Below are 57671 nucleotides of genomic sequence, written 5' to 3' on the forward strand. Positions count from 1 at the left end.
AACCCACCCGCTGACGCAGGTGGTACTGACCTTGCCGCTACAACTTCCGGAATTCATCCTGCAGCGCCGGACGTCGTTTGTTTTCTTCTCGCAGCTTTGCAATCCAGGTTTTCCAGGTGGTCTGGTCCTTTAACACCGTCAGGTAAACACCTTTCATCTTTTCAGCATAGGTGGCGGCGGTGTGGTAGCCTTCACGTTTCTGGCGGCCAATGTACTCCGTGACCAGTTTTTCATAGAGGGCAATGGCTTCTTTGGGGAGGTGGTGCTTGATGCCATCCGCGACCAGAACTTTGAGTGATTCGTGATGCTGGGCTGATTGGGCCACGCCAAGTGCTTCTGACCAGTTTTGCTCTTCCAGATGAATCCGAGCCTGAGTCTCTAAGTCTGATTTGGCAAATTCAAAAAATTTCGCCCGCGCATCCGACCAGGTACCGAGTTTGGAGGCTTCGCGTTTGAGAAGTTGATACAACTCCAGCGAGGTACGGCTCCAGCGGGCCATCGCCAGGAAAATCCGAACCAGATTTACCGTATCTCCTTTCTCTTCATAGTGATCAGCCAGCCGCTTGAGCACCCCATCTGGTTTGGAGAGCGCGTAACTAAACAACCAGGGGGTTGGCGAAACTGCTTGAGGGCGATTTTCCAAATGCCTGAGCCAGCTTTCCAACGTCTCGATATATTGTTTCTGATCGTCTTTCGCTTTCCAGAAATCAGCCAGCTCAAGGAATTGATATTCCTCCCTCAGATTCTCAGTGCGGGTTTTGAGATACGCTTTTTCATCGCCAAGTGTCAGGTAATAACCGGCAATCCAATCGGAAGCTTCATTGGAATTAAGTTTCTCGAACTTCTTGATCAGGTATTTGTAATCATTCGGTTCGGAACAGATGATATCGAGCGCGGTTTTGATCCCGTTGACGGTCTCGCCATAACTGCCCAGAGTCTGGTCAAACGCTTCGCATAATTGATCGAAGAACGGTTTTTTCTCTGTGTGGGAAAGCTGGAGTTTGGCAATTGCCTCGCCGTAATATTTGAGTGCCGTTTCAATCTGGCTGGTACTCAAGCCTACTTCCTCGATCAGATCCTCCATTTCTGAAATGGTGTGCCAGAATATTTCAATTTGATCAACCGGATGCAATGCCTGAGCCTCTTGAAAGACGGTGTTAAGTTCCCCAATTTCAATGTCCCCTTCATATCCAGATTCGATGTAGCTATAGACACCAGCCAGCAGGCGGTCAATCTGTTTGTTCAACCGTTTGACCAGCGCCGGGTTTTTGGGCTGGCTGACCAGGGCTGACGCCGGGAGCGAAATATTCTCAAGCAGTACTTTTTGAAATCCTGGATTTTCTTCCGCCAGTTTCAGGATGAGTTTGAGGAGCGCATCTCGTGAATAATCTTCCAGGGTCTGCTGGAGTGCCGAGGGGATACCTGGAATGGTAAGTTCGGCGACATCATCCTTATGATCCAGGTAATACAGCAACGCGCCTACAATGTGCTTACAAACAACACCGTCATAGGGGCAGGTACATTCAGATTTGAGTTCGGTGCCTGCTTCACGAACATTCACGGTGTAATTTCCATAGTTGCCATGAAGTTTGGCGGAAATTGAATTTGGAGTTGTTGAGAACTGATAGATTAGTCCTTCTTCAGCATATTCTGTGCCGCGATGAAAGATTTCTGAACTGTCGGCCAGTTGCAAAATGTCTTCCCGAGTCAGTGTTTTGAGTTTCATACAGCCTCATTTTTTGAGAAGTTTTGAGACTGTAAATATAGCATAAAGAAGAAGATAAAGCTAGTTTTGGAGTGCGGCGGCTTGACGCCGCTTTCAAAACATCAAAGCGGCGTCAAGCCGCCGCACTCCAAAGCGTACCCTCTTGACACTCCAGGAACTGTTTGCTAAGGTTGCGCGCTACTTTGGCGATTTTGGCCAAAGTAACAATGACCAACACACACGGATAGACGCGTAGCTCAGGGGTAGAGCACTACCTTGACACGGTAGGGGTCAGCGGTTCAAATCCGCTCGCGTCTACCATCCTTTTTTGCGGTGCTGGTCACTGCTGGTTCATTCTCACGTCAGCTCCAGAAGAGCTCAAGGTTTTGCACAGATTGCATTCCGAATCTGTGTCGCTTGCCGCACTCACCCACGCGGAGGGCACACCAAACGCCACTCTCCCGGCGTTGCCACTCCACATACGCTTTCCGGCCAGGCCCGCACACTGCTTCAACCCCAGTGTTGCCCCCTTGAGACGCTGATCGAGGATCTTACCGCGTAAACGATAACTCAATTTTTGAAGCTTCAGTTTTGGAGTGTGATTGGTCGCCTTTGATGAGGTCAGGCCCGCGTTTGGGTCTAATTCATCAGGGGAGAGCCAGTCAGCAAGGAATGTAAGAGGTTATGAGTTCACAGAGCGAAGTGTCTTCAGTGGTCGAATCCGGCCCTTTGACGGCGCTGGTCGTGTTGTCTCAGCGTGATCGTGAAACGGCCAAACGTGCAATTGCAGCCCGTGTCAACGGCGAAGCCGTGGACCTGACCCGGTTGGTGACAGCCACCGACACCGTTGAAGCGATTACAACAGATTCCCCAGAAGCACTCGAAATCTATCACCACTCGACAGCCCATTTGCTGGCGGCAGCCGTCCTCGAATTGTTCCCCGGCACCAAGCTTGGGGCCGGACCGGCGCTGCACGATGATCCGAAGGGCGGGTTTTATTACGACTTTTTGCAGGCTCAAACCTTCACACCCGAAGATCTGACCCGCATTGAAAAGAAAATGCGCGAGTTGGTGAAGCGAAACCTCAAGTACGAACGCGTTGAAATTGCCCGTGAAGACGCCTTGCAGCAATTCAGCGCCGACGAACTGAAATGTTATTTCATCAGCGAAAAAGGCGGCGAGAACCCCAGCTTCTATAAACTGGGCGACCATTTTATTGATTTCTGCCGTGGACCGCATATTCCCAGCACCGCCAAAATCAAAGCCTTTAAGTTACTGTCGGTGGCGGGTGCCTACTGGCTCGGCGATGAAAAAGGTCCGCAGATGCAGCGCATCTATGGCACGTCCTTCTTTTCACAGGAAGAACTCGATGCCTGGATTCATCAACGCGAAGAAGCCGCCAAGCGCGACCACCGCCGATTGGGCCGCGAACTCGATTTGTTTAGCTTTACTGAACAGATTGGTTCTGGATTACCACTCTATCATCCCAAGGGCGGCCTGATGCTCCATTTGCTGCAGGAATATATCTTTAGCGAACTCCTGGCCCACGGGTACAGCCTGGTCAAAACACCGCACGTCGCCTCGCGGGCACTGTGGCATGTCTCCGGTCACGAAGAAAACTATCAGGAGAGCATGTTCCCGGTGATGAAATTTGAAGATGAATCGGTCGAATATCGGCTCAAACCGATGAATTGCCCGTTCCATATTCAAATCTACAAATCACAACAGCGCAGCTATCGCGATCTGCCCCAGCGCTATGCCGAAATGGGGACGGTGTACCGGTACGAACGCTCAGGGGTTCAACATGGCTTGTTGCGGGTTCGCGGGTTTACCCAGGATGATGCGCATTTGTTCTGCACCCCAGAGAATTTACTGGATGAAATCGTGTCCTGTCTTGAGTTTGCCCGCACCATCTATACGACCTTTGGGTTTGACTACAAAATCGAGCTTTCGGTTCGGGATGCTGAAAAAACAGCCAAAAATTACCTTGGCAGCGACGAAGTTTGGGAAGTTGCGGAATCGGCCCTGACTGATGCGCTGAATAAAGTTGGGTTGCCCTATGTTCGTGTTGAAGGGGAAGCCGCTTTCTATGGTCCGAAAATTGACGTGAAAGTGGTGGATGCGATTCGCCGGACCTGGCAACTTGCGACCATCCAGGTTGATTTTAACCTGCCACGACGCTTTCACCTCGAATACATCGGCGCTGATAACCAGCCGCACACGCCGATTATGGTCCATCGGGCGATTTTGGGTTCACTGGACCGGTTCTTTGGGGTGTTGATCGAGCATTTTGGGGGACGGTTCCCGCTCTGGTTATCACCTGTTCAGGCCATTGTTCTTCCGATTACAGATCGAGTCAACGATTGTGCCAGCCACATTGGTGACAGGTTGAAACGAGCCGGCATCCGCGTCGAAGTTGATCTGCGTGGGGAAAAGATCGGCGCCAAAATTCGTCAGGCCCAGTTACAAAAAATTCCTTACATGCTGGTGATTGGTGACCGTGAAGCCGAAGACGGAACGGTCGCTGTCCGGACACGGGCACAGGGAGATCTTGGAACGATGCCGCTTGAGCAATTCATTGCCCAGGCCACTGACGAAGTTCGGCAACGAGTGCTGACAGCGTAAACAGAATAAAGAATGAAGAATGAAGAATGAAGAATGAAGAATAAATCAGTTTTATCTGATGTCTTGCTCAATCAACAGAGTATTTCTTCATTCTCAATTCTCAATTCTCAATTCTCAATTCTCAATTCTTAATGTGGCGGCGCACCCGGAGGGGACGCTTGCCGTAGCCAAGGAGAGACGAACATCGGAACCCCATTCAATCGCGGAGGCAGACCGGGTGACCGTGGCGGTCGTGACCGTGGTCCCCAAGTTCCAATCAATGAGCGAATTCGCGCCCGGGAAGTGCGGGTCATTGACTATGACGGCGCACAGGTTGGCGTTTTGCCGATCAATCAGGCGCTCGAACTCGCCCGGTCTCGTGGTCTTGACCTGGTTGAGGTGGCATCACAGGCGACTCCGCCCGTGTGCCGCATCATCAACTATGGAAAGTGGCAATACGAGCAAAAGAAAAAACTTCACGAATCCAAGAAAAAACAAACCGTGATCGTGGTGAAGGAAATTAAATTCCGACCCAGCGTCGGCGAGCACGATTACGAATTTAAAAAGAATAACGCCGTGCGCGCTATTCAGGGGGGTGACAAGGTGAAAGCCTCAGTCCGGTTTATTGGCCGTGAAATCACCCACCGCGAATTAGGCGAGCAGTTGTTGACCCGGTTAGAAAAGGACATGGCTGAATATGCAACCGTCGAAACCCGACCCCGAATGGAAGGGATGACGATGTTTGCGATTTTCACGCCCAAGAAATAAACCGGCGACGGCGGCTTTTTCTCTGGATTTAGGACCGGTCTGGTACCCTGCTCCACGATTGCCAACGCCTCCTGCAGGTTTGTGGCTGAACGATTTTTTATGGCGAACAACGCCTTTTGATGCTGTTCGCAAACCACCTGGGCACTTTTTGCTCTTGTACCTGGAGTCTACTTTTATGCCAAAGCTCAAAACCCATAAAGGAGCAGCCAAGCGATTCCGCACGACTGCTTCTGGACGAATCAAGCGTGGACATTCCCACGCCCGGCACATCCTGACCAAGAAAACTTCCAAGCGGAAGCGCATGCTTGACCATGACGTGTTGGTTGCCACAGCCGACGAAGCGCGTATCAACGTGATGTTGCCATATGGTCGCAAGTAATTCTTTATCAAGAATTTGAGCGATCTATACGAGTGTGTCGTAACTTTTCAATTTGCTCTTTTCGGAACAGGAGGACGTTATGCCTCGTGCAAAACGTGGAAATAAGCGCTTGCAGCGGCGCAAAAAGATTTTGGGCCTTGCCAAAGGCTATAAGATGACAAAAAGCAAACTTTACAGGTCGGCGAAAGAGTCCGTCGAGCGCGCGTTAAAGTTTGCTTATAAAGGTCGGAAGATCAAAAAACGCGATTTTCGCAGCCTCTGGATCGTTCGGATCGGTGCGGCTGCCCGCATTCATGGAATTAATTACAGCCAGCTCATGCATGGCCTGAAAGTCGCCGGCATCACTCTGGATCGCAAAGCCCTGGCGGACCTGGCAGTGCACGATGATGCAGCCTTTGCTGAGTTAACCAATCAGGCCAAGAAAGCTTTGGCAGCCCGCTCTGCTTCTTAATTGTTGACCAATTTTTGCGAAGACCTTTAGAAACTGGCGAACGGCTCATTAATTAGCGGCTGTTCGCCAGTTTTTGTTGGCGGGAAGCGTGTCTAGTGTCTTTCACGTGTTGGTTTTTGGTTTTGCATCGCGAAGCGCTGCCGTTCGGATAGCCGGTTGGTTGGCCGCTTTGGGCCTACCACCGGACCCAATCGTCACATCCTTGTTTCTCCCCGCTTCGCCCGCGCCCCACGGGGTGCGGGCGAAGCGGGGAGGGATCAGGGGAACGAACCGTTTCCCGGTGGTAGCTCCCAAAACCTCGCAACCACCGGCTATCCGAACGGCAGCCTTTCAGGATGCTCAATCCAAATGCCTGCCTCCCAAATGAAAACAGGAAATTGTTTTTTAATGCTCCTTGGTAACCAGTACTTTTCAGGAACAAAGCACGAGGCACCAGGCACGAAAACTAGGAACCAGGTATTCAGAGACCCATTATGACTACTCCTCTTCTCATCCGTCGAGCCCAAAAACAGGACGCCGCCGCCCTGGTGGAATTCAATCGGGCGATGGCCCAGGAAACTGAAGGCAAAGACCTGCCGCTGGAGATTATCACCGCTGGTGTTGACGCTCTGTTTGATCGGCCCGAATACGGCTTCTATCTGGTGACTGAGCTGGAAGGTGAAATCGTTGGCGGGTTAATGGTGACATTTGAGTGGAGCGACTGGCGCAACGGGCTTTTTTGGTGGATCCAAAGCGTTTATATCCGGCCAGCCCATCGCCAGCGCAAGATTTACGCCCAGATGTACACCCACGTCAAGCAACTGGCTGAGCAGCAGGGAAATGTGTGTGGCTTCCGGCTCTACGTTGAAAAAGAAAACGAGCGTGCCCAACGGGTGTATGAACGTCTCGGCATGCAGGAAACTCATTACAAGATGTATGAAGAAACCATATAGTGGTTAGTGGATAGTGGTTAGTTTGGGTTTTTGGTTCTGCCTCGAAAGTATTGATTTCCAACCACTAACCACTAACCACTAACCACATTCTTCATTCAAAAAATTCTCCTTTCAGAAGGAATTGACCATGTCTGAATCATTAGCAACCCTTCGGGCCCAAATTTTGGACCAGCAGCAGCAGCTCTCCCGGCGGTTTTGTGAAACCTTTGGCGAAACCGCTTTGCCACCTTTGCCAGTCGAAGATGGAAAGGGAACGGTACGTGACCTTCTGCAGCGTGTTTCAGAATACTGGCTGGCCCGGAAAAATGGACTGATCCCGTTGCGGATGAAAGAATTAGGCAAACTGTCAGCCGAAGAGCGTCCTCGCCGCGGCGCCATGCTCAATACCTTCAAAGGCGAAGTTGAGCAATTGCTTGGTGACGTTGAAGGGCATGTCAAAGCGGCTGAACTGGCTGAAACCGCTGCCCGTGACCGGGTTGATATTTCCTTACCTGGACTTGCCATGCCCTATGGGCGGTTGCACCCAATCACGCAAATCCGCCAAAAGATTGAAGATATCTTTGTCTCGATGGGCTATAGCGTTGAAGACGGTCCCGAAGTGGACACCACGTTTTACAACTTTGACGCGCTCAATATTCCTCAAGGCCATCCGGCTCGCGAGTCACAGGATACGTTCTATCTGTCACCGGAGTATGCCTTGCGTTCTCAGACATCCAATGTGCAAATTCACGCCATGCAGCGTCGCCGGCCACCGTTGCGTGTCATTGCGCCGGGTCGTGTTTTTCGCCGTGATACACCTGATCCCACCCATAACCCGATGTTTTTCCAGGTCGAAGGCTTAAACGTGGCCGAAGGCATCACCATGGGCGATTTAAAAGGCACATTACAGGTGTTTCTGGAACGGCTGTTTGAGAGTCCAGTGACGCTTCGGTTTCGCCCAAGCTACTTTCCATTCGTTGAGCCCGGTGCTGAAACCGATTGCCTGTGTGTCTTTTGCAACGGTTCTGGGTGTCGGGTCTGTAAACAATCCGGATGGATTGAAATGGGTGGCTCCGGGATGGTTCATCCCAATGTCCTGCGTGCCTGCAACATTGACCCGGATGTGTATTCCGGCTTTGCCTTTGGCTTTGGTCTGGACCGTCTGGCGGCGATGCTCTACAGCATTGATGACATTCGCAACTATTTCATTAACGACCTGCGGTTTTTAGAACAGTTTTAAGATCCCCACCCACTGACGCAGGTGGTACCGACAAACCCACCCGCTGACGCAGGTGGTACTGACATTTGTACTCTGAAGAAATATGAAAATTAGTTACAACTGGCTGCGCAATTACGTCAAAACGGAACTTTCTCCACGGGAACTGGCAAACAAGCTGACCAATGTTGGTCTGGCCGTGGATTCAATTGATCCGCACGAAGCAGACTTCATTTTGGACTTTGACCTGACTTCAAATCGTCCAGATGCCCTGTCACATATCGGCATGGCGCGCGAAGCGGCGGCAGTGTCGGGGGTTCCGGTCGAATATCCAGCGGTTTCAATCCACGAATCAGAGACCAGGATTGAAGACCTGACATCAGTCACGATTGAAAATCCGGAATTGTGCCCGCGCTATACGGCGCGAATGATTCGCGGCATCAAGGTTGGTCCCTCTCCGGCCTGGCTGGTTGAGCGGCTGGCAGCCGTTGGTCAACGCAGCATCAATAATGTGGTGGATGTAACCAATTTTGTGTTACTCGAACTTGGTCACCCGCTCCATGCTTTTGATTATGACCTGCTTGGCGAGCATCGGATTGTGGTTCGCACGGCTCGCGAAGGCGAAACGCTGACCACGCTTGATGGGACTGAACGTCAGCTCACCCCCCAGATGCTGGTGATTGCCGACGGAAAAAAAGCGGTGGCGATGGCTGGCGTGATGGGCGGTGCCAATAGCGAAATCGGAGATGAAACGGTCAATGTGTTGATTGAAAGCGCCTACTTTGAACCGGCTCAGGTTCGGCGGACGTCCCGCGCCCTCGATTTGCACACCGAAGCGTCCCATCGGTTTGAACGCGGCGCGGATTGTGAAATGCCGGTTCTGGCCCTCAATCGGTGTACCCAGTTGATCCAGGAAGTTGCGGGTGGGGAAGTTGTCGCTGGTGTGATTGACGCGTACCCGAATCCTCCAGCCCGAAAATCAATTCAGTTGCGACGAAGCCGTGTCCGTACCCTGTCTGGCGTTGATGTCAGCGCGGAACGCGTCGAATCGGCACTCAACGCGCTTGGATTTGTCTTTGAAACCGTCACGCCGGGCGAAGCGTGGCAGGTGGTTGGCCCGACCTACCGGGTTGATATCAATATCGAAGAGGATCTGGTTGAAGAAGTGATCCGCATGGTTGGCTACGCCGAGATTCCGACCACGCTGCCAGGTTGGGGTGGGGCTGGAAGTTACCTGACCGGTGAAACACAACGCCGTTGGATTCGCCAATGTCTGGTTGGGCAGGGATTTTCTGAGGCCATTTCCTTCAGTTGGGCCAGTGATGCCGATGTGCGGGCACTGGGGGCTGATGGGCCGCTGGTGATTACCAACCCGATTGACAAAACTGAAGATCGAATGCGCCCGATTTTGCTTTCTGGCCTGGTCAAAGCTGTGGCGCACAATTTCAACTATGGCACTGACAACGTGCGACTGTTTGAAATTGGGAAGGTTTTTGAAGGCTCGCTGGATGGATTTCAGGAAGCTGAACACCTGGCTCTGGTCGTGACCGGTGCTCCCAATACCCGAGACTGGAGCAACCAGGCCCGAACCGAAACCTTCCACACGCTCAAAGGCATTCTCGAAAGTATTTTGGCGGCACTCCAAATTCAAGGCGCACGGTTTGTTCTTCCAGAAGGTGATCTTCCGCAAGCCTATTTCCCAGGTCAGACCGCGCAGGTCGTTGTGGATGGAAAAGCGATTGGCTGGCTTGGCCGGATGAGTGTGCCGGCTACGGAACATTTCAAGCTCAAACAGCCGGTGTACCTGTGTGAAGTCACACTGGGTGCGCTCCTGCAGCGTCCGCAAACATTTGCACCATATCGGCCACTTCCGAAATTCCCAAGCGTCGAGCGTGATATTTCGGCTCTGGTCGGAATGGATGTTGCCTATGGGACTATTGAGCAGACCGTTTTTGGCCTGGGGTTGCCGGCCTTCAAATCCATGACCTTGAAAGAGGTGTTTACCGGGAAACAGGTTCCGTCGGGGAAGCGTTCGCTGACGTTGAATTTATGTTACCGATTGGAAAATCGCACCTTGACAGATCAGGAAGTAAGCGCGCAGCATGCGCAGGTACTGGCCGCCTTACAAAGCCAACTTGGTGCTGAAATCCGCTAAAAATCCCAAAAAACTGCATTAACGCATCTCGAATCCCATTCGAAGCGCGGTTGTATCAAGACTTTACAGTGTAACCTGACTGTAACGCCGTGTTACAGTGTGCCGAAATTCCACTTTTTTGATCGGGCAAGGGGAGTCTCAGGGGAGGCAAATGTGACTGTACTCACTGGAATGGAAAAATTTAACCACCTTGAAGATAAGCTGTATCGCATTGTGGAGCAGTTCAAAGCCACCCGACAGGAAAAGGAAAGCCTGGACCGGGAGGTAACCACGCTCCGCCGTGAGATGAACTATCTGGCTGAGGAAAACGAGCGCTTGAAAGAGCGCATCGAGCAGATGATGAGCGAGCGGGATACCATTAAACTCAAAGTCGAGGCTATGCTGGATGCCATCGCATTGGTTGACCCTGAGATTGCAGAAACCGCAAAGCGCATGTAGGTAGCCGGCCCTCAACATTGAGCAATTTTCACTCAGAGCCAATTATGAGGACTCACGCCTATGCCTATATCGAGTGACGGTCAAAATCGAAATGAAGTGGTTTCACAAACCGTAGACGTCCGCATTTACAATCAAACCTATTCCATTCGCGGTGGAAACAGCGTCTATATCAAAAAACTGGCCAGTTATGTTGACCAGCGAATGCGCGAAGTCGCTCAGGCTACGCATACCGTAGACACCCTCCGGGTGGCAATCCTGGCGGCGCTCAATATTTCCGACGAACTCTTTAAAACTCAAGAGAAGGTTGACGAACTCGACAGCAAAATTGCCGAACGCAGTTCGGAATATGCCAATCTGCTTGATAGTGTGCTCAAGAAAACCGGACCGCCGACTCCGTGAGTCATTCAAGCCCTGAGCCCGACTTCTTCAGCCCTGATTCCTTATGTTTGTTTCTTATTCACCAGGCTACTTTGTGGATATCGGGGAAGTTCATGTTTTTCCGATGCGTAAGTTTCCTCTGATTTATGAACAGCTTACGGCTGAAGGGACTGTGGATCTGGCCCGAGTTGTCGAACCCACCCTGGCATCGCCGGATGATATTTTGCTTGTCCACACCCGAGATTACTGGACACGGCTCGCCGCAGGTGAGCTGACAGCGCGGGAACTTCGCAAATTAGGGTTTCCCTGGTCGCCAGCTCTGGTGCGGCGTTCGCAACTGGCTGTGCAAGGAACCCTGACTGCAGCCCGATATGCGCTGGCTGAAGGCATTGCCGGAAATATTGCCGGCGGCACACATCACGCTTTTCCTGGTCATGGCGAAGGGTTTTGCGTGCTCAATGATGTTGCGATTGCCATTCGGGTGCTGCAACGCGATGGTGATCTTCATCGGGTGGCAATTGTGGATTGTGATGTGCATCAGGGAAATGCCAACGCCGTCATCTTCGAAGGGGAATCAGATGTCTTCACGTTTTCAATGCACGGGGAAGGGAATTATCCGTTACAAAAAATGCGCAGCACCCTCGACCTGCACCTTCCCAACGGAATGACGGATGAACCATATCTGGAATTACTGGAGCGTCATGTAACCCAAATTTTGGTCGAATTTCAGCCCGATCTGGTCTTTTATCTGGCGGGTGTTGATCCTTACCACAAGGACCGTTTCGGAAAACTGGCGTTGACACTTGACGGGCTCAAGCGTCGTGACCGGCTGGTATTTGAATTGTGTCAGGCCCGATCAATTCCTGTAACCATCACACTGTCGGGCGGTTACGCAATCCCAACTGAAGATACCGTCAACGCTCATTGCAATACCTTTCGAGCCGCCAGGGAAGTGTTTGAGGATTGACGGGTTCCGGGTTCCGGGTTTTCGAACTGATTACCTTTCCGTTTTTTCTATCGTTTCTGTCCTTTTCCTACTCTCCTCCCTCATCCCCATAAGCGCCAGCCTTGAGCCCTCCTCCTCAACTATCTTCACTTTCAGCGTGAAGAACCACTTTGTTTGCACTCAACAAGCGTGATATTTTAAGCTCTCATCGCACAGGGAACACAAACGAATCTTTTTTTCCACCACGCTACTAATTTCGAAGGATGAGTTTTGAATGATGAAACAGCGAACCATTTGATACTCAATCAGATGGCTTCTTCATAATTCATAATTCGGAATTCATAATTTTATCGAGCGCAGCCGCATCGCCAACTGGTTGTCAACTCCCCGGCCCTCAAGGGCCAGGTTTGAGTCGTGCCAAGGCCCGACGCCACGCTTGGAGTGGCCGAAATGTTTTGGTCTGGTTCAAGCCTCGGTTGACCAGACCCCCTGGCGAAATCCAGGGAACCGATAGGGAAGAAATTAGGTACCGGCGAATGCCACCTCAGTCCGCCGCTCTACGGTGACGTGTTAAAAGGGACGGGAGGGAGTTCCAGTGCGCGTCACGTCAAACCTTCCCATATCCGGTCGAGAGGAGGACGGATTCAACCAATGGTCACAGTTGGTTGATACGCATACCTCTCCACAAGGAGAAGAGAGAACATTTTTCTTATGTTCGTTTTTGTCTATGTGTTGAATTGTGATGGGAAACCGTTGATGCCGACGTCGCCGGCCAAGGCGAGGTTGTTACTCAAAGAGGGGAAGGCGAAAGTGGTTCGGAAAACACCGTTCACGATCAAACTGCGGTTTGGTTCATCGGGATACAAGCAAGAGGTTGTGGCTGGGATGGACACGGGAAGCACCAGGGTGGGAACGGCGGCGGTGGCAAACGGGAACGTGGTCTACCAGGCGGAAGTCACCGTGCGTACTGATGTTTCGCGCAAGATGGAACAACGAAAGATGTACCGCCGCAGCCGAAAAACACGCTATCGCCAGGCGAGATTTGAGAATCGGGGAGCATCGCGCCGCAAAGGCCGGTTGCCGCCGTCAATCCAAAGCAAAGTCGAGTCGCACCTGCGGGAACGCCGACAAATTGAATCGATCTTGCCGGTCACGCGTTGGAAAGTTGAATTGGCTGCCTTTGATATTCACAAACTGGTCAACCCGGAGGTGGCCGGAGTTGCCTATCAAACCGGACCGCTCAAAGACTGGTACAACACCAAAGCGTATGTGCTGCACCGTGATGGACATCGCTGCCAAAGCGGACAAAAGATCCAGCACAGCGTCAAACTCAATGTCCATCACGTCCAGTTCAAAAGCCGCCAGGGTGGCAACCGGCCTGAGAATCTCCTGACCTTGTGTCTGACCTGCCACACGGATTTGCACGACGGAAAGTTTGAAATCAAACCCAGGCGAAATGTCACCAAACCAGCCACCGAAGTCAGTGTGATTGCCGCCCAACTCAAGCAGTCGGATTGGGAATTTGAACCGACTTTCGGCTCCGAAACCAAATACAAGCGGGAGCAGTTCCTCAAGTTACCGAAGTCTCACACCACCGATGCGATGGCCATTTGTTGTGAGGACGGCGAAGTGGTCGAAGTCGGGAAGGAAAATGTGTACCTCAAACGTCATGTCAACCAGGGTGACTATCAGCAAACCACCGGCCAACACAGCCAGAAACGGATTCCAACCGGCAAGCTGTTTGGACTCCGCAAGTTTGATTTGATTCAAACCATCAAAGGAACCGGGTTTGTCACCGGCAAGCGCCGGACCGGATATTTTGCATTGGGCGCGATTGACGGCTCTCCATTGACTGGCAGCGTCAACATTAAAACCAACTGTGTCCGGTTGAGGGCCAGAACCACAACCTTAGTTCAAAGCAGGAGCGGCGTTTCCTCCCGGCCCAGCAAAGGCCGGGTCTCCACGCCGAAGATAGGATGAACGAGAATCTCAATGAGGATGTGAAACCCCCGGTTTCGGCTGAACCCGAGCCGGGGGCTGAGCCAGAACCGGAAGCCGAATCAGGAATTGATCCTGAATTGGATGCTGTGTCTGCATTGGCAGCGAAAATTGAAGCTGATACCGAGCCTCTTCCTCCAAGCACTAACCCAAAGGGAGACCAGGATCTGGTACTGCGCTGCCGGGCTGGGGATGCGGCTGCCTGGGAAGGGCTGGTCCGGCTATATTCCCGACGCATCTACAATCTGGCCTACCGGTTTGTCAGCCGCCACGAACAGGCTGAAGATCTGACCCAGGATGTGTTTATGCGGATTTACAAATCGCTCGAACAGTACAACCCGGAAATGGGCGATTTGAGCAACTGGTTGATGCGTCTGGCCCGCAATCTGATTATTGATGATTATCGCCGCCGCCAACGTCAGCCACTTGATGGTGGTGATGATTTAGAAGACCACACCCATTACCTGCGCAGCCGAACCGACAATCCCCACCATACTATTGAACGCAAAGAACGCCGACTTCAGGTCTTTGACGCCATCAATAAGCTCTCGCCTGACTTGCGCCAGTGCGTCATCATGCGTGACATTGATGAACTGACCTATCAGGAAATTGTAGACCGGTTGCAAATCCCAGAAGGAACCGTCAAATCGCGAATCAATCGGGGACGGATTGAGCTGGCAAAAGTACTCCGGCGAATGAAAGTCGTGAGCATTGATTGAAAAACCTGGGACTGAAGAAAACGGGCTGAAGAAAATGGGTTGAGACCCACCTTCTTCAGCCCGATGTCTTTCAGCCCCCAACCCTCAGCCCCATAAGCGCCAGGATAAGGAAATGAGAGCCTGGTTGAGACAAGGAGATCCTCCTCCCGACGGTGGGAGCGGGAGAATATTTTTTCTCCTTGTCCGCTTGTCCCCTTGTCCAGATCGGGTTCTGTTGGCGCTTATGGCCCCCAGCCCCAAGCCCGAAGTCTTCAGCCCCTAATTGGTTGGCACCCACAGCACGCCTTTGCGCAAAATATGGATTTGATTGCGCTGCAAGCCAATTTCAAACAAGTCACATTCCGAAACTTTTTGAATGCACTGGGTGCAGAGTTCATTGAGTTCGCGTTTGGTTTCGTCTTCGATCAGTTGCAGCGTTTCCATCATTTCAATGTATTCCGGATCATTAATCGGAAAACTGGCAATGCCGTCACTACTGGTGACCAGCAATTTTTCACCGCTGGAAAACAGGGCTTCAAGTCGGTATTGACTGGCAAACAACTCGTGCCGACGTTCTATCAGAATGTCATTGATGAAGGTTTCAGGGATTTCGAGTTTGCGACCACGGCGTTCCTGGGCTTCCCGAACCTGAGAAATTTTCATATTGACCCGTCTGATCAGACTATTCAGGTCATTTTCAATGCTGTCGGGCGCCTTTTCGGCAAGTCGGGTGATGAAGTGGTCACGGGTTTCGTCCGGTTCGGAAAAAATATCAAAGTGTGCATTGTGAAAAACTTTCAGCCGAGCGGTGCGCACCAGCTTGTTAAGTTTTTCTTCAATAAACTCGCGGAAGTTTTGGTCAGAGAAATCAAAGCCTTCAGTTTTATGGGGTAGGGGATGGGTCGGCCCCATGGCGATGTTCAGAATGGCGGTATCAGCAAAAGCCGGAATATCCCAATCTACTGAAGCTTGCCCGCGGGGATACCACGCCGTATAGCGTTTTTCCGCTGTATGTTTGATGTGGGCACGCAGGTGATGAAATCGGAGCTGACACTCTAAAAAGACCGCCGGGCGATAGTGGGTAAAGGTTGCCGTGGCTGTTGGCTCAGGGCAAAGCCAGTGCTGCCCGATGTTGAGTTGCGGCGCATCTGTTGACCCCATAATTCCTTGCTCACTCCTGGTTGAAAGACCAGATGCGGATACACTAATCCCGCTCTCGATCAATTAAAATTTTTGGTTCGTTTGCGCGATCCAGGTTTTAAGATTAAAACCCTTTTGATTTCAAATAGATGGAGGCCACTCATTTGGGTTCGCCTGGGTGAAAGCGCGAGGGGAAGAAGGCTTTAAGTGGCAAGAGAAGAAACAGAAACTACCTTCAGTTTGGCGACTCCGGGCAATTATTGCAAGTTAATAAAGTCAGTAGTCAGTAGTCAGTAGTCAGTAGACAAAACCCGGATCGTTGAATCCAGGGAACTCTTGAAAAGAATTGTTCATAACTGACTCAAATAGAATAAAATACACTTGACAGGCAGTTCAAAATCCCAACACTCGACTACTGACTACTGACTACTGACTACTGACTACTGACTACTGACTACTGACTACTGACTACTGACTACTGACTACTGACTACTGACTACTGACTACTGACTACTGACTACTGACTACACTGACTACTGACTACTGACTACTGACTACTGACTACTGACTACTGACTACTGACTACTGACTCCTGACTCCTGGTCACATTTGCTCTGGCACATCAATGCCCATTACGTGCATGGCGGTCTGTAACTGGCGACGAACCAGGGCGAGGAGTGCCAGATAAAACTGCTGGCGGACGGGGTCGGCTTCGCCCAGAACGTGGTATTTGTTTAAAAAGCTGCTCATGGTTTGAGCAATCTGGAAGGCATATTTGGCAATTTGGGCCGGCTCCAGAAATTCAGCCGCCTGAACCAGAACTTCATTCAACTGGAGCGAAAGACTGGTCAATCCCCAGAAAAACTGGCCGTCTTCACCAGTAAAGAAGGTTTGGAGCTTTTCAGGATTGGCTTTTAACACTGACAGCGGGTCGTCGGTGGAAATTCCACGGCGATTGGCTTTGCGATAAATGCTGTTGATTCGGACAGCGGCAAATTGCAGGTAAATGCCGGTCTCGCCCTGTTCTTTGAGGGCTTCTTTAAAGTCAAAAGCAATCACTGTTCCACGGGTGTATTTGAGCAGAAAGTATCGGAGCGCACCAACGGCCACTGTGTGGGCCATGGCCTGTTGGGCTTCAGGAGATTTTTGCTCCTCGGGCGGCAGCGTCGCCTGATGCTCGGTCACGTGGACCAGCGCGCTGGTTTCCAGGCGGTCCAGCAGGTCATCGGCTTTGACACCAAGTCCTTTGCGACCACTCATGCTCACAATGGTTCGTTTGCGTTCCTCTTCGTCCAGTTCAAACCCGAGCACATCGCAACTATTCGGAGTGAGCGCCACTTTTTCATAGCTCAGGTGGGCGCTTCGCTCAACGCGATGCGTATCCATCTGATTGACCAGGGCCGCCAGAACACCTTTTTTGACATATTCCTGGGTATAGCTCTGGCCGACATCAATCACGTTAAAATAAGCCGAGCCATTGCCAAATGCCGGTCGTGATGGAAGTTCTGCTGCGTTTTCTGGCACCGTCGGAGTTGTAATCCAGACCACTTTGCCGTCCGGGTAGGTATGAAACGGCTTGTAATGGAACTCAAGGTCAAGTTGCCCCAGCTTCCAGAGATGGTAGGCAATATCTTTCCCCGTGTAGTTGACCGTGCCGTTTGATCGAACCAGGATTTTGTCGGCATCGTGTTCTGATTCTTCGTCTGGCGTGGTCTCTGTCTGATCGGCTTTCATTACCCAGCAGCCCTGATTCCGGCCACTGGTTTCATAAATAATTGAACCTGAAGCTTTTAATCGCTCGAAAGCTGCATCCCAGAGGTGCATGTGCAGGACTTCGCTTTCACGCGGCATCACGTCATAGCGAATCCCTAGCCGTTCCATTGTGTCGAGGTGGCATTGCAGAACGCGCATCGCCACATAATCGGCAATCCCGGCAATTTCACCCTGGCCGGATTCAATTTCGTGGAGCACCTTTTCACGCAGCTTTTTTCGTTCGGGGTCCGCTTCGTAAAACTGGCCAACCCGGGCATAGAGGTCCCAGCAGTAGTAATCAAATTTGCCTTGGATTTGCTGAATATCCGCCAGCGATTTTTCTTCCAGAAACACAAAGCCGATGACGACATCCACCACCTGCACGCCGGTATTATCAATGTAATTCTGGGTCTCGACGTCTTCACCACAGGCTTTCAGCAGCCGAACGAGCGTGTCGCCAAGCACTGCATTGCGGATGTGACCAATGTGAGCGGCTTTATTGGGGTTGACGCTGGTGTGTTCGACGATGAGTTTCCCGCCGATTTGTGGTTGGAGCGGCGGCTCGCCTTCTGGGGAGAGGCTGCGCAAAAACACTTCGTCGCGCTTGAGAAAGAAATTGAGATACCCGGCCCCGGCGACTTCAACCCGGTCAAGTTCGGGCAGGTCCAGAACGTCAGTTTTGAGCTGTTCGGCCAGTTGACGTGGGTTGTGCTTGGTGCCGGTGGCCTGTTTGAGTTGTTTGGCGAGTTCAAACGCCAGTGGCGCTGCCAGATCACCCAGTTCCAGCTTGGGCGGGTGTTCCAGCACGATGGTCGGCAGGCTCAGGTGAAAGTGTTTCTGGATGCTGTCTGAAAGCCTGGCGCGCAGTTTTTCCTGGATATGCAAAAACATAGACTTCTTCGTCCGTAGTCAGTAGTCAGTAGTCAGTAATGCCAGTTAAGGTTTGAAGTGGTGGTTGGTCCTCATCCCCGTTGGGATGGAGCGAGGTGAGCCGGTGGTCAGCGTCGCTTTGGACGCGCCACCACCGGATGTGGGTCAGTTCCAGGTTACCCCCGCCCGGCCAACCGCCGCCATAGGCGGCGGCTGGCCGGGCGGGAAAAAGGTAGGGAATGATCCGAATTCCCAGGGCTCGAAGACTCGCCCTGGGCTACGAGCCGTCACCTACTTCGTAGGTTAAAAACCAAAACTGCTTCAACCCTTAATTCACATCAGTCGTCAGAGATGGAAATGAAGCCCGCTTTTATAGCTTACTTGGCAGTGGCGAACAAGCACATGTGGAGTACGGCGGCTTTGCAATCTGGCAACTTGACGCCGCAAGTTCAACTCTCTTAAATGTGTACCGTCACTTTTCAAATGCTACGTCACGCCGTAGCACTCCCAAATATTATGTTGCTCAGAGGTTGAAACTATGCGAACGCTACTGTGTGCCGGAATGTGTGTCTTTGTCGTGTTGGTTGGATGTGGTGGGTCGGGGATGGCGCAAAACCAGAAATTGCAAAAGCGCCAGCCGCCAGCCGAAAAGGCCGCACCGCCAGCGCAACAGCCGCCGTCAAAGAAACCGGTGAAAAAAAATCCAGCTCCACCTCCGGCGCTGACAAAGCCCAAGCCAAGCCTGGTGGAAGAACTGAGCCCAAAGCAGCTTGAAAATCTGCAGGCCGTGATTGAAACCTCAATGGGGAACATCACGCTTGAGTTTTTTGGACAGGTGGCACCCAACCACGTGCGCCAGTTTTTGCGGCTGGCTGACCAGGGGTATTACAACGGGACGACCTTTAGCCGGATTGTCAAAGGGTTTGTGATCCAGGGAGGCAATGCCGGAACGTGGCTTGATACCAACCCAAATCAGAAGGTGGATTTTGCAACACCAACTCTGAAAGGGGAATTCAGTGTGATTCCCCACGAACGAGGCACTCTTTCGATGGCTCGGGCAGGCGATGATGAAAATAGCGCCACCACCCATTTTTTCATCTGTCTGGGGCGACAATCATCGCTCGATGGAAAATACAGCGCGTTTGGACGGGTGATTGAAGGAATGGACGTGGTTGATGCGATTGCCGCCGTCAAAATCAAAGGTGGTACTGAAGAACCCGAAGACCGGGTCGAGGTGAAGGCCATTCGGATCATTTTCCCACCGGAAAAATGACAAGGTGACAAGGTGACAAGATGACAAAGTAACTTGATAGCCGGATGATAAAATGAACGGGAAACGGCTCACAAAACTGATTTGGCTGTGCTAAACCGTTGAAAGCAAGATGAGATTTTGTCACCCTGTCACTTGTCATCTTGTCAATTTGTCACTTGTCACTTGTCAATTTGTCACTTGTCACTTGTCAATTTGTCACCTTGTCACTTATTCAGGTACCGCTGCAGGGCTTCATTTTCCCAGTCAATCTGCCCGAGTACCGTTTCCCCAAAGATCAAATTCCGGCGACCATATTTCAGCGGAAGAGTGAGTTTTTCACCAGCATCGCTTTCAAGCTGAACTTGTTCGTCTTCCTGCACGTGATAGCGTCCCCAAATCGCGGTGACGTTGCCTTCGCGAGTCGTGTAGGTATGAGGGTACTGGACTGATTTAAAGAAAAATCGGCCATTGGTGAAAAAGTAATACTTCATCGTGCTGCGAAGCTCACCCCATTCTGGGTGGTCCTTCACCACAATCGGAAAAGCCGACATCCAGTGGTAAAGCTGTTGATTGGTGAAAACAGTTGGCTGGCTGAAGATCCGACGAGGATTGGGATCAGCGGGGACTTCGCCAACTGGGACCTGGGGCGGCTGGCTGGTCAATTTGGCAACTCGGATGCGTGCCCGCCATTGATCATCTTCTGACATCTGGGAGGTGTTGGCTGGTTTGGCCCCGGTGCCCGCCGTTTCTTCTGCGCCTGACACCTTTTCGAAGACGAGCGTGGCATTGGTGCCAGTCAAGGTCATTTGTGTTCCACGCAGTGAAACAAGATATTCACCTGGTGTGTCGCCTTCCGGTTCAAATCGGAGGGTTGTCCCACGAACCACATACCGGCCTGTTTCACGCACCGGGGTATTTTCGACCACGATTTCAGCGCTGTACCGGCCATCCGGTAACAAAAGAATGGTCATTTTCATCTGTTCGGTTTCAGCAACCCATTGTCCGACCAGACTATTTTGCGCAGCGGCGGGTTCGACACCGCAGGCAACCAGCAAAAATAGGGTGAGCACTATCAGCACGAGGCGGGAAACGAACGTGTCAGCCATAATCTTCTCCGATTGGGACTGAGCCAATCAGAATGAGAGCTGGCTCAGTTAAGTAGATTTGAATTCAAGGTGTTCCAGCGTGGCCAGTGTCAGTTCCAGGGCAGTTCGGTCAGCTTCGTTCAACTGGGCAAACAGTTCAGTTTCAATTTTCTCTGCTGCCGCAAGCCACGATTTCAGCCGTTTTTTGGCTTCTTTGTGCAAATAGACCCGTTGTACTCGACGATCTGCCGGATCCGCGATGCGTTCGACCAGTTTGAGTTCGATCATGCGCTGGATAAACCGGGTCATGGTGGTTGAATCAAACCCAAGCTCGTCGGCCAGTTCACCAATTGTGGATGCATTGCGGTGGTTGAGCGCACTGAGCACCAGAAGCTGGACTGGGGTTACTCCTACATCGCGACATCGGCGCTCATAATGGCTCATGATTTTTCGAGAAATTCGCGCAATGCGAAATGAAGCTTGATCTGAGACTTTGTCAGTCATTTTTGAATGAAGAATTGAGAACTGAGAATGAAAAAAGTGGTTAGTGGTTAGTGGTTAGTGGCTAGTGGTTAGTGGTTGGTGGTTAGTGGTTAGTGGTTAGTGGTTAGTGGTTGGCATCTGAGGCTTGGAGCTTGGAACCTATTGATTTCTAACCACTAACCACCAACCACTTTCTTCATTCTTCATTCTGCTTTGCTGCTGGACGTTCCTTGCCTTCAAGTGCCTGCTTATAGGCGCCATTTGGAACATCCCCGATAGCAATTGCCTGGGAATAGGCTTCGATGGCGCTTTCACGCAGTTCAGCAAAATCATAAATGCGGCCAATCAGGAAATAGGCTTGCGAAACCAGCCATTTTTCTTCAGCCGAGGCAAGTGAGATTGCCTGCCGGTACATTTCGACGGTGTGGGCGAGTCGTTCTTCCTGGGCGGCAATCCGGTCACCTTCTTCAACATTTTCGTCCAATTCATCTTTTGAAGGCGTGTTGCTCAGGATTTGAGCCAGGCCAAAGACAGCACGGGCATTTTTCGGATCTTCTTTCAGGATGGCTTCCAAAATGGGTTTGGCATCCTTGTACTGACGCGTGCGAAGCAGGGCATCAGCATCCGTCAGTCGGCTGGCTATGGTGGGTGCGGCAGGGAGGCTGCTGGTTTCACCCCGCCGTTTTTCAACCCGGGCCCGTAATGTGCTGTTTTCTGCAACCCGCTTCTTTTCGCGTTCGACGTCAAAGGAGGCAAGCATTTTTGGAATCAAATCGTCAATTTCCACGCCGACCCGTTCCAGTACGTCCATTTCTTCATAAAAATGGTAGGCCAGCACGGCTCCGCGCTCATAGGCGGTTCCAACATCATAGCGGGCATCTTCATCGCCATAGGGCTGGGTTTTGGTAGCGGCTCGTCGTCGAAGACGGGCTTCCGAGGCGCGAATGAGTGATTCGCGAACGATTTCATACACACTGCGCTGGAGCTGGCTGTCAACTCGATCTTTGTTTGGCAGGGTGTCTTTCACCATGACGATTTCAGGTCGTCTGAGGGCCACGGCCACACCCGAACGGGCCACAATTGGCTCCAGGACAAACCGCAACAGGGTGAGTCGAATGGCGGAAAGCGGTGGCGCTGTGTGTGGGCCAACCACCATCAGGTAATCATCACCTGCCCGGCGAAGGGTGATGGTATCAACCCCGTTCAGCACATCATTGCGGGTATAGACGCGGTTGGCGGGACCAAGCAAGTCAGGCAATACAAACAGCCGTCGGACTCGATTCTGTGGCTTTTGCGGGGCGGGTTGTTCGGTTGGCTTCTTTTTATCGGCTGATTTGTCTTTCGATGGATCGGTATAGCCTGGCGATGTTTGGGCGTACCGGTCAGCCGGAGTCGAATCGGCTGGTAAGAGCAGAATTGGCCGGGTATGGAGCAGCGACAAAACCTCAACCATTTGGGTATCAACGGCTTCGATGAGCGAAAGCGCTGACTGTTGATACAATGGTAAATATTTAGGAATAAGTGATTTAACTGGGGTTTTAGTGTAAAACTCAGCGACCAGCGGTGCAAATTCAAAGAGTTCGTTGACATCGTTTGCCAGAAACTCGCGATCAGCCGGCGGAGTAAACGTCGGCGGAGCACCAAGCACAAAAGCCAGTGCAATATAACCGGTTGCCTGTGCTTCGGGTTCACGTTCCAGTTGAACGTGAACTTTAAAAAAGCTCTGGAGCTTGATCAGGAGTTGCGGATCAATGGTACCCAGATCTTTGCGGAGTTGTGCCCGAACGCTACTGGGCGGCATGCCTGGGGTTTCAACGTCAAACCCAGCGGCATTGAGGGCGGCCATGACCACAAACATGCGTTCGTCTACGCCGACAAACGTGTTGTATTGCTGAAGCTCGCGAATAGATTCAACCAGTTTGGCAACCTGGGGGTCAGTTTGGGTTGGTTGGGAGGATGGTGGTTGTTGAGCCAGCAGGGACGCTGAACTCGTCAGAACACACAGGAGGAGGGCAAAACAAAGAGAAATACGCATGGAAACCTTGTACATCAGGGGTCAGGGGTCAGGGCACTTTCAAGGGATGAGGGATGAGGGATGAGGGATGAAAAAAATCCGATTGTCCCATTGTCACCTTGTCATCTGGTTCAGGGACTTTGAATTTATGTCCTTTATGTCCCTTATGTCCTTTTTTCCTGTCCCCCGGAACCCTAAAACGAAATAGCTCCGTCGTCGCTGATCTTGACGCTTGTGTCGCCAAAATCGCTTTCAGACAGTTGTTTCACAATTGGAATAATGGCTTTGGTCGAATCAGCGAGTGGTCCGCCCGGTTTGATTTGCTTGAATGGATGGATTTTCCCACCTCGAAAAGCCCCGTCTTTGGGATCAATATGGACTTCCAAAATCATGGTTTTCCCAAGTTCTTCAGCCAGATTGAATTTGCCATAGGTGGCAAAATTGCCCAGGGAATAGGCAATGAGGCGATCTTTGTAAACTTCCATGCCCCGGCAGACGTGGGGCCCGTGTCCAATGACCAAATCGGCACCGGCATCAATCACGGTCCGGGCAAACTTGCGGAGGTGTCCGCGGGTCTCGCCCAGAAAGATTTCCACCTGGTCTGGAACGTGCAGATTCGCTGTGCCTTCGGCACCGCCGTGGAACGAGACAATCACCAAATCGGCTTTTTTGGTGGCGTCCGTGACCACCCGGCGGGCAATTTCAATGTCGTTCACGTTGTAGGAAACTGCGTTGGTGGCAAACCCGATAATGGCAATTTTGCGACCTTTGACCGTCATATAGGCGATGTCACCGATTTCACCAGCATGGGCAATGCCGAGTTCATCGAGTACCTTTTTGGAGCTGGCCATTCCCTGGGAACCAAAATCATTGGCGTGATTATTGGCCAGGCTCATGATGTCAATTCCAGCGTCTTTGAGATGTTTTCCATACCGGGTTGGCACTCGAAAGGCAAAGCAGCGGGTTGATTTGGGACCGCATTTTGTGGTGGTGCCGCCTTCGAGCATCGGGCCTTCGAGGTTCCCAAATGCAAGGTCTGCCGTGGTCAGAATCGGTGTGGCTTCCTTGAGTAAATCAGCCCCATCGTTGGGCGGCAGCCCTGATTCATCCGGGTAGGTTGACCCCAACATAATATCGCCCACACCCATAAACACGATGTTGGAAGCCGATGTCGCTGCCGGAGCCGGTTGGACTGGTGGTTCCTTCGGCGCTGGAGCCGGGGTTGATGCTGGTGACTGAGCCGTGGTGGGTTGACCTTCGACCGTGCAGGCGACGACCAGTCCGAGAAAACAAAATCCAAGCGAAAGTAAAATTCGTGAGTTCATACAGTTCCAGTGGGAAGGCATTGGGCCGAGGGCATTGGGCTGAAAACCAGGGCTTGGGGCTGAGAAAACCAGGGCTCAGGGCCAAGCCCCAGGCCCGATGTCTTTACATTCATAAACACACAAACAGCGAGGCAGGAAAATATCTCCCAAGCCCCGCTGTCTTAGTCGCCGTGAAAATGAAATGTGATGCCTGGCGTGGTTACTGCGGAAAGCTGGCCAGGGCTTTTTCTTCGTCGTCAAAGGTTTCGAAGACGGTCAAAAGCTTGGTAATGGCCAGAAGGTCCTGAATCTTTTTGGTAAGCTTCAACAACTTCAAATTGCCTTGTTGTTTGTTGACGGTGGTATAGCTGCTGACGAGTTCACCGATTCCGGAACTGTCAACATAGCTCACATCGCCAAGGTTCAGCAGGATGTATTTCGAGTTTCCATCGAGCAGGTTCCGAATCGCTTCACGGAGTTGGACACTGCCCTCGCCGATTGTGATTTTCCCACTCAAATCGAGGATTGAAACGTTGCCTGAGGTTCGTTGTGTGATCTTCAGAGACATGGGCGCTGCTCCTTAAAAAGGTTGAGTATGTGTTAACTTCTTTGAAAGCCCTCTGACCAGTACTCAGACTGGGTGAGAACAGACCTGAGTCCATTCTACCTTTCTCAATCGGCTGAAAGGCCGTCGGAGTCGGCGTCTTGAGGCGTTTCGGGCTTGCGTTTAATCATTCTGACCACCGTTCCACCTTGCGGATGAGTCGAAAAATTGACTTCGTCCATAAACGTCCGCATGTAGAAAATACCGCGTCCATTGGGGTTGAGAAGGTTTGATGGATCGAGTGGATCCGGTAAATGGCTTGCATCAAACCCCCGGCCACGGTCCCGGATGGAGACGTCAATGTGCTGTTCAAAAATCGTAAACCGCACATCGACTGGCTTGTGTGAATCAAGTTGATTGCCATGTTTGATAGCGTTAATGACTGACTCACGCACCGCAAGCCCTACCCAGTGTGCTTCTTCTGGGGGAAACCCGACAATCTGCGTGATGTTGTCAGTGACGGCGGCCACCAGTTCGATAAAACGATAACTACTGTCAATTGTGAGTTCTATCACATTTTCCGCCGTATTCATTGTTAAGTAATTGCCCTTTCACGGAGAGTTTTTTCGGTAGGCTGACAGAACCCGTTGCCGCCAGTCGAGACCTTGGATGTCGGACCTTTTTTTCCAGAAGCCAATCGTCAACGAAAACGACGTGGAAGGCAACTGTTTATTGCTGGCCAGCCAGCTCTGGGAAAAAGACACGATTCTGGGGAACTCTGACGGCCAACTCGCCCTGGGCGGTACACGAAACCAATGCTCGGGGTAAATTGACTGCAGCAAAAGTGCGTTGTGCGTGATTGCTGGGTGCTGAATGTCTTTGACTGAACGGATGTTGGGAAAAATTACGCCAACTTGTCTAGCATAGGCGCCCGGTTAAGTCAAGAAATGTCACTTGAGGGCTGAGGACATCGGGCGGAAGACTCGCAAGCTCGGAGCAAAGGAAGGGATGAGGGATGAAGGCTGAGGGCTGAAGAAAGCGGCTGAAGAATTGGTTTTATTTTATCCCTCATCCCTTCGATTGCCCTCAGCCCTGGTTTTCAGTCCCCAACTTAAAGACTCGCCGGGCATTTTCGGCAAAAAATTTGGCTTGAATCTCAACCGAAAGCCCAAGCTCCTGAACTTGCTGGACACATTTCTCAAGCGACAACTGTGGAAAGTTTGTCCCAAAGAGCACTTTATCCTGGCCGTACGTCTTCATATATTGAAGCAGTTGCGGTGGATAGTAACGAGGCAGGTAGGCTGAAGTATCAATGAAGACATTTTCATGTTTCCAGGCCACGCCAATCATTTCATCGGTCCAGGGAAAGCCGATGTGCCCGGCTACAATTTTCAATTCAGGAAATGTCAGGGCGACTTCATCAAGATAGGGCACTGGTCGTCCGGTTTCAGACGGCATCAAGGGGCCGGTATGCCCGACCTGAGTGCAGAATGGAATATCCAGTTCAATACATTTGACATAGAGCGGAAAGTAGAACTTGTCGTTCGGCGGACGATTCCACAACCATGGGACAACGCGCAACGCTTTGAATCCAAGCTCTTTCACGGCGCGTTCCAGTTCACGAACTGCTTGAACGGGCTTTTCCAGATTGACCGCCGCCACACCGCAAAAACGATCTGGAAACTGGTGAATCATCTCCGCAATTTCATCATTGTGGTAAATCCATTGTCCCGGACGATGCCAGGCGGAGAGCATCAATGTCTGGATTCCAGCCCGATCCATCGCCATCACGATTTGCTCAGCCGTGAGCCCTGTTTCCAGGAGTTTGGCCGAACCAGATTGCTGAAACAGGCGGGTAACTTCGGGCATTTTTTCAGCCGATTGCCGGGTTAACGGCTGCGCCCAGGCGTCAATGATGAGTTGGTTTTGGGTCATAGGGGTCAGAGGTCAGGGGTCAGGGGTCAGGGGTCAGGGGTCAGGGTTTTCGAAGTTTTGTCCTTTTTGTCCTTTTTGTCCTTTTTGTCCTTTTCGTCTTTTCAAACCCTGAACCCTGACCCCTAACTGGAGGATTACTTAATGATGACGGTTCCGCTGGTGGCTGTACCCAGGTTCCCAGCGGCATCGCGGGCGGTGATCTGTACCCGACCAGATTTGGTTTTGGCAACACTGGTTGGAACAGTCCAGGTGAAGCTCTGGGCATTCCCTGGCAATCCGGAAACAATAGTGGTTGAAAAAGTGGTGCCGTCTCCGGCAAAGCTGAGGTCGTGGCCTGTGACGCCGATGTCGTCGGCTGAAGTCCACGAAATCCCCAGCGACGCATCTTTTTTGCGTTTCACTTTGGTTTTTGAAAGCGTGACGCTGGCCACGGTCGGATTTTGGGTATCTGGATTTCCGCCTCCGCCTGGAATCGCACCTTCTTTCACAATCCGAATGGCATTGTTGCCGGTATCCAAAATGATCAGATTTCCACGCTGGTCTATGACAACGCCCTGGGGGGAAGCCAGCAAGGCCATGTCGGCTGGTCCCTCATCGCCGCCATAGCCTGGAATTCCATTGCCGGTAATCGTTGAAGTGAGCCTGGTTTCAGCCTCCACCCGGCGGATACGTGATGCGTAAGCTTCAGAAATAAAAAGATTTCCACTTGCGTCAACAGCAAACCGGTGTGGTCCGTAGAGCACGGCATTCGTGGCGGTAATCCCGTCTTCGTCTTCCGTGCCGCCACCAGCCACGGTGGTGATGATGCCGGTTTGGGCATCAACCCGGCGAATCCGGCCTGCATCGCGGTCAGCTACAAACAGGTTTCCATTGCTGTCAATCAACACGCTTCGCGGATATTGCAACCGGGCCTGTGTGGCCAGCCCGCCATCGCCGCTGTCCGCTGGTTGCCCTGCCGGTCCGCTTCCGACCACGGTGGTGATGATGCCGGTTTGGGCATCAACTTTGCGAATTCGGTTATTGTTTGAGTCAACGACATAGATATTTCCAAGCTGATCAACTCCCACATCAGTTGGGAAATTCAAGGTCGCTTCCAATGCCGGGCCGCCGTCGCCGTCAAAGTCAAATCCACCATTACCAGCGACCGTGGTGATGATTCCGGTCCGGGCATCAACCCGGCGAATGACCGAATTGCTTGAATCCGCGATCAGGATGTTTCCCGCCGCGTCAATTGCCATTCCGGATGGATCATTGAGCGAAGCCTGAGTTGCCGGGCCACCATCGCCGGAATACCCGTTTCGGCCATTTCCGGCAACGGTCGTGATACTGCCGGTTTGGATAGTCACTTTGCGAATTCGGTGATTTCCGTCATCGGCAAAGTAAATATTTCCTTGCTGGTCAAGGGCAATTCCAGTGGTGTCCTGCATGCTGAGATTGGCTGTGGCGGCTGGCCCATTATCACCCAGATTCCCACCACCGCCGCCAATGGTTGTGATAATGCCGGTTTCGGCATCAACTTCACGAATGAGGTTTTGGCCGTCGTCTGAAATGTAGAGATTCCCAAACCCATCAACGACCACGCCGCACGGCACCAGGCCCGCATCAAGCGCCGGACTGCCGTCTCCGCCACCGTTTTCGCCATTGCCGGCGATGGTCGTGATAATGCCCGTTTCAGCATCCACCCGACGGACGCGATTATTACCCAGGTCTGCAATCAAGAGGTTTTGGTCTTCATCCAGCGCCAGAGCAATCGGAACATTGAGTGCGGCTTCAGTGGCTGGTCCATCGTCACCGTCAAATGTCCCATTAAAGCTGCCAGTTGGACCAATGCCAGCCACCGTGGTGATGATGTCGGTATCAGAATCAACCCGCCGGATCCGGTTATTAAAAGTATCAGCAATTACCAGATCATCGTCATCAGCAATTCGGATGGCGCCAGCAAACTGGAGTGCCAGTTGAGCTTCGTCAGCCGGGCCATCATCACCATCAAACCCAAAGTCTCCATTTCCGACGGCTGTGGAAATAATACCTGTTTGGGGATCAATGCGTCGGATGCGATTGTTTCCACTATCAACAATAAAGATGCTTCCTTCCGAATCAACGGCCACACTGGTTGGTTGCGCAATGGCGGCCTGGGTGGCTGGACCGTCATCTCCGCTAAAATTGTAATCACCTGTGCCGGCAATCGTACTCATCAGACCAGTTACGGCATCCACCCGGCGAACACAGTTATTGGAAGAGTCAGCAATAATGATGTTTCCCTGGCCGTCAATTGTGGCGCTCATCGGAAAATTGATACCTGCGCCAAGCGCCGGACCGCCATCCCCGCTCAAACTGGGGTTTCCACTGCCGGCGACGGTGGTGATGATTCCGGCCTCGTTGATTTGGCGAATGCGATGGTTCCCCGGATCGGCAATCAGCAGGTTTCCTTCACCATCAATTTCCACGACCCCACCGCCAAAGGCATTGAGGTTGAGACTGGCATTGACGGCCAGTCCGCCATCCCCAATAAACGCCACGCCTCCGGCCACGGTCGTAATGTCGCCTTTCGCAATTGAATCAAGCGAGCGAGCCAGAATCCCAAATGAACTTTGGGCAACACCGCCTCGGGTTTGAATTGAAAGCGTTCGATTTCCAGGGGCGTTTTGAGAGGGAACCCGAAACCGGATTTGAGTGGCACTGAGGACTTCCGCATCCAGGATGACCCGGTCACCCAAAATGACCACGCTTTCCGGCGCAAAGTTTTTACCGTTGATAATGACCTCAGAACCTCCTGCCAGAGTATCCGACGCCCGGCTGAGATTGCTAATGAGCGGTGCCCCGACGGTTACAACTTTTAAAGCATTGCTTTCAGCCTGCGCCTGGGTATCCAGCACAAAGCTGTCTGTCCCCCGTACCTGAACACTGGCTGCCTGTTGAAAGCTGCCATCTTGAGCCAGTTGAACCTTTTGCGGAATATCACCAAAGGCCCGTGTCACCACTGAAGCCCCAGTTTGGTCAACCACATAAATATTCCCGACGGCATCAGCACTGACTGACTGTGGATTGGCAAAGATCAACTCGTTCGCAGCTTGTGCCGGGATCGCTGCCAGTCGCCGGATGAGGATCTGGTGTTCTTCAGGTCTCAAAAACGAAGGCGAGGCGCTGGATTCCAGCACGCCACGAGCACTCGATTTTCGACCCAGGGTCGCCACCGTGCCATTGCGAGCAATGAGTCGCACGCGATTATTTCCGGTATCAGCCACGATCAGAAGTTTGCCATCTGAACTCAGGGCCAGGCCGCTGGGCCGATTAAACCGGGCGGCTCGCCCGCGTCCATCAGCGATACCGCTTGTACCAGGTTGCCCGGCGAGCAAAATGACCTGTTTGGATTCAAAATCAACCTGATAAATTGCGTGATTGTCGGTGTCAGCGACAAACAAATTTCCACCTGAATCAGTCACTACACCCCGCAATCCATTAAAAACTGCCTGGGCAAATGGCGTGACATCATTGGGCATCCGCCCCGGTGAACCTGTTCCAAGAATTGTGGTTACGTTGTCATCAAAATCAATCTGACGCAGGCTGTGGTTCAGTGTGTCAGCCACGAAAATTCCACCGTCTGCACTGTTGTTGACGGTGACTGCGGTGGGACCGGCAAACCGGGCCTGGAGACGGTTCCCGTCAATTCGTGCCCCGGCGCCGCGTTGTCCGGCAAAGATCGAAGCCGGCATGGTCAGGTTTTCTTTGCGGAAAATAATATTTCCCAGCGGATCGCTGATGTACAAATGGCCAGCGGTATCGGTTTTGGTATCACCTGGGACTTTTGCTCCTTGCGCATTGGCCACACGGGCTACCACAACAAAAACAGACGTTGAATCACTGCCACGACGAGCGGTAATCGTGGCAAATCCACGCTGGACTCCACTTATCACACCCGTGGTCGGGTCAATACTGGCAATGTCGGGGCTGCCTGATTCCCAGGTCACACCGGTGATCGGCTGACCACTGGCATCAGTCGCGGTCAATGGTAGCTGACGTTGTTCGTTGACCACGGGATTGGGTTGTTGAATACGGATATTGCCAGCTTGTCTGGGCTGCGTACGTGTCTGGCTGACGGTTGGATATGACGCTGAGTGGGTTGGAAATGGGTGAAATGAGAGTGTGGAAATAGTCAGAGCACCAATAATAAGTAGGGAAAACCAGCGATACTTCATGTGGAGTAATCCTCCGAAAATTCAGTTCAATAGATTTTGAGTTAAGCAATGGAAAAAGCAGGCTTTGAGAAGTCCTCACTTTACATCTATTCCTTTAAACTCGCTTCTGTTTCTACCTGAACTTTCGGAGTGAATCCCCTTGAAAACCGGTTGAAACCCAGGGCTGAAAATACCAGGGCTGAAGACTCGCAAGCTCGGGGCACAGAAAGGGATGAGGGATGAAGGATGAGGGATGAAATAAAACCAATTTCTTTAGCCCATTGTCTTCAGCCCTTAGCCCTCAGCCCGTTTTCTTCAGCCCCAAGCCCTGGTTTTTTCAGCCCTGATATGTTCAATCGGTTTTTTTCGCTGTGACTTCTTTCTCTCCGGCAAAGATCAGCTTTGTTGCGGCACCAGAGGCGTCGGTTTCAAACCGAATTGTCAAGCTGTCTCCTGACATCACGTCATAGATGGCAAAGGTACTGGGCGAGACTGGCAAAAATGCTTTTCCGGTCATCTGGGGAAGTGGTCGGATGCCAATGAGCTGGCCTTCTTCCCAGGCATAGCGCATCAGAATTTCTCCGCGCTCAAAGCTCAGCCGGGCGGTGGTGGCCATCCGTTCCTCCATCGGCAACGTGCCCAGGACGGTGCAGCTTTTGAATTCGCCAAACCGCTCACGCCAGTCTTTCCACATTTCGGTTTCACGGGCTTTGACGCTAGCCAGCGGGATATTTCCGCCAAACGCCTGATGAATCGGCTCGAAGTTTCCTTTGCTGGCCTGTTCAACGATTGCAGCCGTGCGGGTATTGATCTCGTTTAATCGAGGAGAAACGGCTGGATTCCCAGTGGCAAGCAAGGAAAAGGCTTCCTGGCCTTCAGGTGAAATCACCAGCCGGTCTGGTTTGGCGGAAACTGCCAGTTTGGCTCCTGACGGTAAGGTGTAGGTCCCTCCGAGTCTGGCAAGTTTCGCTGATTCAGCTTCAACAACTTTGGGTGGAAACGTTGGGTTCATGCCAAACAGAATCCGGGCGATGTGCTGCGACGCTGGAATGGCTTTCACATCAGCATTTGAAGCGATAAAAACCACCACGTTTTCATCCACATAGCGCCGGAAATCAGCGGCAAAAATACCGTTGCCGCCATTGTGCGTCACCAGTTTGGTACCCCGTGGTGTCTTCATAATCGCCCAACCATAGGCGTAATGTGAAAATCCTTGCGGTCCTTCGGCAATGTACGGCGTCTGAAATTTGCGTCTGGCTTCGGCTGAAAGAATGGTGTTTCCTTCCAGCGCCTGATGCCAGCGGTACATATCGCCGACAGTGGCCTGGATCCCACCGTTGCCACGCAATGCCCAGTACGGGCCTTCACCAACACAGGCTTTTTCGACCACGGTGCCCCACGCTCTTCCGTCAAGATAGCCGTGGGCCTGTTTGTCTGCGGACCACTTGGGGAGGCAATATCCGGTGTGGAGCATCCCGGCGGGTTTAAACAGATTGTTGTACAAAAACTGTTCGTAGGACTGGCCTGAAATCATTTCAACAATCGCAGCCAGCAGACTGTACCCTGAATTGGCGTATTCAAACCGCTCTCCGGGAGGGCTTAACAGTGGTTCCGCCATTGCCCGTTTGACATATTCTTCACGCCCAACCGGTTCGTAATCCGTTTCAGCATAATCACTTCGCAGCCCGGCGCTGTGAGTCAACAGGTGATGGATTGTAATACCGGCTTTGTCTTTTGGCACACCCGGCAGGTATTTGTTGATCGGGTCTTCAACCCGAAGTTTGCCCTGCATTTCAAGCTTCAAAATAGCAGCCGCCGTAAACTGCTTGGTAATTGAGCCAATATTGAAAACTGTGTCCACCGCATTTGGAATATTTTGTTCGCGGTTGGCGAGGCCATATCCTTTTTCCAAAATCACGGCGCCATCTTTGGCGACGAGGATTCCACCAGCAAACCCAAATTTCTCAAGTCGCGTGAGATAGTCATCCAGTTTTTGACCAGTTTCCGTGCGAACCGTCGCGGCGGGTGATTGTTTTTCAGGTTTTTCCTGGACTCCATATCCGGTGATTCCAAACACCATCAGAACCAGTAGCCCAAACACAAATTGGCGCTTTTTCATATGATGAGACCTTCCTGTTGTTCAATGGGAGATACCACCTCACCTCTGGCGTTGTGCTTTGACCTGGTGATGGCCATTTTGGTGAAGTGTGTTTGGAGAAAAGTAGCGCTGAATCTTGAAGAACTTATGAAGGTGTCGAGACAATCGGCAACGTCACGCGAAAGATGGTGCCGACGTTTTTCTGACTGGTTACCGTGATGTGTCCGGTGTGCATCTGCACCAGTTGTTTAACAATGGCCAGCCCAAGACCGGCACCCCCTTGCGCACGGGCGCGCGCCGGGTCAGCCCGGTAAAACCGATCAAAAATAAAGGGAAGGTGTTCAGATTCAATACCTTCCCCGGAATCAGCCACCTGAAGTTCAACCTGGTTTCCGTTTTTTGAGGCCCCAATGCAAATCGTCCCACCCGTCGGTGTATGTTGGAGCGCGTTCACCAGCAAGTTGCGCAGAATCTGGCTGACCCGTTTGGCATCAGCCCAAACCGCAGGCAGGTCAGGCGGCACATTCGAAGAAATTGTAATCCTTCTGGCCGTGGTTTGTGGGGAAAGTGAAACCAGTGCCTGTTCGATCAAAATTTGAAGCTCAACTTCGGCAAAGGTCAATTTGATCTGATTGGCTTCAGCCAGCGCCAGGTCCTGTAAATCATTGACAAGCTGGCTGAGCAGCAGCACTTCTTCGTGAAGCGATGCCACCACTTGAGCATCAGCCGAGAGCAACCCATCCTGAATGGCTTCAAGCTGGCAGCGGATATTGGTGAGCGGAGTGCGGAGTTCGTGGGCAACATCATTGACCAGTGTTCGCCGGAGTTGTTCGGATCGGGCAACAGAATCAGCCATTCGGTTGAAGGCCGTGGCAAGCTGGCCGATTTCACCAGATGAATGGATTGTCACGCGTTGCGCCAGGTCGCCTTGCTCCATGCGGTGCGCAGCGGCGGTCAACGCCTCAACCGGCCCCACGATTCGGCGGGAGACAATCGCGGTTGCCACCAGGGCCAGGAGTCCAATGCCACTCACCGCCCAAAACAGTGAACGATTGACTGCTGCCACGCGGGTTCGAGGCGGGATGGGTTCTGCTTCAGGGCGTGGCAGGAGAAAGAACATCCCGAGCCGTTTCCCCGTGGCATCAACCAAAACGGTACGTGGCGGGCGAATCAGAACCTGTTCATTGGCAATCACTTCGCGCCTGACTGCCCCTGGGAGTTCTTCAATGATCTGCACCACCAGTTTGTCGGGTTCGGGAAACGTGATGCGTGCCTGGGTCAACACTGGCACCGAAGCCGCAATCACCTGATTTTCAGTATTTACCAGCAATCCGTCCCGCTCTGTTACCTGGGCAATGTGCTGCAGAAGCGGGGTGATGTGATCCCACGACTGGTGTTTTTGAAAATGCTCAAGGAGTTGCACCCGATAGGGTTCCAGATTGAGTGGTTCCAGGCTGGTCACCACCTTGTTTAATTCAATAGAGGTAATCTGACTCGACGCAAACCCAACCGCCAGCACTGCCACCACGGAAATCGCCACCGTCATCAAAAATAAGCGCCAACGCAGACTATGGATCATGGTTTTGCTTCGGAGAGGGAATAGCCGATTCCGTAAACCGTCACAATCAACGGCGGCTTCCCGGTGGGTCGGGTCATTTTTTTGCGGAGATTCATCACGTGCGCATCAACCGTGCGTTCCTGGCCTTCAAAATCCCAGCCAAATGCCCGTTCAACCAGTTCCTGGCGTGAAAAAACACGTCCCGGCGCCCGAACAAACGTTTCCAGAATCTTGAACTCAGTTGGTGTGAGCGGGATTTCCTGCCCGTCGAGCCAGACATCGTGCCGTGCGGTATCGAGCAGCAGTCCGTTGAATTGCAACACGGATGGGCGCGGATCAAGTGGTTGAATCGTCCGTCTGAGCACGGCGCGGACGCGGGCCACTAACTCGCGTGGACTAAAAGGCTTGGCAATATAATCATCTGCTCCCAGATCAAGCCCGTGCAGGGTATCGGCTTCGGTTGTCCGGGCGGTCAGCATCACAATCGGCACGGTGGATTCAGCTCGCAAGATCCGACACACCGCCATTCCATCCAGCTCGGGCAACATCAAGTCGAGTACAATCAAATCTGGATGCGCCGTCCGGGCAAGTTCCAGTGCTTCGCGACCCGTGCGGGCAATCAAGACATGAAACCCGTTGTGCTCCAGGTAAAGCTGGATGGATGCGACGGTTTTGGGTTCATCATCAACGATGAGAATGGTGCGGTCAGGCATAAGAGCAGGGGTCAGGGTTTAGGAGTCAGGGTTCAGGGTTCAGGGTTCAGGGTTCAGGGTTCAGGGTTCAGGGTTCAGGGTTCAGGGTTCAGGGTTCAGGGTTCAGGGTTCAGGGTTCAGGGTTTCGAATTTTTGTCCTTTTTGTCCTTGTCGTCCTTTTCTTATCGAGAGCCCAGAACTCAAATTTAAAAGTCAGTCTAGCGGGAATTGTGAAGAACCTGTGAAGACCCGTTTTTGAGCGGAAACAAAAATTCACCACAGAGGACACAGAGGACACAGAGGAATTGACCAATTCTTTGATCTTCCTCTGTGTTCCTCTGTGTCCTCTGTGGTGAAAAAAGTAGTTGCCAAATTAAGCAATTCCGGCGCGCACGAGCAGCGATTCAAATTCACGCTGTACATCACGCAACACGCTTTCTTCACTCAGGGTTTTGAGTTCGCGACCGCGCATGACAATTTGTCCGTCAATAATTGTGTCGCGAACGTCACTGGCATTGGCTGAATACACCAGCGAGGAAACCGGGTCTGGATGCGGCGCCGCGTGGAGTGTATTGAGGTTGACAATCACAACGTCCGCCCGTTTGCCGACTTCGAGGCTGCCCAGGTCATCTTCCTGACCAATTGCCCGGGCGCCTTCCCAGGTCGCCATCCGGAAGGCTTCGGCGGCAGCCAGATGGCGCGAACCCTTGCGCATTTTCTGCAAAATCGCGGCCAGTCGCATTTCAGTGAAGGCATCGAGGCGGTTATTGCAGGGCGCTCCGTCAGCGCCAATCGAGACCCGAATACCGCGTTCGTGCATTTCGACAATCGGGGCCACGCCTGAACCAAGTTTCAGATTTGACGATGGACAATGCAGCACGTGGGTCTGTGTACGGGCGAGGATGTCGAGTTCCGAGTCATCCAGCCAGACACAGTGAGCCAACCCAACGTGAGTGCCAGTCAGCCCGACACTATCAAGATAGGCAATGTTGCGTTGACCGGTTTCAGAATACACGAGGGCGACTTCGTCACGATTTTCCGAAGCGTGGGTATGGATAATCAAATTTCGTTCGCGCGCCAGTTTCCCGACTTCACGCAGCAGCCCATCGGTGCACGAAACCGCAAATCGTGGGGCAAAGCACATCCGGACCCGTCCATCATCGCGTCCGTGCCATTTTTCAATCAGACGGATTGATTCTGCGATTGAAGCATCGGTTTTCTCCTGAAGCCCAACCGGGACCTCCGTTCCCTTATCCATCATGCACTTGCCAACGACGGCCCGAAAGCCACTTTCTTCAACCACTTGCAAGGCAGCTTCGGTGTGGTTCACGGTTTCCATCGTCAAGGCGGCGGTGGTGCCACCCCGGATCATCTCCGCAATCGAGAGTTGGGCTGAAGCCCGGAGGCTTTCCGGTGTATGTGAGGCTTCCATCGGCCAGATTCGCAATTTCAACCAATCCAGCAACTCCAAATCATCTGCCGAACCACGAAATAAGGTCTGACACAGGTGAATGTGAGATTGAATAAACCCTGGCATCACCACACAACCCGTGGCATCAATTGTCTCGTCTGCCGTTTCCGGAACGGTGCCGATATGACTGATGCGGCGATCTATGATGTACAAATCTCCTTTGATCACTTGATGTTGGGGGCCAGACGTGAGCAAGATGCCGTTGGTAATACGAATCGTTGAAGAAGCCATGCGAAATATCCTTTGGAGGCAATCCGGGTTCCGGGTTCCGGGTTCCGGTTTTTTAAGATTTAGGGGGTGATTTCCCTGGTTTGGTATGAACGAACGTCAACTCTTGAAAACAAAAGATTTGATTGATCTCCGTTTTGTTTGACACAGTGAGAATGAGCAAAAGGTTCAATTCGAAGAACCCGGAACCCGGAACCCGGAACCCGGAACCCGGAACCCGGAACCCGGAACCCGGAACCCGGAACCCGGAACCCTATTTTGAATCCTGGAAGCCGTCATAGAGCACTTCCATAATCGCCAGACAGACATCCAGCCCGATAAAGTCGGCCAGGGTGAGTGGGCCCATGGGGTGATTCATCCCAAGCTTCATAATGCCATCAATCGCTTCTGGTGTGGCGACGCCTTCATAGAGCGCAAAAATTGCCTCGTTGATCATCGGCATCAGAATGCGGTTTGAAATAAATCCAGGTGAGTCCTGGCAGGAAATGGCGGTTTTGCCCATTTTGGCGCACAGGGCTGTGACCTGGTCGTTGGTAGCGTCATCGGTGGCCAATCCACGGATAATTTCAACCAGCGTCATCACCGGCACCGGGTTCATAAAGTGCATTCCGATGACTTTCTCCGGGCGTTTGGTGGCGGCGCCAATCCGGGTAATGGCAATTGACGAGGTATTGCTGGCCAAAATCACGCCGGGTTGGGTTAATTCATCAAGCTGGGCAAAGAGTTTGGTTTTGACGTCAACATTTTCAACCACCGCTTCAACCACAAACTCAGCTTCAGCCAGAGCGGCCAGGTCAGTGACGGGTCGAATGCGAGCCAGGATTTCCTGCTTGCCTTCGACGGTGAGACGTTCTTTTTTCACATCACGCTGCAGACTGGAATCAATCGCCGAAAGACCGCGATCCAGGTAAGCTTGCGCGATGTCGTGCAAAATCACATTCATTCCGGCACGAGCCGCAACCTGGGCAATGCCGTTGCCCATGGTGCCCGCACCAATAACTGCAAATGTTTGAACCATAAAAGATGATGACTCCTGTGTGGATTCAGTATGAAAAGGGGCGCAAGTGTAGAAAAGAAGCCTATGCTCATCAAGATGATTTCTTGTTTGGTTCCACGTGAACAAAGACGAGCTTTTGAACAAGCGCAGGAACGCTGGCGGGAACTGCAAACTGTACCGGGGTTTGGCGGCCAAATCGGCGGTTGGACTATGAGTTTGAAAACCCATGCCTGCATTCTGGCTTTTTGGAAAAGCCAGCCATTGTACCAGCAATTTATGGAACATGACCACGACCGAATTTTAGAAATCAGTGGTCAATCCGGCACCTATCAGTCAATCACTATTCAATTTTTTGAGCAAAAATTCGACATTCCAGGTCGCCATGACTATATTCTCGCGGCGCTGACCGCAGGAAAGTGGCTGCAGATAACCAAATTGACAGTGGCTGATCTAGCTGTGACTCAATTTTCTGACTGGCGCCATGACCCGGATTTTCTGGCTGGAGTGGTCGGCTGTCGCTCAACCACTGCTGAAGATTGGCTGGTGGCAACACTGTGGACCAAACCAGAACCTCCTGATGTGAACTGGAATCACTTACTTCCGTCCGAAACAACCACCATTGCCCTGGCGCCAAGCTGGCTGGTCATTCCAAAAGTTGAAGGATGAACATTCCAGGATATTTTTAACCACGAAAGACACGAAAAACACGAAAAAAATCAAACACTTACAACATCCAAAATCAAAGGACGGAAGGGACGGAAAGGACGAGAAGGACGGGGCGGAATCACGGCTCAACGAGATTCCTGGTGCGAGTCGTATCCCGAACTGGTCGGCACTGATCTTTTGGCAAGGCAATGCTATTTGGTGCGAAATTCAGGTCCTTCGCATCACTAACCACTAACCACTTTTTTCATTCTCAGTTCTTGATTCTCAATTCTTCATTCTTGCATTCAGAGGTGGGTTATCTACGAGAAGTTAAAAACAACCGCCAAGCACACTTTGATTTTTGGCGTCGGAGGCATCGTCAACCGGGCATTGGGCTTTTTGTTGTTGCCGCTCTATTTGACTGAAATTCGCACCCGCGAATATGGCGTGTTGAATTTAATGATGATTGTCCTGCAGATGGTGAATCTGGTGCTGGCGCTTGGGTTGGGGAATGCATTGATGCGTTCCTACTACGATTTTGAAGAAAGTGAGCGCCCACTGATCACAGCCACTGCGTTCTTTTTTCTGCTCATTCTGTGTCTGGTGGTGCTGACACCCATGTTTTTCCTGGCACCGCAGTGGGCGGCACTGGTGCTGCAAGATCGGTCAGGACGCTTTGTCCCGCATTTTCAACTGTTGTTTGTGATTGCGTTCTTCCAGATTTTGAAGCTGATTCCAGACGCGGTGCTTCGGATCAAAATGGAATCAATCCGCTATACCTCAACCGTCACGGTCGCATTTTTGCTCCAGCTTTTGACGATTATTTACTTTGTCAAAATTGAACAGATCGGCATTTACGGCATCTTGATTGGAACGCTGGTCGGCTCAGTCGGGGAAACCCTGGGGCTGTTTTACTGGATGCGATATGACTTGAAATGGGGCTTTCACTGGGCAGAACTCAAACGAATGCTTGGCTTTGGCAGTCCGTTGATTTTCGGGCGGTTATCGGCAATGAGTCTGCAGTCAATTGACCGATTTTTGCTCCAGATCTTTGCCACGACGCCCAATGCCGGCCAGCGTGAAATCGGTCTGTACGGAATGGCAAACAATGTTTCTGGTGCCATCACAATGCTGGTCACGACGCCATTTGGGGCAGTGTGGCCTTCAATGCAGGTTTCGGTGATGAAAGATCCGGATGCGCCGGAGTACTACGCCCGGATTTTGACTTATGTGCTCTACATTGCGAGCGTTCTGGCATTGGGCGCCGCCTGTGTGACTGGCGACATCTTCCGCTATTTTGGCTCTTATGTCGAATCAGCCTCAGTCGTTCCCATGCTGGCCATGGCTGCTGTGCTGGATGCTGCCAGTCAGGTGCTCAGCGTCGGCATTAATATCAAGCGTAAAACATTTGTGAATCCAATGATTTACATTTCAGCAGCGCTGGTCAATATTCTGCTGAATTTGTATTTTATTCCCCACCATGGAATGCGCGGCGCCGCGTTTACCACGGTGGTTGGCTTTGTCGTGCTGTGCTTTTTGCGCGGCTATGTCTCACACGCCTACTTGCCGGTGCCGTATGAATGGAAACGCCTGATTCACTTATTTCTGATCAGCATTGGCTTGTACTGGGCCAGTACCTTCATTGTGACTGGTCGAACCGTGGTTGATTTTATGTTACATACTTTGGTGGCGCTCAGTTTGCCGCTTTGCCTGTGGCTGACCGGCTTTCACGATGAAAAAGAAGAGCGAAAACTTCGTGAATATTGGGCTCGTTTCCGACACCAACCCGAAGCTGTGGATTCTGAGCGAAGTAGCGAACCAAAAGCGAGTAGCGAGTAGCGAGTAGCAAGTAGTCAATCCAGGGAAAAAGCGAAGTAGCAAAATCACCCAGTCACCCAGTCACTCAGTCCCCTTGTCCCCTTGTCACCCAGTCACCTTGTCATCTTGTCATCCCATCACCTTGTCACTCTGGCATTCCACGTGCACAAAGCCGCTTCAGACGAGTCGAACATTGAAAAACTCAATTCAATGTTGAATTTAACTTTAATTGCATTGGTCTGAATGCTTTCAATACACGATGGAGGTCGGAATGCCATTATTTAAGACAATCAGTGCGGCTGTGTTTGGAATTGATGCCTACACAGTGCAGGTCGAAATTGATTTATCACCCCGCCTGGAATCCTCTGAAAAACAGCCACCGGTGACGATGGTCGGGTTGCCGGATGCGACGGTTCGTGAAAGTCGCGAACGGATTCGGGCCGCGATTCAAAACTGCGGATATTTCTTTCCATTTCAACGAATTATCGTCAATTTAGCCCCAGCGGACATTCGCAAGGAAGGTTCGGGTTTTGATCTTCCGATTGCGGTTGGGATTTTAGGTGCTGTCGGTGACATTAAAGATCGGCGGATTGAAGAGTCGCTGCTGGTCGGCGAACTGTCGCTTGACGGACGGTTGCGTCCGGTCAAAGGAGCGCTTTCGATGGCGCTCAAAGCACGTGACCGGGGGATCAAATATCTCTTCATGCCGCGCGAAAACAGCCATGAAACAGCGGTTGTGACTGGCATTGATACCTATGCCGTGGAGTCACTTCCCGAAGTGGTGTCGCTGCTCAATGCTGATGAACTCCCACCACCGCTCAAAATTGATGTCACGCACCTGATCGAAGAAACCAACAGCCATCACCCGGATTTTCGGGATATTCGCGGCCAGTTTCACACCAAACGGGCACTTGAAGTGGCGACAGCGGGAGGTCACAACATTCTCATGATTGGGCCTCCGGGATCTGGCAAAACCATGCTGGCCAAGCGGATTGCGGGCATTTTGCCGGCGCTTTCCTTTGAAGAAGCCCTCGATGTGACGCGCATTCACAGCGTTGCCGGGCTAACCGGAGCGCAAGGGCTGGTGACGACACGTCCATTCCGGGCACCCCACCACACAATCAGCGATGCTGGATTGATTGGGGGCGGCAGTGTTCCTCGACCCGGAGAAGTCAGTCTGTCGCACAACGGCGTGCTCTTTCTCGATGAACTCCCTGAATTTGAACGCAATGTGCTGGAAGTGATGCGTCAGCCGATTGAAGACGGCAAAGTCACAATTTCGCGGGCTGCGGTGTCGCTGACCTTTCCGTCGCGCTTTATGCTGGCAGCGGCGATGAATCCCTGTCCTTGCGGGTTTTACAATGACCCGACGCGCGAGTGCAGTTGCTCTCCGGTGCAGATTCAACGCTACATCGCCCGCATTTCAGGGCCATTGCTGGACCGGATTGACATCCACGTCGATGTGCCAGCCGTGAAATTTCAAGACCTGGCCGGTGAAACTCCGGGTGAGCCATCAGCTCCGATTCGGGAGCGAGTCACAGCGGTTCGTGATCGTCAGCTCAAGCGATTTGCCAAAGAGAGAACTGGTACTGAACGAGTTTTCTGCAACGCCCAGATGCCACCGCCGTTGATTCGCAAGTTTTGTCGAGTATCTGAAGAAAGCAAAAAACTGCTCGAAAACGCCATTACCCGCATGGGGCTTTCGGCGCGGGCCTACGACCGGATTCTCAAAGTCAGCCGCACGATTGCCGACATGGAAGATGCCGCCGACATCGCGCCATATCACGTTGCGGAGGCGATTCAATACCGCAGTCTGGACCGAAGTTACTGGATGTGATGCAGCTTGCTGGTTGCCATCACGATTGATGAACTGTAGTGTAGAAAAATTACGGGGCTATCCTGGTAGAGCAAAGTCAATAAAAGTGTGTCAACTTTTAAAATATAAAGGAGTTCAACATGCATTGCTTTGAATTAGATCTATGTGTGGCTACAGAAGACATTAAGTTAGATTTCACAGGTTTTCCTTTCCTTCCATGGTCAGACTATCTGTTAAACCCACGTCGTCTTCGGGGAAGTGATTTTCTAATGCGTTGGTCACAAGGCGTTTGGAGTGAAGAGCGAGTCACACAGGCGGTCAATCAAACAGAACATTATTTTGCTTTACCATATGGCCCTAGTGGAACTGCACCTGACGATGATCCACGAAAGTTTGAACTTTATTTTGAACGATTGGAGGAAGCTGGGCTTGGAAAAGTTAAACGACCAGACCTGTTGATTTTTCCAAAAGCAGAAGCACCGTTGATTAATTCGGTTGTTACTGATCTTGGAGGAGTCAAAGAACTCCCATTTATTCCTGAAACCAATGAGAGGATAAAAACAATTCTCTCCAAAGCACTGATTGCCATTGAGTGTGAAAACAGTCTGTGGCGGGCAAACAAGATGCCCAATTACAATACTCCCTTGACCCCTCAACGTCGTTTGGCTGGTAAACCAGGATTAAAGAAAGCGGCTGTTTTACCAACTGTAATTGTCAAGGGTGAAGATCTTCATCCTTTGCGAAGTTGGCAGGACCAAACAGGGGTGAATATCCATATCTGGCATATTTTCTATGATTTGGCGTTTGGGATAAGTTTGAATAGAGTGAATGAACTAATTGCTGATGGGTTGATTGAGCCCACAACCCAGGTTTTTCAAGCACCAGGCGGGGCAACGACGAAGAAGACAATCTACAAAATCTACCATCACTATGCTTACCTTCTTGGTCAGGCAGAACAAGAGCCTGAACTAAAACCAATGCACATTGAAGATTCAAATGGACATATTTTGCCGTTTGTGAAATTTGAGGGAGGTAGTTTGGTATTAAGTCAGGAATGCTTGCAGGTCCTGGGCGGTATAAGAGAGGAAAAAGCAAATGGGTAAGTCTCATCAAAAGCTTCCAGCATCTGGCCCTGAGCGTGAAGCTCTCAGGCAAAAAGGGCAGTTCTGGACGCCTACCTGGGTTGCCGAGGCCATGGTCAGTTATGTTGTCGGCCCCGAGAGCCGATCCATATTTGATCCAGCGGTGGGGGCTGGTGCTTTTTTTCGAGCCGCACAAAAAATTGCTTCTGAACGTGGTCAACCCATTACTTTTTTAGGAACCGAAATTGATCCAGATGCTTTGCAGCTTGCCAGGCAAACAGGTCTTTCTGAAGCTGACCTGGCCGGAGTTCAAATCAGGGATTTTGTTTTGGATCCTCCATCAATGACTGTGCCTTCAATCGTCGGGAATCCACCTTATATCCGACATCATCGGTTATCTGCTGAGGTGAAGTCAGAGTTGCGTCAACTGGCAATTGAGGCAATCGGAACTCCACTCGATGGCCGGGCCGGGTTCCATGTCTACTTTCTTATTCAAGCCCTCCGGCATTTGTCACCAGGTGGGAGACTCGCCTTTATTGTCCCGGCTGATATTTGTGAAGGAAAGTTTGCTTCAACGTTGTGGAACTGGGTGACTCGCCAATATTGCCTGGAGGCGGTGATGACCTTTGCCTCAGAAGCATCACCTTTTCCTGGGGTCGATACCAATCCGCTGGTCTTTTTAATTTGCAACCAACCACCTCAAGATCATTTTTCCTGGGGGATGTGTTTATCAGCTCAAACCAGTGATTTGAAACAATGGGTTGAATCCGGTTTTTCACGTGCTGGTCAGAATTTAAAGATTGAGCGCCGACAATTGACGGAAGCTTTGGCCACTGGATTTTCAAGGCCACCGCAAGCTAAAACGGAAGGTCCAGTTCTGGGTGATTTTGCTCGGGTTATGCGCGGAATTGCGACTGGGGCCAATGAATATTTCTTTCTGACCCGAAAACAGGCTATTGAATTTGGGCTGCCTGACGAATTTCTTATTTCAGCCATTGGACGTACCCGTGATGTCCTGGGGGACGAAGTCACGGATGAACATTTGCAACAGCTTGACCTGGCTGGTGTTCCGACGTGGTTATTTTCTCCTGATGGTCGTGACTGGGAACAGTTTCCGTCTGCCGTCAAAGCCTATTTGAAGCGTGGTGAAGAATTAGGAATTGATCATCGAACACTGATTGCCACTCGTCGCCCGTGGTACAAAATGGAAACCCGGGTTGTTCCTCCATTTTTGTTTGCTTATTTGGGGAGGCGAAGTGTGAGGTTTATCCGAAATTCAGCCGGAGTTCTGCCATTAACTGGATTTTTGTGTGTCTACCCATATTGCACCGAGGCTGAGTTTTTGGCGAAATTCTGGAAAATCCTCCAACATCCTGAAACGATTGCTCATTTGGCTCTGGTAGGGAAATCATATGGATCCGGCGCGATCAAAGTTGAACCACGTGCTTTGGAAAAGCTTCAACTCCCAACCAATGTCATGAAGCAATGTGGATTGCCGATTTCGAGTCAGACACAAGCAGTACGCAAAGCTCAATCTCAAGTACTGGAAAACACCAGAGAAGCAGTTCAGTTGTCGTTATTTGCAGTCGGGGATGAGGAAATGGCAACGTGGAGATGATTTGAGATTGAGGGATCGAAATTTAAAAGTTTGATAAATTCGGTCGAGAGAGCATTTCCAATTGCATTTTATCTCCAGACAGTGAAAATCCCCTCCGCACATCAGTTCATTTACTTATTCACAAATCACGTCAATTGAATAACTCCCGAGGTCGTATGGAAGGCACTTCTCCTTTTACCCATATTCAGTTTGCCGTTTCCAATCGTGTGGCCTATATCGTGCTCAATCGCCCGCCAATGAATGTGCTGACGATCAAATTGATGCGCGAAATCAATAATGCCCTGGATCTGATCAGCAAGATGCGGCCTGGGGAAGTGTGCGCCGTGGTGTTTGTGGCAGCGCCTGGGTCAACCGCTTTTTCAGCCGGGGCGGCGGTCGAAGAGCATCGCCCCGAGATCGTCTATCAGATGATCCAGGAATTTCACAACATTTATCGAAATTTGAATTTTTTGGGGAAACCCGTGGTTGGGGTCGTCAACGGTCAGGCACTCGGTGGTGGATGTGAACTGGTGGCATTTTGTGATCTGGTACTGGCTGTGCCAACCGCCAAGTTTGCCCAGCCCGAAATTCGGCTTGGCGTGTATCCGCCGATGGCTGCGATTCTGCTTCCTAAAATTATTGGGGTTCGGCGGACGGCACAGATGCTTTTAACTGGAGAAGTGCTGGATGCCCAGGACGCTCAACGACTGGGCCTGATCAATTACATTGTCGCTGAAGATCAATTGGCCACTAAAACCGAAGAACTCCTCAATGTCCTGCGCAATTTTAGCGGGCCGGTGCTCGAAGCCACCCGCCGGGCGATCCATACGGCTACACATCACGATGTTGAGGAAATTATGGAAAAGCTCGAAGACCAGTATTTAAATCAGTTGATGAACCTCCACGATACCCGCGAAGGACTCGAAGCCTTTCTCAACAAACGCAAACCGGTCTGGCAGCACAAGTAAAACCTTTAGGGTTCAGGGTTCAGGGTCTTGTCATTACCCAAATTTTTTCTGCTCTCTAAAATTGGGCCTCAATTGCCTTCGTAAGTTGTTGATTCTGGGTTCTGGGATTTTCAGGATAATCAGTGGTCAACTCAGACAATAGCCGAAAAACAATTTCAGTAACTCTTTAAATTTGCTGAGGTTTAGAGGCAAGTCAAAAAAATTCCTTCTGTCACAAATCCTGTGATGACAAACTTAAGAGGAAGCATTTGAACCAATAAACCCTTTCGTTTTGGTTCAGAGAAGTTCCCAAATCAATTCCATCACAGGATTTGTGACAGAAAGAAAAAATTTGGGTAATGACAAGGTTCAGGGTTCAGGGTCCAGGAAAAAGACAAAAAGGACCAAAAGGACATAAACCCTGAACCCTGAACCCTGAACCCTGAACCCTGAACCCTGAACCCTGAATTTCAGCTTCGCTTCCGGATGTTATTTTCCCAGTGCTGCATCCAGTTTTTCACTTCTTTTTGAAGCAGGTTGTAATCCATCGGTAGTTCTTTAATGTCGGTGCGCATTGATTCAGGCAACTGGTTCAGATCGATATCACTACGGCGAACCGGGACGCGAGCAAACTGGTTGGCGGCAAAGATGAGACTTTCGGGGGTGGTGACAAATTCGTAGAACCGTTTGGCGGCTTCCAAATTGCGAGTTCCTTTCACAATTCCAATCCCATCCGTCACAATCGGCGTCCCGCTTTCCGGGTAGCGGAAGGCAAGCGGCAATTTTTTCTGTTGATGCAGGATCACGTCCGGCAGGTTCCAGAGCGTGACGAGTCCTTCGCCGCGCCCGATTTTCTGCATAAGTTGAGTGCCATCCGTGGTGTAGTCTTTGGTGTTGGCATCCAATTTTTTCAGCCAGTCATAGCCACCCTGCGGACCATTGGTCGTAGCCCAAAATCGCAGAATCATCGCCCCGAAGATTGTCCGCATGGTGTCGGATTGAAGTGGTTGCCGGATCAAAACTTTACCTTGCCAGCGTTCGCCCAGCAGGTCATCCCAATCTTTTGGAGCCTCAGTTTCGGGAACTAATTCTTTGTTGTAGACAATCACTTCCGGCGTCAAATAGGTGGCATACCACTGATCCTGCGCATCGTGCATGGTCGGTTTGACGAGCCCGCCCCAGGTCGGTTTATAGGCTTCAAGTACTCCTTCCTGGACACCAAGGTCAAAAGTAAGCGACGACGCCCCCCACCAGACGTCAGCCTGTGGGTTGGCGCGTTCCAACGTGAGCCGGTTCAGAATGTCCTGAGACGCCAGATCCTGAAACTGGACATCAATCGTTGGGTTCGCCGCTTCAAATCGTTTTTCAAACTCTTTCAGGAGTTCTGGTCCGTGCGGAGTGTAGACCAGCAAGGTTGTTTTCCCGTTTCCACCGCAGGCAGCCAGGGCGGCAAGAGCAAGGCCAAGCACCACTGCCAGGCTAAGGTTTCGAACAGGTCGCCAGTCTAATTTCCAAAGTCGTCTCATTTTTATGTCTCCTCTTTGTGGTTGGGGCAATTGAAGGGATGAGGGATGAAAGAAAACCAATTCTTCAACTCGATGTCTTCAGCCCGACGTCTTCAGCCTCAAGTAAATGTCAATTGCAGACCGCTTGTCGAATCATAGTGCCGGATGTCACCAATGACTTTTCAGATTGCACAGGCTGGCGGCATTATGGCAGCGCATTGTGAACAGTGATTTCCTCTGAATTGATTGTTTCAGGTGTAATGCTTGTGAGTTAGTGTGAGAAAGCTACGAGTGTAACAGCGAGTTCTCCTCTCGGTTCTACACTGTCAATTTTATAGACCTGCCACTTCCAAACAGGTAATGGAAAGCTGGCAGGTCTCATTTTTTTTTGGATGAGTCAATCGTCATACCAGTTTGTAGTCAGTAGTCAGTAATGCCAGTTAACGGCTGAAGTGGTTCGTTGGTCCTCATCCCGAAGATACCGTCTTGAATGTCAAGCAAGGGATAGTGCCAGGTTAGCCGGTGGTCAGCGTCGCTTTGGACGCGCCACCACCTGCGGGTCAGTTCCAGATTGCCCCACCCGGCCAGCCGCCGCCATAGGCGGCGGCTGGCCGGGTGGGAAAAAAGTGGGGAATGACCCGAATTCCCAGGGCTCGAAGACTCACCCTTGGCTACGAGCCGGTGTCTACTTCGTAGACTGAGAACCAAAACCAATTCAACTCTTAACTGGCATCAGTAGTTAGCGGTCAGGATTAATACATTCCAGGCAATCGTATTTTGTTCAAATAACTCAGTTTATGACTGGTTGGCTGGATGAGAACTGTTCGTGGGAAGCAGTTGTCGTTGTCTACTGACTACTGACCACCAGCAAAAAACTGTTATAATTCACAACCTGCAAGTCATCATTGAAATCCAAGTCCGTGAGTTTATCTCCAACTCTGAACTCTGAACTTTTCATTCCGAACCTCCAACTCTGAACTCCAGGCCCTATTCCGAGGTTAACGCCCATGTTTCACAAATTGCTTGTTTCACTGTCATTGTCGTTGCTGCTGGTATCAGTTTCATTTGGTCAGAGCGGGCGTGGCCGACCTCAACCACCACAACCGAAGCCACCGGCCTCGACGAAGCCGACAGCCACATCTCCCACTGGAACAGCACCTTCCGCAGATGGAAAAATTGCACCAGGTGGGCAGCTTTCTGACATTTCCCAGGTTGGGTTGACCAATCGGTATGTGTTTCGCAATGGATTGACGGTGATTTTGAGCGAAGACCACAGCACGCCGATTGTCAGCTTGCTGGCTTTTGTGAAGACCGGAACGGCTGATGAGCCGGAGGCTACTCGCGGCGTGGCCCGCGTGACAGGTGAAGCCTTGCTGCGTGGTACGACCGCGCATCCAGGCGATGGCTGGCGACAACAGGCGGATTTGGCTGGAGCGCGATTTCAGGCTGACGTTGATCTGGTCAGTACCCGGATTGGCGCCAGCGGGCCAGTCGAGAGCGCAGCGACGATGGTGCAGTTACTGGCTGAAACCCTGATTCGTCCAGGGTTTACCGAAGCTTCTATCGCTCAAGCAATTCAAACGGTTCAGCGACAACTGGCCATTCAGGCCGAAGATGCCGCCCGTCTGAGTGCGGGTCGCTGGTTAAGCACGGCATACCCTCAGCATCCACTGGGTCGGGCCGAAGTGACTCCGGAGCAACTTTCCGCCCTCAAGCCCGACGTGGTGGCGCAATTTCACACAGCGCACTTTACTCCCAAAAACACAGTGATTTGCCTGACGGGAGATATGATTGCTCCGGTGGTGCTCCGGACGTTCCAGCAAAGCTTCGGCGCCTGGGCGAGTACGGCGGTAAGTCCAAAATTGCCGGAACCAGGTCAAACGGCGCTCCACTATCAAGAAGAACGTGGGGCAACCACGGCCTCCTGGGTCCATATCGGCTATCCGGTCGTGTTAAATGCTGAAGAATCAGCGGCTTTTGAAGTGCTGTGTGCCGTCCTTGGACGTGGGCGCGGGGCACGCCTGGTGCAAAGCCTGCGCGATCAGCGGGGAATTGTGTCCGACATCCAGGTGGACTATGTGACCAATCGCAATCTGGCTCATTTTCTGATTGGGTTGCGAGTCAAACCGGAATCAATTGATCGGGCCGAAGCCCTGACGTTTGAAATCATTGAGCGGCTCCGGCGTGAGCGAATTTCAGAAGCTGATCTACAACGGGCTAAATCTTTGCTGGAAAAGGATTTTCTGACGCAAATCGAATCAAGCCAAAATCAGGCCCGGACGCTGGCAAAGGTTGAAGCCACGGTTGGGTTTAAAGCCTGGACAACATCGCAATCGCGCATCAATCAGGTGACAGCGGAGCAAATTCGAGCTGTTGCCGCTAAATATTTAATGTTGCCGAAAGCAACCGTGCATGAATTCCAGTCGCCAACGGCGCCGCTCCGAACATTCACGCCGGAAAAATATGCCGAGACCGTCAACATTCTAGTTCCAGCTTCAGCTCAAACGGAAATTCCATCCGAAGCCATTACCGATGCCAAAGCCGTTCCGATGATCAAACAGGGAACGTCCCGTCAGAAACAACAGGAGGTTGGAAAATTCATTGTGATGGCTCAGGCAGAACCGGTGAAGGACTATTCGACGCTTCGTGGGCCACGCGCTTTTGTGCGGGTTGACCCCAATCGGCAATTACTGGTGATGGGGCTGTTTTTTCAAGGTGGGCGCACACTGGAAGATGAAACCACGAGTGGCATGACCGAATTGATGTTGCGGTCAATGTTACAAGGGACGGCCAAACAGCCAGGTGATACCCTGGCGTCGGAACTGGAGCAACTCGGCGGGGAAATCCGAATTGTCAACGACCCTGATTATTTTGGATTGGAACTGGAAATCCTGTCGCGAAATGGTGAAGAAGGGCTCCGGCGGCTGGTGGATGTAATTGAAAATCCGACCTTCGATAAAGAAGCCGTCAAGCGCGAACGCGAACGCCTCCTGGCTGATCAACAGGCGCTGGCCAATGCGGGAGGCGAAACAGCTTTGGATCTGGCCCGATCAAGTCTGTTTGGCCAGCATACCTATGGATTTCCTCGATTGGGTACCAACGTTGTGGCGAAAATGACTGAAATTGATGTCCAGCGATGGTTGGAGCGCACCGTCAAACGACAGTACCCGCTGGCGGTTATCGTCGGAGATACCGAAGGTTCGGTATTGGTGTCACGTGTGCTGGTGGATGGGTTCAATCGGGATGAAACTGACCGCTCGATCAAAGTTCGAGTCACCGAGCCAAATTCAAAACCAGTTGAGCAAGGTGGAACCAGCCTGCGTCCGGTCAGTCATCTGAATCTGGTCTGGCTGGCCCCCGAAGGTCAAAAATCAATGGCCGCCGAATGGCGGGTCGTCGCCGAAGTGATTGCCTCACAGTTAACCCGCCAGGCTGAAGCTTCCAAACTGGGCAGCGCTATTTTTGACAGCCGGTATCTGCCACATCTGCAGTATGGCGAATTGATGCTGACTGCTGGAAGCACGGTTGCTGAAGCATCCAAACTCCAGTCAATGGTGGAGACCTTTATCAAGGGAATGGCCACTTTTGAAATTTCCGAGCCTGAGTGGCAAGGCGCCTGCCGCCGGGCTGCGACCCGCGAAGCTCAAGGGATTGAAACATTTTCAGGTCGCGCCCGAGCCTATGTGACGGCTGCATTTATGGCGTTGCCGGTTGCCATTGTGGAGCGCAATATTGAAAATGCCCTCCGAGCTGGGAGCGAAGATGGCAAAAACGTCTTTTCAACGTTGGGACAAAGCCTGCCTGGACGCGGGGTCATCCGGGGCACAGCCCTTCCCGCAACACCTGCCGCCGCTCCACAAAAAGAAACACCCACTTCTGGAAAGTGACCCAACCGTGTATTCTTTGAAAATTCTTTTTGAAGACCGTGTTCAACGGCTGGAACAACAATCTTCCCAAAACTAAATCGTGCACTGATTTGAGGGGTATTTCGCAGAGGAACGGGATTTGAAACACGAATTATCAACTTTTGAGTTTGAAGTAGTGGTGTTGGATGCTGAAGGCAGTCCAATTGAACAGGGAACAGGTATTTCACGCCAGTTTGTCGAACGAATTTCAAGCACCGCATCGCTCGATATGGTTGAAATTCCAGGCGGTTCTTTTCTGATGGGGTCACCTGAATCCGAAGGTGATATTGACGAACGGCCTGTCCATTGGGTCTCGATGCCATCATTTTTCATGGGGAAATATCTAATCACTCAGATGGTGTGGCGTGCAGTTGCCGGCCTTCCAAAAGTCAATCATGACCTTGTACCGTCACCGTCGCATTTTGAAGGTGAGTTGCTCCCGGTTGAAAACATCAACTGGTTTGATGCGATGGAGTTTTGCGCCCGACTGACACAAGCCACCGGGCGTACCTATCGCCTGCCGAGCGAAGCCGAATGGGAATATGCCTGTCGTGCCGGTACCACGACGCCGTTTGGTTGTGGTGAGACCCTCATTTCCGATCTGGCCAATTTTGATGCCAGTTGCCCATATAAAGCCGAACCCCAGGGAATTTATCGCGCCAGAACCGTGCCGGTCGGGGCGTTTGGTGTGGCAAATGAATTCGGACTCTATGATATGCACGGCAATGTTTGGGAATGGTGCCAGGATGTGTGGCACGACAATTATGAAGAAGCTCCAACTGACGGCAGTGCCTGGCTTGAAGGTGGGAATCAGGAATTGCGGGTGCTGCGCGGTGGTTCGTGGGATTATGCCGGTTATGGCTGCCGGTGTGCGTTCCGGGATCGGGGGAATCCGAAAATCGCCAGCCCATTTAATGGCCTGCGAGTCGTTGCCAGTGTGGAGTAATGAAAACCAGGGCTGAAGAAAACGGGCTGAAGAAAACGGACTGAAGACTCGCAGGCTCGGGGCTGAAGAAAACGGGCTGAAGACTCGCAGGCTCGGGGCTGAAGAAAACGGGCTGAAGACACTCGCAGGCTCTGGGCTGAAGAAAACGGGCTGAAGAAAACGGGCTGAAGACTCGCAAGCTCGGAGCTAAGAGCCAAAAAACACCTTGTCACCTTGTCACCTTGTCACCTTGTCACCTTGTCACCTTGTCACCTTGTCATTCAGTCACCCTGTCACCTTGTCGCCTTGTCACTGTTCTACCTGGGGGCCAGCAACTGGACCTTCATTATTCCAGGTTGAGCGGCAAAGCGAAACGCGTCGAGGGCTTGAGCGAGTGGGAATTCGGCGCTGATGAGTGATGCCACTTCGATTGTTCCTGATTCCAGCAGCTTCAGGGAGTGCTCCAGCCGTCCACACCGTGACCCAACCACAGTGACTTCGGGAACCACAAAATTCTCGGCTTTGAGCGTCCAGTTTCCGTGAAGCGTTGATTTCAGGATGATGGTGCCACAAGGCGAAACCAGTTCCAGTGCCTGAGCAAAGGCTTGTGAATTCCCGGTGGCTTCAATTACCACATCAACGGCCTGTCTCAAGTCGGTATCAACGCCTCCTTCGTCCAGTATCCGGGTCTGAATTCCCACCTGTTCAGCCAGTGCCCGTTTGGTTTCATACTTACCAATCAACAACGGGTTATAGCCACTTGCCTTGAGCATCCGGGCAATCAACTGGCCAAGTTTTCCGTCTCCCAGGACCACAACTGATTGATCTGGTTTGATTACAACCTGTTCTAAAATTCGACAGGCTGCAGCCAGAGGTTCGGCAAACACGGCAACCGAATCAGATAATGAATCTGGGATAACGTGCAGATTTCTCAATGGAAGCGTGAGGAATTCGGCAAAGGCGCCGTCATATGACCGAATACCGAGTACCCGGCGCAGAGCACAGTGTCGGCTGTCTCCGCGATGGCATTCACGGCAGTTGCCACACCCAATATTGATGTTTCCAACCACGCGTTTGCCAATCCATTCTGGATCTGGCGATTCTTCGATAATTCCAACAAATTCGTGGCCAAGGGTTCCTGAAAAGCTGGCATAACCGCGAGTGATGGCCAGGTCCGTGGCACAAATGCCAGCGCGGGTCATTCGAATCAAGGCTGTACCGTCAGTTGCCGGCAATGAGATATCCTGCAGGGTAAGTTGATTGTGTTCAAAACGAAGTGCAAGCATGGTAAATCGGTGAATGAGCGAAATAGCAAAATAGCGAGGTTGCAAACCGTGAAAGTCGTGAGGGCACGTCTTTCTCAGGTCACACGCTCTTTTCTGAATGGGGAGTTCAACAATTGTGAAACACACTGAATGCTGGAAAATCAATCCAGAGGATCCAGAACCCGAGTTGCTGGCAGCGGCTGGTCAGGCACTACGGGATGGGAAATTGGTCGCTTTCCCAACTGAGACGGTCTATGGGCTGGGGGCGAATGCTCTTGATCGTCAAGCAGTTGCCGGTATTTTTGAAGCCAAAGGTCGCCCGGCAACCAATCCGTTGATTGTTCATTTAGCTGAGGTTGAACAGGTTCACACAGTTGCTGGCGAATGGTCAACTGTTGCAGCTCAACTTGCCGCCAGATTTTGGCCGGGACCACTCACGTTGATTGTCCCCAAATTGGAAGTTGTCCCTGATCTGGTAACGGCTGGAGGGCCAACCGTCGGCGTTCGGATTCCCGCCCATCCAGTCGCACGGGCATTGATTGCGGCTGCCCAGGTGCCAGTTGCCGCGCCCAGTGCGAACCGGTTTACCCAGGTTTCGCCAACCACGGCCCGGCACGTCCTCAAAGGACTTTCCGGGCGCATTGATCTGGTGCTTGATGGTGGGCCCACCCACGTTGGTATTGAATCAACCGTGCTGGATGTCAGTGTGTCGCCGCCAGTACTCTGGCGCTCGGGGATGATTTCACAAGTTGAATTGGAGCAACATATTGGCCCGATTGTGCTTCCTTACCAGCAACACACAACCGCGAACGTGTTGCCATCACCTGGACAACACCGAAAACACTACGCTCCAAAAGCTGATGTTCATCTGGTTCCATATGCCGACCGGGTTGCCTTGCGGCATACCCTGGAGCGTCTTTTGCCCGACTCACCTCATGGTGTTCCCTCAATTGGGTACATCGCTTTTGAACCAGCGCCGCTGGAGCATCCCGCCATGATGGTCAAAGTGATGCCAGCCAGACCCAGATCCTTTGCGCGAGAGTTATATGCCGTGTTTCACGCTATGGAAGATGCCGGAGTCGCCCACCTCATCATTGAAGATGTTCCGCCTGAATCAACCTGGAATGGCGTCCGCGACCGATTGCACCGCGCCGCCGTCCATTCATAAAGGCAGGATTTCGAATCTCCTGGTTTGGGTCGCGCCGTTGATTGCAATGATGGTGTGGGTTCACTTTTCAGTGCCGGGAAGCCTGGCTGCCCAAACACCAAAATCTGAATTACGAACCCAGAAATCTGAGCAAAAATACCCGGTAACCTCTTCTGAATACTGGTTTTCATTGAAAAATACGTCCGAGCGGTTGCGTGCTCCCGATGCACCCGACGAAGCCGAACGGTTTTATCTGAAAAAGCGAGTTCCTTCCGGTACCGTCTTTCCAGTTGAAAAGTTGATGGCTGGAAAACGCCAGATCGTGTCGTTGCCTCTATTTTCCAGTCGCCTGGGGCGGGTGTTGTCACCGCGTGGCGATCATTTCACGCTCAAGGCGCAGGCTGGAATTTCCGGTTGGGAGCCGCTTGGACCAGGGAACATCGGAGGCCGCACCCGAGTGCTGGTGATTGATCCGGCTGAAGCTCAAACGCTCTATGCTGGTGCAACGTCCGGAGGCATCTGGAAAACCACCAACGGCGGTCAATCGTGGCAACCACTTGGGGATTTTCTGGCCAGTCTGGCGGTCAACGCACTGGCTCTGGATGCGAAGTCATCGCCAGCGGGACGTGTGCTCTATGCCGGAACTGGGGAAGGATATTTAAACTTTGCCGCCCGGCGCGGCGCCGGAATCTTCAAAAGTACCGACAGCGGTCAAAGCTGGCATCAATTACCGGCCACGACGACCCCGGAATTTGCCTACGTCAACGATATTGTCCTGAGTCCAACCGATAGCCGGGTGCTCTATGTTTCCACTCGAACTGGTGTCTGGAAAAGCCTGGATACTGGTGAAACCTGGCAATCAATCTTGAAAACAGATGGTTCCGGCGGCCCAACTTCGACGATTGTTGAGACCCGGCAGGACACCGGCGCGCTCGATCTGGTGATTGAAGCTGATGAAACGACCCGGCAGGACATCCTTCTGGTGAGTTCTGGGAGTTTTCGCCCGGACGGTATCTATCGCTCAATTGACAGCGGGGCGACCTGGTCGCGAGTTTTAACGGCCTCCAATCTTGGTCGAGTTTCGATGGCCATTGCTCCGAGCAATTCGTCTGTGATTTATGCCCTGGCGTCACGGGTTTCCGGGCTTTTGCAGAATGTGTACCGCAGCACTGACCACGGTGCGACCTGGGAAGCCCGCATCGAAGGCACCTTTGACCCTGATCGCCTGGAATGGTTGCTGCTGACCAACACGCTTTTTGCCAGTTACCGGGGATGTGCTGGATTGCCAGGAGAATTTTTAAATCAAGGCTGGCACGACAACACGATTGCCGTTTCCCCAACGGATTCCAACACCATTTTTGTTGGTGGGATTGACCTGTTTCGATCCGATGATGGTGGTCGCAGTTTCGGATTGATCAGTTACTGGTGGCTGCCGCGAACGTCGCCAAATTTTGTGCATGCCGACCAGCACGCCTTTGTTTTTGATCCTGGATGGAATGGTGGTTCAAACCAGACGCTCTATGTTGGGAATGACGGCGGTGTGTTTCGGACGACCAATGCGCTGGCCGCCGTGGCGTCAGGGGCCAATCGGGGATTGTGCTATTACGACCCAAGCATTCCACCCGCAATAGCCTGGACTTCGCTCAATTCGAACTACGCCGTGACTCAGTTTTATCACGGAGCGGTTTATCCAGATGCCAGAGGGTTGATCGGAGGGGCACAGGATAACGGGGTACTCGTCGGCGCCCTCTATGAACCTGAAAACTGGCGCGAGATCATTCGCGGAGATGGCGGTTTTTGTGCCGTGGATCCAACCACATCTGGTGACACAACCGTGCTCTATGCTTCAAATATTGGTCTTTCGCTCGATAAATCCACCGATAACGGCGCGAGTTTTACCAGGGTGACGCGTGGTATTCGCGATGATTTTGATTTTATTGCCACCTATGCGCTCGACCCGAGTACCCCGCGCATTTTGTGGACCGGAGGTCGTCGTCCCTGGCGAACGACCGACGGCGCTGAAAGCTGGTCAGATGCCAGGGGTTCAGATTTTGCCACGACACTGGTGTCGGCCATTGCGGTGGCGCCGTCAAACAGTGCTTCGGTGTATATGGGGCTGGGTGGCGGTCAGGTTTTTCATACCATCAACGGCCTGGATCAGAATCCACGCTGGACGGTTTCCGCCGGGCTTCCACAAGGGTGGTGTAACGGGCTGGCGGTTGACCCACAGGATCCAAATCGGGCATATGCCACCTTTTCAACCTTTGGAGTTGGTCATGTCTGGAAAACAGTTGATGGCGGCCAGACCTGGAAAAATATTGATGGCAGCCCAGGTCGAGCCATTCCAGATATTCCGGTCAACTGCATTGCGGTTCACCCGACATTGAGTGGGATGTTGTATGTCGGAACGGATCTTGGAGTGTTGGTGTCAACCGATGATGGTCAAACCTGGAGCCTGGAAAACACCGGGTTTGCCAATGCTCCGGTCGAGGTTTTGGTGTGGGAAACTACTTCGCCATCCGGGGAAGTCGCGTTGCCACCGGTGCTCTATGCTTTTACCTATGGACGCGGGGTGTTTCGGGCTGAAATCAATCTGGCGCCACCAGTCGCACCGACCGCTTTACGTGTTGAATTTACGTCAGGCAGCCTGGAGCTTTCGTGGACTGACGCTTCAAGCGATGAAACGGCTTTTGTGGTCGAGCGGAGGATCGGGTCTGATTTGTTTCGACCACTGGCGAGTCTGCCACCTGACACCAGCCGGTTTCAGGATCAAA

At 51.9% G+C, this 57671-nt stretch carries 43 protein-coding genes and 1 tRNA gene (1 of these 44 running past the window's edge); 26 read left to right on the forward strand and 18 right to left on the reverse strand.

The window, feature by feature from the left end; translation table 11 throughout:
* Window positions 1-37: 37 nt before the first annotated feature.
* Entirely contained in the window at window positions 38-1726 is a 1689-nt protein-coding gene (locus HY774_17975) for an SWIM zinc finger family protein (protein MBI4750373.1), read from the reverse strand.
* Between the two features lie 225 nt (window positions 1727-1951).
* On the opposite strand from HY774_17975, the gene HY774_17980 reads away from it, so the two are divergent.
* The 13 genes from HY774_17980 (at window position 1952) to HY774_18040 (ending at window position 14668) form a co-directional block, all read left to right on the forward strand.
* Window positions 1952-2026 (forward strand) — tRNA-Val (locus HY774_17980).
* Between the two features lie 363 nt (window positions 2027-2389).
* Window positions 2390-4330 (forward strand): threonine--tRNA ligase, encoded by a 1941-nt coding sequence (gene thrS / locus HY774_17985; GenBank protein MBI4750374.1) that lies wholly within the window; start codon window positions 2390-2392, stop codon window positions 4328-4330.
* 183 nt (window positions 4331-4513) lie between these two features.
* Complete coding sequence (locus HY774_17990) at window positions 4514-5077, forward strand: translation initiation factor IF-3 (protein ID MBI4750375.1); 564 nt, start codon at window positions 4514-4516, stop codon at window positions 5075-5077.
* A 175-nt stretch (window positions 5078-5252) separates the two neighbouring features.
* Window positions 5253-5456, forward strand: a complete 204-nt coding sequence (gene rpmI / locus HY774_17995; protein MBI4750376.1) for a 50S ribosomal protein L35 — start codon at window positions 5253-5255, stop codon at window positions 5454-5456.
* A gap of 79 nt (window positions 5457-5535) precedes the next feature.
* Window positions 5536-5907 carry a 50S ribosomal protein L20 gene (gene rplT / locus HY774_18000; GenBank protein MBI4750377.1) on the forward strand — a complete coding sequence of 124 codons (372 nt, stop codon included), beginning with the start codon at window positions 5536-5538 and terminating at the stop codon, window positions 5905-5907.
* Between the two features lie 473 nt (window positions 5908-6380).
* Complete coding sequence (locus HY774_18005) at window positions 6381-6839, forward strand: GNAT family N-acetyltransferase (GenBank protein MBI4750378.1); 459 nt, start codon at window positions 6381-6383, stop codon at window positions 6837-6839.
* A gap of 127 nt (window positions 6840-6966) precedes the next feature.
* Window positions 6967-8058: a phenylalanine--tRNA ligase subunit alpha gene (gene pheS / locus HY774_18010; protein ID MBI4750379.1), complete on the forward strand. Its 1092-nt coding sequence runs from the start codon at window positions 6967-6969 to the stop codon at window positions 8056-8058.
* A gap of 82 nt (window positions 8059-8140) precedes the next feature.
* Window positions 8141-10189, forward strand: a complete 2049-nt coding sequence (locus HY774_18015) for a phenylalanine--tRNA ligase subunit beta (GenBank protein ID MBI4750380.1) — start codon at window positions 8141-8143, stop codon at window positions 10187-10189.
* Window positions 10190-10342: 153 nt separating this feature from the next.
* On the forward strand, window positions 10343-10627 hold the full coding sequence (locus tag HY774_18020; protein ID MBI4750381.1) for a hypothetical protein: 285 nt from the start codon (window positions 10343-10345) through the stop codon (window positions 10625-10627).
* A gap of 60 nt (window positions 10628-10687) precedes the next feature.
* Entirely contained in the window at window positions 10688-11026 is a 339-nt protein-coding gene (locus tag HY774_18025; GenBank protein MBI4750382.1) for a cell division protein ZapA, read from the forward strand.
* 43 nt (window positions 11027-11069) lie between these two features.
* A complete protein-coding gene (locus HY774_18030) occupies window positions 11070-11972 on the forward strand; it encodes a histone deacetylase (GenBank protein ID MBI4750383.1) in 903 nt (300 codons plus the stop codon).
* 690 nt (window positions 11973-12662) lie between these two features.
* Window positions 12663-13931 carry an HNH endonuclease gene (locus tag HY774_18035; protein MBI4750384.1) on the forward strand — a complete coding sequence of 423 codons (1269 nt, stop codon included), beginning with the start codon at window positions 12663-12665 and terminating at the stop codon, window positions 13929-13931.
* Entirely contained in the window at window positions 13928-14668 is a 741-nt protein-coding gene (locus tag HY774_18040; GenBank protein MBI4750385.1) for a sigma-70 family RNA polymerase sigma factor, read from the forward strand. Before HY774_18035 ends, HY774_18040 begins: the two co-directional genes overlap by 4 nt.
* 258 nt (window positions 14669-14926) lie before the next feature.
* On the opposite strand, the gene HY774_18045 is transcribed toward HY774_18040, so the two are convergent.
* Together HY774_18045 and argS are read right to left on the reverse strand one after the other, a co-directional pair.
* The gene (locus HY774_18045) at window positions 14927-15808 is read right to left on the reverse strand and encodes a hypothetical protein (GenBank protein MBI4750386.1); all 882 of its coding nucleotides are present in this window, start codon (window positions 15806-15808) and stop codon (window positions 14927-14929) included.
* A gap of 582 nt (window positions 15809-16390) precedes the next feature.
* Complete coding sequence (gene argS, locus HY774_18050; protein MBI4750387.1) at window positions 16391-18430, reverse strand: arginine--tRNA ligase; 2040 nt, start codon at window positions 18428-18430, stop codon at window positions 16391-16393.
* 52 nt (window positions 18431-18482) lie between these two features.
* Between argS and HY774_18055 the strand changes: the two genes are divergently transcribed.
* Window positions 18483-18716 (forward strand): hypothetical protein, encoded by a 234-nt coding sequence (locus HY774_18055; protein MBI4750388.1) that lies wholly within the window; start codon window positions 18483-18485, stop codon window positions 18714-18716.
* Window positions 18717-18947: 231 nt separating this feature from the next.
* Window positions 18948-19682 (forward strand): peptidylprolyl isomerase, encoded by a 735-nt coding sequence (locus HY774_18060; GenBank protein MBI4750389.1) that lies wholly within the window; start codon window positions 18948-18950, stop codon window positions 19680-19682.
* Between the two features lie 203 nt (window positions 19683-19885).
* On the opposite strand, the gene HY774_18065 is transcribed toward HY774_18060, so the two are convergent.
* From HY774_18065 to HY774_18090, 6 genes are all read right to left on the reverse strand, one after another.
* On the reverse strand, window positions 19886-20767 hold the full coding sequence (locus HY774_18065; GenBank protein MBI4750390.1) for a hypothetical protein: 882 nt from the start codon (window positions 20765-20767) through the stop codon (window positions 19886-19888).
* A 48-nt stretch (window positions 20768-20815) separates the two neighbouring features.
* Window positions 20816-21190 carry a MarR family transcriptional regulator gene (locus tag HY774_18070; protein ID MBI4750391.1) on the reverse strand — a complete coding sequence of 125 codons (375 nt, stop codon included), beginning with the start codon at window positions 21188-21190 and terminating at the stop codon, window positions 20816-20818.
* Window positions 21191-21425: 235 nt separating this feature from the next.
* Window positions 21426-23264 carry a tetratricopeptide repeat protein gene (locus tag HY774_18075; GenBank protein MBI4750392.1) on the reverse strand — a complete coding sequence of 613 codons (1839 nt, stop codon included), beginning with the start codon at window positions 23262-23264 and terminating at the stop codon, window positions 21426-21428.
* Between the two features lie 173 nt (window positions 23265-23437).
* Window positions 23438-24568 carry a CapA family protein gene (locus HY774_18080; GenBank protein MBI4750393.1) on the reverse strand — a complete coding sequence of 377 codons (1131 nt, stop codon included), beginning with the start codon at window positions 24566-24568 and terminating at the stop codon, window positions 23438-23440.
* A gap of 199 nt (window positions 24569-24767) precedes the next feature.
* A complete protein-coding gene (locus tag HY774_18085) occupies window positions 24768-25115 on the reverse strand; it encodes an STAS domain-containing protein (protein MBI4750394.1) in 348 nt (115 codons plus the stop codon).
* Between the two features lie 104 nt (window positions 25116-25219).
* Window positions 25220-25684 carry an ATP-binding protein gene (locus HY774_18090; GenBank protein MBI4750395.1) on the reverse strand — a complete coding sequence of 155 codons (465 nt, stop codon included), beginning with the start codon at window positions 25682-25684 and terminating at the stop codon, window positions 25220-25222.
* A gap of 76 nt (window positions 25685-25760) precedes the next feature.
* Here HY774_18090 and HY774_18095 point away from each other — a divergent pair, with 76 nt between their 5' ends.
* Window positions 25761-25919: a hypothetical protein gene (locus HY774_18095; GenBank protein MBI4750396.1), complete on the forward strand. Its 159-nt coding sequence runs from the start codon at window positions 25761-25763 to the stop codon at window positions 25917-25919.
* Window positions 25920-26177: 258 nt separating this feature from the next.
* Here the strand turns inward: HY774_18095 and HY774_18100 are convergent, their stop codons facing one another.
* The 7 genes from HY774_18100 to HY774_18130 all read right to left on the reverse strand — a co-directional run bounded on the left by HY774_18100 (window position 26178) and on the right by HY774_18130 (window position 38266).
* Window positions 26178-27026: an amidohydrolase gene (locus HY774_18100; protein ID MBI4750397.1), complete on the reverse strand. Its 849-nt coding sequence runs from the start codon at window positions 27024-27026 to the stop codon at window positions 26178-26180.
* Window positions 27027-27160: 134 nt separating this feature from the next.
* Window positions 27161-31222, reverse strand: coding sequence for an SMP-30/gluconolactonase/LRE family protein (locus HY774_18105; protein ID MBI4750398.1), 4062 nt, complete (start codon window positions 31220-31222; stop codon window positions 27161-27163).
* A gap of 331 nt (window positions 31223-31553) precedes the next feature.
* Window positions 31554-33320: a serine hydrolase gene (locus HY774_18110; GenBank protein MBI4750399.1), complete on the reverse strand. Its 1767-nt coding sequence runs from the start codon at window positions 33318-33320 to the stop codon at window positions 31554-31556.
* Between the two features lie 124 nt (window positions 33321-33444).
* Window positions 33445-34878, reverse strand: coding sequence for a HAMP domain-containing protein (locus HY774_18115; protein MBI4750400.1), 1434 nt, complete (start codon window positions 34876-34878; stop codon window positions 33445-33447).
* Window positions 34875-35570: a response regulator transcription factor gene (locus HY774_18120; protein ID MBI4750401.1), complete on the reverse strand. Its 696-nt coding sequence runs from the start codon at window positions 35568-35570 to the stop codon at window positions 34875-34877. Before HY774_18120 ends, HY774_18115 begins: the two co-directional genes overlap by 4 nt.
* Before the next feature lie 352 nt (window positions 35571-35922).
* Entirely contained in the window at window positions 35923-37251 is a 1329-nt protein-coding gene (locus HY774_18125; GenBank protein ID MBI4750402.1) for a 5'-deoxyadenosine deaminase, read from the reverse strand.
* 250 nt (window positions 37252-37501) lie between these two features.
* Window positions 37502-38266: a 3-hydroxybutyryl-CoA dehydrogenase gene (locus tag HY774_18130; GenBank protein MBI4750403.1), complete on the reverse strand. Its 765-nt coding sequence runs from the start codon at window positions 38264-38266 to the stop codon at window positions 37502-37504.
* Window positions 38267-38329: 63 nt separating this feature from the next.
* Here HY774_18130 and HY774_18135 point away from each other — a divergent pair, with 63 nt between their 5' ends.
* The 6 genes from HY774_18135 to HY774_18160 all read left to right on the forward strand — a co-directional run bounded on the left by HY774_18135 (window position 38330) and on the right by HY774_18160 (window position 46171).
* The gene (locus tag HY774_18135) at window positions 38330-38911 is read left to right on the forward strand and encodes a YdbC family protein (GenBank protein MBI4750404.1); all 582 of its coding nucleotides are present in this window, start codon (window positions 38330-38332) and stop codon (window positions 38909-38911) included.
* A 333-nt stretch (window positions 38912-39244) separates the two neighbouring features.
* Window positions 39245-40729: an oligosaccharide flippase family protein gene (locus HY774_18140; GenBank protein MBI4750405.1), complete on the forward strand. Its 1485-nt coding sequence runs from the start codon at window positions 39245-39247 to the stop codon at window positions 40727-40729.
* A gap of 250 nt (window positions 40730-40979) precedes the next feature.
* The gene (locus HY774_18145; GenBank protein ID MBI4750406.1) at window positions 40980-42545 is read left to right on the forward strand and encodes a YifB family Mg chelatase-like AAA ATPase; all 1566 of its coding nucleotides are present in this window, start codon (window positions 40980-40982) and stop codon (window positions 42543-42545) included.
* Window positions 42546-42664: 119 nt separating this feature from the next.
* Window positions 42665-43627: an AccI family restriction endonuclease gene (locus HY774_18150; protein ID MBI4750407.1), complete on the forward strand. Its 963-nt coding sequence runs from the start codon at window positions 42665-42667 to the stop codon at window positions 43625-43627.
* Entirely contained in the window at window positions 43620-45224 is a 1605-nt protein-coding gene (locus tag HY774_18155) for an N-6 DNA methylase (GenBank protein MBI4750408.1), read from the forward strand. The genes HY774_18150 and HY774_18155 overlap by 8 nt, the downstream gene beginning before the upstream one ends.
* 155 nt (window positions 45225-45379) lie before the next feature.
* A complete protein-coding gene (locus tag HY774_18160; protein ID MBI4750409.1) occupies window positions 45380-46171 on the forward strand; it encodes an enoyl-CoA hydratase/isomerase family protein in 792 nt (263 codons plus the stop codon).
* Between the two features lie 449 nt (window positions 46172-46620).
* On the opposite strand, the gene HY774_18165 is transcribed toward HY774_18160, so the two are convergent.
* Complete coding sequence (locus HY774_18165; protein ID MBI4750410.1) at window positions 46621-47676, reverse strand: extracellular solute-binding protein; 1056 nt, start codon at window positions 47674-47676, stop codon at window positions 46621-46623.
* A gap of 986 nt (window positions 47677-48662) precedes the next feature.
* Between HY774_18165 and HY774_18170 the strand changes: the two genes are divergently transcribed.
* Together HY774_18170 and HY774_18175 are read left to right on the forward strand one after the other, a co-directional pair.
* A complete protein-coding gene (locus HY774_18170) occupies window positions 48663-51542 on the forward strand; it encodes an insulinase family protein (protein MBI4750411.1) in 2880 nt (959 codons plus the stop codon).
* Between the two features lie 247 nt (window positions 51543-51789).
* Window positions 51790-52506, forward strand: a complete 717-nt coding sequence (locus HY774_18175; GenBank protein ID MBI4750412.1) for a formylglycine-generating enzyme family protein — start codon at window positions 51790-51792, stop codon at window positions 52504-52506.
* Between the two features lie 296 nt (window positions 52507-52802).
* Here the strand turns inward: HY774_18175 and HY774_18180 are convergent, their stop codons facing one another.
* Window positions 52803-53771 carry an alcohol dehydrogenase catalytic domain-containing protein gene (locus tag HY774_18180; protein MBI4750413.1) on the reverse strand — a complete coding sequence of 323 codons (969 nt, stop codon included), beginning with the start codon at window positions 53769-53771 and terminating at the stop codon, window positions 52803-52805.
* 97 nt (window positions 53772-53868) lie between these two features.
* Here HY774_18180 and HY774_18185 point away from each other — a divergent pair, with 97 nt between their 5' ends.
* Both HY774_18185 and HY774_18190 read left to right on the forward strand, forming a co-directional pair.
* Window positions 53869-54918, forward strand: a complete 1050-nt coding sequence (locus HY774_18185; GenBank protein MBI4750414.1) for a threonylcarbamoyl-AMP synthase — start codon at window positions 53869-53871, stop codon at window positions 54916-54918.
* On the forward strand, window positions 54875-57671 hold the 5' portion of the coding sequence (locus tag HY774_18190; GenBank protein ID MBI4750415.1) for a fibronectin type III domain-containing protein. It continues 1439 nt past the right edge of the window; 2797 of the gene's 4236 nt are visible here — the first part of the coding sequence; it begins with the start codon at window positions 54875-54877; its stop codon lies off the right edge, out of view. Before HY774_18185 ends, HY774_18190 begins: the two co-directional genes overlap by 44 nt.

This window comes from Acidobacteriota bacterium (assembly GCA_016208495.1).
Classification (GTDB): Bacteria; Acidobacteriota; Blastocatellia; order Chloracidobacteriales; family Chloracidobacteriaceae; genus JACQXX01.

What these genes read in the sequence shown, in the direction of transcription:
- HY774_17975 (MBI4750373.1), bottom strand. Translation starts at nt 1,726, where the DNA reads ATGAAACTCAAAACACTGACTCGGGAAGACATTTTGCAACTGGCCGAC.
- thrS (MBI4750374.1), top strand. Translation starts at nt 2,390, where the DNA reads ATGAGTTCACAGAGCGAAGTGTCTTCAGTGGTCGAATCCGGCCCTTTG.
- rpmI (MBI4750376.1), top strand. Translation starts at nt 5,253, where the DNA reads ATGCCAAAGCTCAAAACCCATAAAGGAGCAGCCAAGCGATTCCGCACG.
- rplT (MBI4750377.1), top strand. Translation starts at nt 5,536, where the DNA reads ATGCCTCGTGCAAAACGTGGAAATAAGCGCTTGCAGCGGCGCAAAAAG.
- HY774_18005 (MBI4750378.1), top strand. Translation starts at nt 6,381, where the DNA reads ATGACTACTCCTCTTCTCATCCGTCGAGCCCAAAAACAGGACGCCGCC.
- pheS (MBI4750379.1), top strand. Translation starts at nt 6,967, where the DNA reads ATGTCTGAATCATTAGCAACCCTTCGGGCCCAAATTTTGGACCAGCAG.
- HY774_18015 (MBI4750380.1), top strand. Translation starts at nt 8,141, where the DNA reads ATGAAAATTAGTTACAACTGGCTGCGCAATTACGTCAAAACGGAACTT.
- HY774_18025 (MBI4750382.1), top strand. Translation starts at nt 10,688, where the DNA reads ATGCCTATATCGAGTGACGGTCAAAATCGAAATGAAGTGGTTTCACAA.
- HY774_18030 (MBI4750383.1), top strand. Translation starts at nt 11,070, where the DNA reads ATGTTTGTTTCTTATTCACCAGGCTACTTTGTGGATATCGGGGAAGTT.
- HY774_18035 (MBI4750384.1), top strand. Translation starts at nt 12,663, where the DNA reads ATGTTCGTTTTTGTCTATGTGTTGAATTGTGATGGGAAACCGTTGATG.
- HY774_18040 (MBI4750385.1), top strand. Translation starts at nt 13,928, where the DNA reads ATGAACGAGAATCTCAATGAGGATGTGAAACCCCCGGTTTCGGCTGAA.
- HY774_18045 (MBI4750386.1), bottom strand. Translation starts at nt 15,808, where the DNA reads ATGGGGTCAACAGATGCGCCGCAACTCAACATCGGGCAGCACTGGCTT.
- argS (MBI4750387.1), bottom strand. Translation starts at nt 18,430, where the DNA reads ATGTTTTTGCATATCCAGGAAAAACTGCGCGCCAGGCTTTCAGACAGC.
- HY774_18060 (MBI4750389.1), top strand. Translation starts at nt 18,948, where the DNA reads ATGCGAACGCTACTGTGTGCCGGAATGTGTGTCTTTGTCGTGTTGGTT.
- HY774_18065 (MBI4750390.1), bottom strand. Translation starts at nt 20,767, where the DNA reads ATGGCTGACACGTTCGTTTCCCGCCTCGTGCTGATAGTGCTCACCCTA.
- HY774_18070 (MBI4750391.1), bottom strand. Translation starts at nt 21,190, where the DNA reads ATGAGCCATTATGAGCGCCGATGTCGCGATGTAGGAGTAACCCCAGTC.
- HY774_18075 (MBI4750392.1), bottom strand. Translation starts at nt 23,264, where the DNA reads ATGCGTATTTCTCTTTGTTTTGCCCTCCTCCTGTGTGTTCTGACGAGT.
- HY774_18080 (MBI4750393.1), bottom strand. Translation starts at nt 24,568, where the DNA reads ATGAACTCACGAATTTTACTTTCGCTTGGATTTTGTTTTCTCGGACTG.
- HY774_18085 (MBI4750394.1), bottom strand. Translation starts at nt 25,115, where the DNA reads ATGTCTCTGAAGATCACACAACGAACCTCAGGCAACGTTTCAATCCTC.
- HY774_18090 (MBI4750395.1), bottom strand. Translation starts at nt 25,684, where the DNA reads ATGAATACGGCGGAAAATGTGATAGAACTCACAATTGACAGTAGTTAT.
- HY774_18095 (MBI4750396.1), top strand. Translation starts at nt 25,761, where the DNA reads ATGTCGGACCTTTTTTTCCAGAAGCCAATCGTCAACGAAAACGACGTG.
- HY774_18100 (MBI4750397.1), bottom strand. Translation starts at nt 27,026, where the DNA reads ATGACCCAAAACCAACTCATCATTGACGCCTGGGCGCAGCCGTTAACC.
- HY774_18105 (MBI4750398.1), bottom strand. Translation starts at nt 31,222, where the DNA reads ATGAAGTATCGCTGGTTTTCCCTACTTATTATTGGTGCTCTGACTATT.
- HY774_18110 (MBI4750399.1), bottom strand. Translation starts at nt 33,320, where the DNA reads ATGAAAAAGCGCCAATTTGTGTTTGGGCTACTGGTTCTGATGGTGTTT.
- HY774_18115 (MBI4750400.1), bottom strand. Translation starts at nt 34,878, where the DNA reads ATGATCCATAGTCTGCGTTGGCGCTTATTTTTGATGACGGTGGCGATT.
- HY774_18120 (MBI4750401.1), bottom strand. Translation starts at nt 35,570, where the DNA reads ATGCCTGACCGCACCATTCTCATCGTTGATGATGAACCCAAAACCGTC.
- HY774_18125 (MBI4750402.1), bottom strand. Translation starts at nt 37,251, where the DNA reads ATGGCTTCTTCAACGATTCGTATTACCAACGGCATCTTGCTCACGTCT.
- HY774_18130 (MBI4750403.1), bottom strand. Translation starts at nt 38,266, where the DNA reads ATGGTTCAAACATTTGCAGTTATTGGTGCGGGCACCATGGGCAACGGC.
- HY774_18135 (MBI4750404.1), top strand. Translation starts at nt 38,330, where the DNA reads ATGCTCATCAAGATGATTTCTTGTTTGGTTCCACGTGAACAAAGACGA.
- HY774_18145 (MBI4750406.1), top strand. Translation starts at nt 40,980, where the DNA reads ATGCCATTATTTAAGACAATCAGTGCGGCTGTGTTTGGAATTGATGCC.
- HY774_18150 (MBI4750407.1), top strand. Translation starts at nt 42,665, where the DNA reads ATGCATTGCTTTGAATTAGATCTATGTGTGGCTACAGAAGACATTAAG.
- HY774_18155 (MBI4750408.1), top strand. Translation starts at nt 43,620, where the DNA reads ATGGGTAAGTCTCATCAAAAGCTTCCAGCATCTGGCCCTGAGCGTGAA.
- HY774_18160 (MBI4750409.1), top strand. Translation starts at nt 45,380, where the DNA reads ATGGAAGGCACTTCTCCTTTTACCCATATTCAGTTTGCCGTTTCCAAT.
- HY774_18165 (MBI4750410.1), bottom strand. Translation starts at nt 47,676, where the DNA reads ATGAGACGACTTTGGAAATTAGACTGGCGACCTGTTCGAAACCTTAGC.
- HY774_18170 (MBI4750411.1), top strand. Translation starts at nt 48,663, where the DNA reads ATGTTTCACAAATTGCTTGTTTCACTGTCATTGTCGTTGCTGCTGGTA.
- HY774_18175 (MBI4750412.1), top strand. Translation starts at nt 51,790, where the DNA reads ATGGTTGAAATTCCAGGCGGTTCTTTTCTGATGGGGTCACCTGAATCC.
- HY774_18180 (MBI4750413.1), bottom strand. Translation starts at nt 53,771, where the DNA reads ATGCTTGCACTTCGTTTTGAACACAATCAACTTACCCTGCAGGATATC.
- HY774_18185 (MBI4750414.1), top strand. Translation starts at nt 53,869, where the DNA reads ATGGGGAGTTCAACAATTGTGAAACACACTGAATGCTGGAAAATCAAT.